Source organism: Methylibium rhizosphaerae, assembly GCF_006386545.1.
Classification (GTDB): domain Bacteria; phylum Pseudomonadota; class Gammaproteobacteria; order Burkholderiales; family Burkholderiaceae_C; genus Pseudorivibacter; species Pseudorivibacter rhizosphaerae.
Window position 1 is genome coordinate 1 of sequence record NZ_SWAR01000044.1, and the last position, 42,186, is coordinate 42,186.

Annotated in this window: 38 protein-coding genes, 1 tRNA gene and 1 pseudogene; 8 read left to right on the forward strand and 32 right to left on the reverse strand. The window is 67.1% G+C overall.

Going from position 1 to position 42,186, the window contains the following annotated elements; translation table 11 throughout:
- Nucleotides 1-124: 124 nt before the first annotated feature.
- From E8D38_RS29125 to E8D38_RS23375, 13 genes and pseudogenes are all read right to left on the reverse strand, one after another.
- Nucleotides 125-874 (reverse strand): annotated as a pseudogene (locus E8D38_RS29125) (transposase); the annotation flags it as partial.
- Nucleotides 875-1,006: 132 nt separating this feature from the next.
- Nucleotides 1,007-1,930, reverse strand: coding sequence for a hypothetical protein (locus E8D38_RS23320; RefSeq protein ID WP_140636168.1), 924 nt, complete (start codon nucleotides 1,928-1,930; stop codon nucleotides 1,007-1,009).
- 456 nt (nucleotides 1,931-2,386) lie between these two features.
- Entirely contained in the window at nucleotides 2,387-3,034 is a 648-nt protein-coding gene (locus E8D38_RS23325) for a hypothetical protein (protein WP_140636170.1), read from the reverse strand.
- 5 nt (nucleotides 3,035-3,039) lie between these two features.
- Nucleotides 3,040-3,711: a hypothetical protein gene (locus E8D38_RS23330; protein ID WP_140636172.1), complete on the reverse strand. Its 672-nt coding sequence runs from the start codon at nucleotides 3,709-3,711 to the stop codon at nucleotides 3,040-3,042.
- Nucleotides 3,668-4,585 (reverse strand): DNA-processing protein DprA, encoded by a 918-nt coding sequence (locus E8D38_RS23335; protein WP_140636221.1) that lies wholly within the window; start codon nucleotides 4,583-4,585, stop codon nucleotides 3,668-3,670. Before E8D38_RS23335 ends, E8D38_RS23330 begins: the two co-directional genes overlap by 44 nt.
- A 173-nt stretch (nucleotides 4,586-4,758) precedes the next feature.
- Nucleotides 4,759-7,719, reverse strand: coding sequence for a DUF927 domain-containing protein (locus E8D38_RS23340; RefSeq protein ID WP_140636174.1), 2,961 nt, complete (start codon nucleotides 7,717-7,719; stop codon nucleotides 4,759-4,761).
- A complete protein-coding gene (locus E8D38_RS23345) occupies nucleotides 7,716-8,027 on the reverse strand; it encodes a hypothetical protein (RefSeq protein ID WP_140636176.1) in 312 nt (103 codons plus the stop codon). The genes E8D38_RS23340 and E8D38_RS23345 overlap by 4 nt, the downstream gene beginning before the upstream one ends.
- Complete coding sequence (locus E8D38_RS23350) at nucleotides 8,024-8,428, reverse strand: hypothetical protein (protein ID WP_140636178.1); 405 nt, start codon at nucleotides 8,426-8,428, stop codon at nucleotides 8,024-8,026. Before E8D38_RS23350 ends, E8D38_RS23345 begins: the two co-directional genes overlap by 4 nt.
- The gene (locus tag E8D38_RS23355; RefSeq protein WP_140636180.1) at nucleotides 8,425-8,736 is read right to left on the reverse strand and encodes a hypothetical protein; all 312 of its coding nucleotides are present in this window, start codon (nucleotides 8,734-8,736) and stop codon (nucleotides 8,425-8,427) included. The genes E8D38_RS23350 and E8D38_RS23355 overlap by 4 nt, the downstream gene beginning before the upstream one ends.
- A 310-nt stretch (nucleotides 8,737-9,046) precedes the next feature.
- Entirely contained in the window at nucleotides 9,047-10,084 is a 1,038-nt protein-coding gene (locus E8D38_RS23360; RefSeq protein ID WP_140636182.1) for a hypothetical protein, read from the reverse strand.
- A gap of 386 nt (nucleotides 10,085-10,470) precedes the next feature.
- Complete coding sequence (locus E8D38_RS23365; RefSeq protein ID WP_219851846.1) at nucleotides 10,471-10,710, reverse strand: helix-turn-helix transcriptional regulator; 240 nt, start codon at nucleotides 10,708-10,710, stop codon at nucleotides 10,471-10,473.
- Nucleotides 10,711-10,833: 123 nt separating this feature from the next.
- A complete protein-coding gene (locus tag E8D38_RS23370; protein WP_140636184.1) occupies nucleotides 10,834-11,505 on the reverse strand; it encodes a hypothetical protein in 672 nt (223 codons plus the stop codon).
- 17 nt (nucleotides 11,506-11,522) lie between these two features.
- Complete coding sequence (locus E8D38_RS23375) at nucleotides 11,523-12,203, reverse strand: hypothetical protein (protein WP_140636186.1); 681 nt, start codon at nucleotides 12,201-12,203, stop codon at nucleotides 11,523-11,525.
- A gap of 596 nt (nucleotides 12,204-12,799) precedes the next feature.
- Between E8D38_RS23375 and E8D38_RS23380 the strand changes: the two genes are divergently transcribed.
- Nucleotides 12,800-13,375, forward strand: a complete 576-nt coding sequence (locus tag E8D38_RS23380; protein ID WP_140636188.1) for a hypothetical protein — start codon at nucleotides 12,800-12,802, stop codon at nucleotides 13,373-13,375.
- 113 nt (nucleotides 13,376-13,488) lie between these two features.
- Nucleotides 13,489-13,926 (forward strand): hypothetical protein, encoded by a 438-nt coding sequence (locus E8D38_RS23385; RefSeq protein ID WP_140636190.1) that lies wholly within the window; start codon nucleotides 13,489-13,491, stop codon nucleotides 13,924-13,926.
- Between the two features lie 18 nt (nucleotides 13,927-13,944).
- Here E8D38_RS23385 and E8D38_RS23390 read toward each other — a convergent pair whose 3' ends face one another.
- The 6 genes from E8D38_RS23390 to rsmB form a co-directional block, all read right to left on the reverse strand.
- A complete protein-coding gene (locus E8D38_RS23390; RefSeq protein WP_140636191.1) occupies nucleotides 13,945-15,237 on the reverse strand; it encodes a tyrosine-type recombinase/integrase in 1,293 nt (430 codons plus the stop codon).
- Nucleotides 15,238-15,411: 174 nt separating this feature from the next.
- A tRNA-Phe gene (locus tag E8D38_RS23395) sits at nucleotides 15,412-15,487 on the reverse strand.
- 17 nt (nucleotides 15,488-15,504) lie between these two features.
- Nucleotides 15,505-16,200 carry a response regulator gene (locus E8D38_RS23400; protein WP_140636192.1) on the reverse strand — a complete coding sequence of 232 codons (696 nt, stop codon included), beginning with the start codon at nucleotides 16,198-16,200 and terminating at the stop codon, nucleotides 15,505-15,507.
- A 5-nt stretch (nucleotides 16,201-16,205) separates the two neighbouring features.
- Nucleotides 16,206-18,521 (reverse strand): sensor histidine kinase, encoded by a 2,316-nt coding sequence (locus E8D38_RS23405; RefSeq protein ID WP_140636193.1) that lies wholly within the window; start codon nucleotides 18,519-18,521, stop codon nucleotides 16,206-16,208.
- A gap of 78 nt (nucleotides 18,522-18,599) precedes the next feature.
- Entirely contained in the window at nucleotides 18,600-19,202 is a 603-nt protein-coding gene (locus E8D38_RS23410) for a DUF4390 domain-containing protein (RefSeq protein ID WP_246099623.1), read from the reverse strand.
- Nucleotides 19,202-20,542 (reverse strand): 16S rRNA (cytosine(967)-C(5))-methyltransferase RsmB, encoded by a 1,341-nt coding sequence (gene rsmB, locus E8D38_RS23415; protein ID WP_140636194.1) that lies wholly within the window; start codon nucleotides 20,540-20,542, stop codon nucleotides 19,202-19,204. Before rsmB ends, E8D38_RS23410 begins: the two co-directional genes overlap by 1 nt.
- 173 nt (nucleotides 20,543-20,715) lie before the next feature.
- Here rsmB and E8D38_RS23420 point away from each other — a divergent pair, with 173 nt between their 5' ends.
- The gene (locus tag E8D38_RS23420; RefSeq protein WP_140636195.1) at nucleotides 20,716-20,934 is read left to right on the forward strand and encodes a type II toxin-antitoxin system TacA family antitoxin; all 219 of its coding nucleotides are present in this window, start codon (nucleotides 20,716-20,718) and stop codon (nucleotides 20,932-20,934) included.
- Nucleotides 20,935-21,011: 77 nt separating this feature from the next.
- On the opposite strand, the gene E8D38_RS23425 is transcribed toward E8D38_RS23420, so the two are convergent.
- The 5 genes from E8D38_RS23425 to E8D38_RS23445 all read right to left on the reverse strand — a co-directional run bounded on the left by E8D38_RS23425 (nucleotide 21,012) and on the right by E8D38_RS23445 (nucleotide 26,761).
- Nucleotides 21,012-22,289: an FCSD flavin-binding domain-containing protein gene (locus E8D38_RS23425; RefSeq protein WP_140636196.1), complete on the reverse strand. Its 1,278-nt coding sequence runs from the start codon at nucleotides 22,287-22,289 to the stop codon at nucleotides 21,012-21,014.
- A gap of 11 nt (nucleotides 22,290-22,300) precedes the next feature.
- Nucleotides 22,301-22,621 carry a c-type cytochrome gene (locus E8D38_RS23430; protein WP_140636197.1) on the reverse strand — a complete coding sequence of 107 codons (321 nt, stop codon included), beginning with the start codon at nucleotides 22,619-22,621 and terminating at the stop codon, nucleotides 22,301-22,303.
- Between the two features lie 25 nt (nucleotides 22,622-22,646).
- The gene (locus tag E8D38_RS28435; protein ID WP_181179387.1) at nucleotides 22,647-24,689 is read right to left on the reverse strand and encodes a M48 family metalloprotease; all 2,043 of its coding nucleotides are present in this window, start codon (nucleotides 24,687-24,689) and stop codon (nucleotides 22,647-22,649) included.
- Between the two features lie 10 nt (nucleotides 24,690-24,699).
- Nucleotides 24,700-25,293, reverse strand: a complete 594-nt coding sequence (locus tag E8D38_RS23440; RefSeq protein WP_140636198.1) for a LemA family protein — start codon at nucleotides 25,291-25,293, stop codon at nucleotides 24,700-24,702.
- 322 nt (nucleotides 25,294-25,615) lie between these two features.
- Entirely contained in the window at nucleotides 25,616-26,761 is a 1,146-nt protein-coding gene (locus tag E8D38_RS23445; protein WP_140636200.1) for a hypothetical protein, read from the reverse strand.
- A 133-nt stretch (nucleotides 26,762-26,894) separates the two neighbouring features.
- Here E8D38_RS23445 and E8D38_RS23450 point away from each other — a divergent pair, with 133 nt between their 5' ends.
- Entirely contained in the window at nucleotides 26,895-27,941 is a 1,047-nt protein-coding gene (locus E8D38_RS23450; protein WP_246099624.1) for an acyltransferase family protein, read from the forward strand.
- Here the strand turns inward: E8D38_RS23450 and queC are convergent.
- The 5 genes from queC to E8D38_RS23475 all read right to left on the reverse strand — a co-directional run bounded on the left by queC (nucleotide 27,923) and on the right by E8D38_RS23475 (nucleotide 34,384).
- Entirely contained in the window at nucleotides 27,923-28,567 is a 645-nt protein-coding gene (gene queC / locus E8D38_RS23455; protein ID WP_140636228.1) for a 7-cyano-7-deazaguanine synthase QueC, read from the reverse strand. The two genes, E8D38_RS23450 and queC, sit on opposite strands and share 19 nt — an antisense overlap.
- 62 nt (nucleotides 28,568-28,629) lie before the next feature.
- Nucleotides 28,630-29,910, reverse strand: coding sequence for a glutamate-5-semialdehyde dehydrogenase (locus E8D38_RS23460; RefSeq protein ID WP_140636202.1), 1,281 nt, complete (start codon nucleotides 29,908-29,910; stop codon nucleotides 28,630-28,632).
- A 27-nt stretch (nucleotides 29,911-29,937) separates the two neighbouring features.
- Nucleotides 29,938-30,681 (reverse strand): hypothetical protein, encoded by a 744-nt coding sequence (locus E8D38_RS23465; protein ID WP_140636204.1) that lies wholly within the window; start codon nucleotides 30,679-30,681, stop codon nucleotides 29,938-29,940.
- 72 nt (nucleotides 30,682-30,753) lie between these two features.
- Nucleotides 30,754-31,749: an AEC family transporter gene (locus E8D38_RS23470; protein WP_246099625.1), complete on the reverse strand. Its 996-nt coding sequence runs from the start codon at nucleotides 31,747-31,749 to the stop codon at nucleotides 30,754-30,756.
- Between the two features lie 67 nt (nucleotides 31,750-31,816).
- Nucleotides 31,817-34,384, reverse strand: a complete 2,568-nt coding sequence (locus E8D38_RS23475) for a DNA topoisomerase III (protein WP_140636206.1) — start codon at nucleotides 34,382-34,384, stop codon at nucleotides 31,817-31,819.
- Between the two features lie 108 nt (nucleotides 34,385-34,492).
- Here E8D38_RS23475 and E8D38_RS23480 point away from each other — a divergent pair, with 108 nt between their 5' ends.
- Genes E8D38_RS23480 through E8D38_RS23490 form a run of 3 tightly spaced genes read left to right on the forward strand, consistent with a single transcriptional unit; the run spans nucleotide 34,493 to nucleotide 36,494 of the window.
- Entirely contained in the window at nucleotides 34,493-35,020 is a 528-nt protein-coding gene (locus E8D38_RS23480; RefSeq protein ID WP_140636208.1) for an SET domain-containing protein, read from the forward strand.
- Entirely contained in the window at nucleotides 34,966-35,805 is an 840-nt protein-coding gene (locus tag E8D38_RS23485; RefSeq protein ID WP_140636210.1) for a biotin--[acetyl-CoA-carboxylase] ligase, read from the forward strand. The genes E8D38_RS23480 and E8D38_RS23485 overlap by 55 nt, the downstream gene beginning before the upstream one ends.
- Nucleotides 35,799-36,494, forward strand: a complete 696-nt coding sequence (locus E8D38_RS23490) for a hypothetical protein (protein WP_140636213.1) — start codon at nucleotides 35,799-35,801, stop codon at nucleotides 36,492-36,494. Before E8D38_RS23485 ends, E8D38_RS23490 begins: the two co-directional genes overlap by 7 nt.
- On the opposite strand, the gene E8D38_RS23495 is transcribed toward E8D38_RS23490, so the two are convergent.
- The 3 genes from E8D38_RS23495 to tkt form a co-directional block, all read right to left on the reverse strand.
- A complete protein-coding gene (locus tag E8D38_RS23495; RefSeq protein ID WP_140636215.1) occupies nucleotides 36,469-38,349 on the reverse strand; it encodes a S8 family serine peptidase in 1,881 nt (626 codons plus the stop codon). The two genes, E8D38_RS23490 and E8D38_RS23495, sit on opposite strands and share 26 nt — an antisense overlap.
- A 95-nt stretch (nucleotides 38,350-38,444) precedes the next feature.
- Nucleotides 38,445-39,443: a type I glyceraldehyde-3-phosphate dehydrogenase gene (gap, locus tag E8D38_RS23500; RefSeq protein ID WP_140636217.1), complete on the reverse strand. Its 999-nt coding sequence runs from the start codon at nucleotides 39,441-39,443 to the stop codon at nucleotides 38,445-38,447.
- 101 nt (nucleotides 39,444-39,544) lie between these two features.
- On the reverse strand, nucleotides 39,545-41,563 hold the full coding sequence (gene tkt, locus E8D38_RS23505; protein WP_246099626.1) for a transketolase: 2,019 nt from the start codon (nucleotides 41,561-41,563) through the stop codon (nucleotides 39,545-39,547).
- A gap of 88 nt (nucleotides 41,564-41,651) precedes the next feature.
- Between tkt and speD the strand changes: the two genes are divergently transcribed.
- Nucleotides 41,652-42,047 carry an adenosylmethionine decarboxylase gene (gene speD, locus E8D38_RS23510; RefSeq protein ID WP_140636219.1) on the forward strand — a complete coding sequence of 132 codons (396 nt, stop codon included), beginning with the start codon at nucleotides 41,652-41,654 and terminating at the stop codon, nucleotides 42,045-42,047.
- Nucleotides 42,048-42,186 lie beyond the last annotated feature (139 nt).

The window sequence follows — 42,186 nt, forward strand, 5'->3', positions numbered from 1 at the left end:
AAGCGCTTGGACAAGGCGATCGGCCTCGCCTGGTCAGACGATGTGTTCATCGACGAAGTCAACGACGGACGCAGCTCGCTGATCTGATCCTGCGTCCGATCCACGGGATGCCCGGACGCTTACCCCAATTGCGCGTGGCGTACTGGAACTCTCCAACCAGGCGCTGCTTGGCGCCGGGCGCGTCGTGTTGCTCGGCCGGGGCCTGCGCGGGCACGGCCGAGAACCACTCCAAACGTGGAGTGGTTCTGCAGGCCAATGAGGTAGTCGACGCCCCAGGCGTCGGAAGCGGCGAAGCACCTTCGGGCGGCAGAAGCGCGAGTCGGCGCGCGCGACCAGCCGCACCTGCGGCCACTTCTGGGGCAGCCGCCACGCGATGAGCTTGATCAGCGCACTGACCGCTGGCCGGATCGCGCCAGCTTGGCGGCAGCACGCACGGCAGCATGTCCTGGCCGCAGAACACGCACAGCGAAGTTGCAGTAGCTGTCGTAGTGGGCGCGGGAGTGCGCGCCTTCCTGAGCCGCATGCAGTGGCACATGGGTGGCATCGACGTCCAGTACCAAGTCCTGCGGCGCCTGGCCGTGGCTGACAATAAACTGATCGAGCTGCACCTCATGTAAGACCGCCGTATGTTCGCTGCTGGCCGACGCCTCCAGCCGGCGTAGCTTGGGCGCCGAGGCCAGTTCCTCGGCGCGGCCCACTGCCGTTTGCAGCGCCACGTCCGGCGCAGCGTGTTGTGGTCCGAGACATCTTCCCAGCCGCAGCACAGGCCATACACGCGCTATGCCAGCTGGCAGGGAATGCTGTGGCGCACGCTCGCTGCGCGGCGACCGGGCGGCAAACACCGTGGCCGCCATCGCGTCAGCCCGATGCGATCGGCGGGGTGGGCGCATCCGCCCACTCTGGCATTGGCAGCCCTCTCTTCAACAGGCGTCGTTATTGGCGTCAGAGACCCCTAACAACGCCCTCGGAACATGGTTGCCGACCGCTCAGTCGCGAAGTATCCAGGCTAGGTCTTATGTCGATCGATGGCCTGTGCCAACAGCTTGCTCACTTGTTCACGTTGCCTTCTTTGGCGCACTTCGGTGACCCTGTCTTGCATGATTAGCTCAATGGCAGACCGTAGCATCGGAACCTCACGTTGACACTGGTCCTCAGTCAGTTCGTGCACTCCGAGACTTAAAACCGAGTAGAGGTGTGGATGTTCTGACATGAACTTCGGTAGGTGCTCTCGGAGGAGCGCTATTCGCTCATCGGTGCGAGCCCGGTCAAACTCGGGCCACTGCTCGAGGTTGTGCCGGCTCATGTACTCAGCTCGGGCTTCAAGCAGCACGCTTTCAAAGACTCTGCGGAAATACACGCACGATGCGACAAAGAATCCGTGCGCCGCACAATTAGTCCCCCGAACGAACTCTTTGCGCTGCTGCCTGCTCATGCCCTCGTCAAAGTTGGAGAGGTTCCCCAGTTGGAAGTCGGTTAGCGATGGCCACTGACCGATCTTTACAAGGCACGTCGGGTCAAGTTGAGCTAGCGCGCCCTTGCTGAACTCTAAGCGGTCACGCGGCGACGGGCCAGTTGTGGTGAAGTGAAAGTCAGCGACGTGCACGTTGACCCGACCACATGAGATGCGCAGTCCAAAGTCACCCGCCCAGAAGTGCCGAATCGGACCGGCGCTGTTCCCATGTGAAGAGAGGGCCGCTGACGCCTGTTCCTGCTTCGCTCGAGCCTCAAGCTCGTTGCTCACAATGGGAGACCACGTTGTGCTCTTGCCGCATTTGGGGCAGTACGCATCGAACTTCCCCTTGTGCAGCCGCAATCGCTTGACCTGATCATTTGGATCCGCACCCGCAAGCTCATGGGGCTGATAGAGAGGCAATTCCACCAGAGCGACCAGCAGTTGATGAGTGCTGATGGACTGAGCTTCGGAAGACATAGCGGCTGGCGCATTCATATGTGAACGACTACGACTGCTCTTCTTTGTTGAAGCTGCGAGTTGCTATGGAGCGCGAGGCAGCTCCACCGTTCGTCTCTTCACCTTCACACTCGCTCCATAGTCCATCCCATCCATCGGCCTGACAGCCCGACAGCATCCGCCGAGATCGAGACAGCTAAGAATAGGCTCGCCCGATAGGGCTGCAAAGAGCCCGAGCTCGGTCTGGCGTCCGCTAGTAAGCAAACTGCTCGTGATTACCACCAAGCACGCACCCGTTCTCAAGGACTGCCTGCCCGCCACTGAACCCTCCTCGCGACATCGCAGAGAGGGTCCGGAAGCACGACGGCCAAATAGGCCATCGTGCCTGCGAACTGCTTGAAGATGCTATGCACTTTGCCAGAGTCCATCCCGCTCGCCCTCCAACAGCAGTCGAAACACAAGAGCGCCGACCTAAATCTAATCGTCGCCCAGATCCTCTGGTTCAATGTCAAATGGTGTGGGATGCCTATCCCACACGGTCGTGGCCCCGACAATGGCAGTCTCGACCAAGATGTCGAGTTCGCGTAGACGCTTGGCACTTGCCTTCAAGTGCGCACCAGTGGTCTTGACGTCATCGACAAGCACGACACGAGAACGCTTCACATGCGAGGCAGCTACCTTCAAGGCTTGCACCAGCGTCTCTACGCTCCTGGTTCCGCCTTTATGAGATGGCGTCATTTCTTCCGCGAATCTCAACCACCGTTCCACCTTTGCGCTCCGGCCCATCCTGCTTTGTATCGCAGCAGCCATTTCGTACGGCGGGCCGACATGCCGATAACTCGTGCAATCGGAAGAAGGAACGGGGACCAATACAACGCGCCCGAGGTTGAGTGAACGCAGCCGCTTGGCGGCCCAGGCAGAAAAGTACGCCAACGCTGGCTGCCGATCGCTATCCGTGATGCGTCGCAGCACTCTTTCGGCGTCCCGCAATTGCGCGTAGCCTTTGACTGGGTCACCCTTCAGCGACTTAACAAGCTTGTTCAGATCGTAGTCTGCACGGCGCCACTCAATCCGGTCATTGGGATATGACGCATAGGCGCCCATTGAATGAACGATGAGCGCCATGATTGCTATAGCAAGGTCTCGAAGTCGTCGAGCGGATCAGGAAGCACGCGACGCGCCAAGAAGAAGCCTACAACTCTGGTGGCGGGGTAGGCAGCGAGGATCGCAGACTTCGCCGCGCGAAAGTGGCACCCTGCTGATAGCACGTCATCGAATAGCATCACCAACGCCTTTGGCGGCCCCCCGGGCAGTTCGTAGAGGCCCTGAAGTTGCGTTGGCTTGATCCGAGATCCGGCCTCCCCGCCAAGGTGCGAAGCCTCGTAGCTTCCCCTCTGTCGAATGAGCTCACGCGCATCTGCCCCTTTGCCTTCACAGATGCCACTGACGACCTGCCACATGCGGTCATCGTATTCAGCGTGATCAGACGCCTTTGATGGTGGGATCGGGCTAAATGTGGCCCCCTCGTACACTCCTGCAACTTGGTCAAATATGCTTCGGTAGGTAGCAATTGCCCACCGAATCGCCTTCACCTTGTGCTGGTACTGCGCTTCGAGCCGCTTCGTCGGCGACTTCTTGAAGTTGAAGATGAACTGGTTGCCAGGGCTGAAGCCGAATCCTTTGCGGGCAGTGAACTCGTGCAGAAAGTAGCACTCGTCGTCCGGCGCCAAGTAATAGTGCGCGGATCGGTTGCTGTCATCAATCGCTTGAAGCTTCACGATCGAGATGAGCGCGAATGTCATCGAAGTCGCGAACCCGGATTGCTCCCTTTTCTGCGAAGCGATGGGGCCAAGTCAAGTCTCGCCGATGGAAGTTGCTTTCGAGAATGAAGAGCTTCCGCTTCTGAGCAAGCGCCGCTCTCGCCTGAATCAGTGTTCCAGACGTCTCTCCAGCTTCGACGATGACCGTTGCTTGTGTCAGCGCTGACATGGTCACATTGCGTTCGGGAAAGAAGATCCGATTCCATTGCCACGTGCGTTGAGAGTACAGGAGCACCGGCACTTGGCTAATGAGCAGGAAGTCGCGCGCGATGCGTTGCTGCAGCTCGGCGTTTTCTCGCGGATAGGCTTGCCCCAACGGCGTACCGATCACGCCGATGGTCTCGCCGCCCTGCGCGATTGCAGCCTCATGAGCGGCAGTGTCTACCCCCTTCGCCAAGCCAGAAACAATGGTGTAGCCATCCCTGACCAACAAACTAACAAGCTTGCGCGTACGGCGAATACCCTCTTCCGTTGGGTTGCGCGTGCCAACGATCGCAATCCGCTTGGGCGAATACGCAAGATCCCATTCGCCCTGGTAGTACAGGAACTCCAGCGGGTGCTCTGCATCCCGAAGCTTCTCCTGGTAATCGCCCAAACCATTGAGACGCACACCAAAGGTCGTGACTCCAGATCGGGCAAAGCGAACGAGTACCTGCCTCGCGCACTCCATGGCATCGTCCTCATGCACTAGATCGGACGGCATCGCCCCTGGGTTCTGGCGAAAAAGCTCAGCGACAGCCTTAAACGATGGCTTGACCCTCTCGTTCTCTTGGCTCCAAAGCCACTCATAGGCACCCATCTCGCGCATCGGCGAAACGGCGCCGAAGTCGATCCTGGAGGGGGTTGTACTGATCATGGCATCCAACACCACTTCATGGTACCCGACGAGCCGGCCCAGCAAACTGAAAACTGTACATGCATACAGTATACGACCAGAGCTTTTGTTGCACCTCAACCCCTGGGACACGTCCTTTTGGCTTCGAAACGATCTTCCGCGCGCCGCTTTCGGGGCCGGGCGTGGCTCGGAGGCTAGAGATCGTCGCCAAGAACACTGGGTTTTACGTGGTAGCAGGGAGCCTTGCCTAAGCCTGGAAGCCGGTGCTTGATCGTCAATCGATCCGCCTCGTGCACCAGGTGCCCTCGCTTTTGAAGCAGGCGGGCCACAGCGGTTGAGTCGAAGCCTTTGCAGACATCCCGTCTGAATGCCTCAGGCAGTATCAAGTACTCCACCAGCGCGTTGCGCGCCTCGCTCGATTCGCTCGTGCTGCGCCGGTCCAGGTAGTCCGTCGCCGCATCCACCTTCACCGCCTTGCCTTCCGCATCAACCATGCGCCGGAACCCCGCGCGCAGCGGCGTGTTGGCCTTGTGGTCGTCCATCGCCCGATGCGTCCAGGTGAACAGCGCATCGCCGTTCTTCTCCAAGAAGGCCCGCACCTGCCGCAGCATCGCCGCGTCCTCGCCGTTGTCCATGTGCCCACGTGCACCCAGCCAGGCGTTGAAGCAGCGACGAGCCGCCGCGAGCGCTTCCCCTTCCGGCCAGCCGGTGATGCCCGCCTGTGTGGCCAACTCACCCGCCGCAGCGACCAGCGCAAACCGGCTGCCGGCCCGGCGCACCTGCTCTGACGCCGCCTCCGGCACGATCTCGGCGCGGTAGCGGTCGACCAGCTGCTGCAAGCGGTCCGGCAGCGTTTCGTGCTGCGCGCAAGCCCACTCGAGCCACGCCTGCCCCGCCGTGCCGTAGTGCCGTGCCGCAGCCCGCACCATCGCATCGGCCAGAGCCGCCGGACTGTCGGCGTCGTGCAGAGATTCCAGGCCGCCCATGCCGGCGCCGGCATCCAGCGGGATGTCGATCATGCGCACCTCCTGCCCGGCGCGCGTGCGCTTGCCGACCTCGGCCATGTGGTCGGCCAACGAGATCTCGCCGGACGACAGGAACAGCAGGCGCCAGGTGCGGCGCTTGCGCACCAGCCCGTTGCGGGTAGCCCGGCCCTTCTCCTGGTCGTTGGCCAGCATGTAGGCGCATTCGCCGGCCACCCGCGGATCGAGCTGGCCAAATTCGTCGAGGATGAGCAATCCGTCGCAGTGCTGCACTGCAGTGGCCTCCAGCGCGTTGTCGGTGGTGCGCCAGCGCTGCATGTAGCTCGGCCGGCCCCACACGCTGGCCGCCAGGCGCAAGGCGGTGGTCTTGCCCTTGCTCGAGTCGCCTCGCAGATGGAAGCCGCCGCTTTCCATGCCGGCCAGGCGCAGCATCGGCCCGGCGAAGGCGCAGCACAGCGCGAACGCAAGGCGGGAGTTGCCCACGCATGGCGCGGCCACCTGGGCCTGCCAGTCGCGCAGCTCGCCGTGCTGGCGGAAGGTGTCCTCCATGCCGGTTTCGCTCTGGAACACGTAGCGGCGCTCGTCGCTGGCGCCGATGCTGCCGCTGGGCAGCACGAACACCGGGCCGTGCCAGCCCACCCGGTCGGTGCAGGTCACCCGCTGGCGCGGGTTGCGCGTGTCGATGTACTGGGCGATCAGGTTGCGGGCGCGGCTGCCCGGCGCCATGCGCAAGCCCATGTCGCGCAGGCGGCCGGCCCATTCGGAGCCTTCGCCGCTCAGCAGGGCCGAAGGCATCGCCCAGGTTTTGGCCTGGCCGTCGGGGTCCTGGAACTCGAGCAGGTAGCCCCAGCCGCTGCCATCGTCGGCACGGGTGCGGGCGCTCACGGCCAACCTGGCGCACAGCCATTGCGGTCGCTTGTCGTTGCCCTCGGCGTCGCGGGCGGTGAACCAGACGCCGGCTTCGTCGAGGCTGAAGGGGTCGCGCTCGCCGGGGGAGCTTTCGGGGCTGGACGAGGCGTCGTTGGCCGGGGGTGGGGTGCGGCCTGCCCCGCCGTCATTGACCGCTCCACGGGCCTGCTGGCGGCCTTTGCGGGCCGGCGCTTCGCCTTCCCCTTGCTCGAGCGCGGCACAGGCCGCTTCGATGAGCCGGCGCACCGCGTCGCTGCCGGCGTGGGCGGCCAGGTCGTTGAAGTCGCTGCCGCCGTCTGGCAGGCCTTCCGGCACAACACAGCGCGCCGCGGCCTGCGGCGTGTGGACCGCCCGCACTGCCTGGGCCGCCTTCTCGCGGCCCGGGTTCTTGCCGGTGCGAGTCTGTGTCTCAGCATCGTCATCGGCGCACACCAGCAGGCCTGCGGCGGGGAACAAGCTGCGCAGCTCACGCGCGACGTGCACCAGGTTGCCGGCGTCGAAGGCTACGACCACCGGCCGACCAGTCGCCTCGTGTACGCTGGCCGCGGTGGCATAGCCTTCGGCCAGGCACAGCACCGGCGCGCCGTCGGGGTCGCCGATGCAGTGCCACAGGGCAGTCTTGCGGCCGCCAGGGAGGAAACGCTTGTCCGGGCTGCCGTCGGTGGGCTTGTCGGCTGCGATGCGTTGCAGGTTCATCAGCTCGCCAGCGGCATTGCGCATCGGCACCAGCAGCGTGCCGTCGGACAGGCAGCGCACGCCATGTGCCTGCACGCCTTTGCGCTGCAGGTACGGGCTGGGTGCGGTCTGGCTGGCCTGCGCCCACAGGCGGGCCGCCTCTCGGGCTGCGTCGTCGGCGCGACGGCGGTACTCGGCCTCTTCGGCTTCACGCTGACGGCGCTTGGCTTCGGCCAGGCGTTCGGTGTCGGCGTCGGTCGGGCGCACGGCCGCAGGGCCGTCGGACGGGAAGCGGAAGCCGTGGTCCTTGGCCAGGCCGAACAGCGTGCCGACGGTGACGCCACCGCCGGCCTTGACACTGCGCCAGGTGTCGCGGGCGGCCGTGAGGCTGTAGCCCTGCCCTTGCGCGCTCCAGTCATTCCAGAGGTCGAAGCCCTCGGGGCCAAGCTCGGCCTTCACGGCCATGGCCAGCCGGGCCCAGGTGTCTCTATCCACATCCGGCGGAATGCAGGCGAGCGCGCCCCGCACCAGCTCGGGCGTGACGCGTCGCTCCTGCACCGCCGTGTCAGTACGGCGGCGTTCGGTCATTGCGGGGGACGGTTGGTGGGTGCGGCTGCGGGTGGGCGTGCCGCTTGGACGGTGAGCGCATGCAGCACGCCGGTGCCGTACATGTGGCGGTTCACCAGCGCGGGCACGAACTGCAGGATGTCGGCATCCGACAGGCGGCCGTCGGCCTTGGCCTGCACCACCTGCAGCAGGACCTCGGCGTCGGCCTCGGTCAGTTGCCTGGCCCGCACGGCGCGTGCGAACAGCTCACCGAGCTTGAGGCTCCAGCGCAGCTCTCGCAGTCGTTCGGCGTCATGTGATGAGACTGCATCGGGCTTGATCTCGATCATGCAGGACTCCGCACCACATGCTCTCGCAACTTGCGCTCGAGGCTTTCCAGGTCGCCGACAGCCCAGCTGTCGATCTGATCGAACAGGTAGCACATCGTCTCTTCTAGAAGGACGCGCCCATGCGTGATGCTGTGGCGTATCTCAGAGAACCGGGCACCATCCAGGCGATGATGAGTCGCAGCCGCGTGTGCCGCAGCAAGTGAACTCGGCGTGGGCAGAAGCGCCAGCAGTGCTTTGCACAGAGCCCGCCCCTGCGTGGAAACGCAGTCAATCGAGAACTTTGCGCCTTCGATTTCGTAGAGCAGGCGCCGAAGCTGCTGCTCTGTCAGCCCGCCCTCGATGCGACCAGAGTTGACGGCCGAGACCTCGTTGGCGACTTCTTTGCACTCGGTCATGGTCATGCCCCCCTCCGTTGCGACAGTTCGGCCGCATCGGCAGCCCGCGCCAATGCCGACGACAGACTGCGCGCTTGTGCAGGTGACAGGCGACCGTCAAGAAGGTTGCGCACCGTTCCGATGCTCACGAGGACAGACGCGGGGTCCGTCGCTCTTCGGGTGCTGAAGACGCAGAGCAACTGGTTGCCCAGCAGGAACGCGCCGTGATTGCGTCGGGTGCGTGTGGTGAGACGGTTGCGTTCGGCTTCCTCGTATGAACGAGCGGACGATGCAAACGATGCGGGCGCGGGCACGCGCAGGGAGATACCAGCCATTGGAGGCTCCTGTGTTGCGGTCATGGTCGCCGCCACCCCCACGCCAATAGGGGTGGCAGCCCTAAACGGGGTTGGCGTACCGGAACACAGGTACCGGCGAGCCCGAAGGCTCCCCCGCCAGGGCTGCCCAAACTGGAAGCCTGGCTCTCGCGCAAAGAAAAGGCCGCTCTTGAGGCGGCCGCGCGCCTGTGTATTTCGGGACGCCAATCCCGACTTGCTATGTGAGCAAGCAAGGGCACTGTAGCACGCGGCAGGACGAGCGGGTGCACGGAATTGCGTTGGCGGCAGAGGGAAATGCATGGTCGCCCCCTCATGCCGCGCGTACTCTCGAATGGCCCTGACCGTGGTACTCGGAAATCACCTGGCGCCAGTTCGGCCCAAAGCGCTTCGTGAGCTCCGACTCCTCGGCCGCCCTCTCGGCTTCACGTTCCGCCTGGCGTTGAGCCAAGACCGCCTCGTACTCAGCCTGCAACCGTTGATCTTCTGCAGGATCATCGCTCCACAGATTCACGCCGTATGGGTCTTGCGCCAAGACAGACAGGTCGGGGACAGGGCTTGCGCCACTCACACCGCTCCGTTCATTGGAGATTGCAGAGACCGCGAATGAAGGGATGTTGCGGTCGCAGTCTCTGGCCAAGCGCCAGAGCTTGATCCACTCGGTCTGCAGGGACAGGCGCATGCCGTCGAACTCGGCAGCTTGCAGTTCGAAGGCTGCCACTCGGCATGCGTGCAACGCGCTCGAGACCGCCTCGTCAGCAACTGCCGCGGCGTGGCGGGCGCTTTCGAGCTGCCTTTCGAGTGCCGCGATGATGAGCGGCAACGGCCCTGGATCCCGACTCGAGGACTGCAGCGCATGGAGCTCTTGGGTCTTTTCAGTCAGTGCATCGACGTCGCCTCCTGCGGCCAGTTCATCGATCAGCGAGCGCAGCTCGGCCAAACGCCGCTCGACATTTCGTTTCCAAGAAGCCTGCTCCTCGACGCGAGGCGCGATCTTGGCTTCGAGGTCCGCGACCTTCTTGTTGGCTGCCAACCTGTGCGCTTGGGCCGCCTGGAGCTTCGCTTCGGCCTCCTTGACGATCGCGGCATTCGCCTTGATGTCCGAGTTCGCCTTTCGCGTGGCCGCCGCGTTCCACTCTTCGCTGTTGAGGACTCGCGCATGATCCTCAAGCGCACTGATCTGGCGGCGCAGGAGACTGCCACGAGGGCCGTCCTGCGTCGGCAGCTCATTGCGTTGCTGGCTCAACTCGCGTGCGAACGCGCTGGTGGAGGTATGGGTTTCCAGCCGTTCAAGCACGGCCTTGGGCAAGCTGACGGATTTCGAGGTCGATTTGCTAAAGATGTTCAGCATGGGTGAGTTCTTTGTGTGTGTTCAGGTGATCGCCTTGTGCGGGCCTAGTTGGAGAGGGGCGAGAGTGATGCCCAGGACGTCGCCCGCCAGGATTTGGGCACCGGTGCATCCGTCATCCACCCAGAAACGCAGCAGCTGGTCCCCATACCAGAGCGAGCGAACGTGATAACGACGTCCGCTCAGGCGCATGCAATGGGGCGCTGCGATGGAACCGGCCCGAACCAGCGCTCCTCGGACCTTCCGATGGAGGCAAGAGGCTTCTTCAGTTAACGGGGCCTGCGCTGTGCATTGAGCGGTCACGTCGCGCTGCCGCTGGCGGTTGTGCGTGCCAAGGACCCTGGGGCGATCCAGGCACATGCGACTGATGGCAGCGCTGCTCGAGCGCTTCATTGCATGACTCCCGGCGGGGAGAGGCGGCTCGCGATCCAGGTGTCGATGAGCGACTCGGGCCAGGCAACCGCCCTGTGCCCGATGGTGACGCAGCGAGGAAAGGTGCCGCTGCGCATGCCCGCATAGATGGAGGACTTTTTCAGTCCGGTGCGCTGCTCAACCTCAGGCAAACGCAGGAGGCGTTCGCGAGGTGCGGTGATTCGAGACCCCGGCGCACTTGGCGCCGAGGGTGCCACTTCGTTCAGTTGAACCAATTTGGACTCCGATAGATTGGAGTCGCAATGGTCTCTGGCGCGGCTTCTTGCAACTAGGCCAAAAACCGGTTTCTGGCCAGATTCAGTTGGACAGTCAGGGAAGGCTCAAGGCCAGCACTTGCCAGTGCAACGCCCCGTCCCCTCCCCACTGATGTGCATGTAGGTGGCCGTCTCCTCGCCATATGCCCAGACCCAACCCTTCCCCTCCATGAAGATCTGGTCGGTCGTGGTTTCGATGCGGCCGCCGGCTTCCATGAGCAAGGACAGTCTGCCGCTGCCATCAGCCTCACCCAGGAACGAAGCGACGCAGCCACCCTTGAAGCAAGCCTCGTCCTTGACCTTGTCCAAGATGTTGCGCACCTTCCGCTCATCGGACAGGCCTTTGTAGCCCTTTTGCTGCCACAGCTCGCACACGCTGTCTCTCGCCTTCCCGGCGGCTCTTGCTCCGGGCCATCTCTGGTGCAGCTCCGTCGCGTGCCATTGGCAAGCAAGGAACACCGCCATATCGCGTGCTGTCTTCCTGGGTCGCCCGCCGCGGTTCACCGAAGGCTTGAACCGCAGGCCTCGAATCTCCCCCATACCAAAATGCAGCATCGCGCCATCGACCATGGCCGAAAGCGACACCACGTGTTCCGAGCTACCAGTGCCGTAGTCGAGGACATCGATCGCGCCTGGCACGGATCGCCCTGTGCTTGCCGTGAAGATGGCGTGAAGCCGGCGCACCAGCGGCGTCGGCATCGCCGGCAGTTGCGCAAGGAGTGCAGCATGGTTGTTCATGTGTGCTCCTCCTTGCATCACAGACCCAGCCACTCGGCCGGAATGGGCTCGCCTGATGCGACGCAGTACAACGCCCGATCGATGGCTTGGTTGCCACCCAGAGAGTCCGGTGCTGCAGGTGCGCCAGGAGTGTCCTCTTGCGGTTGGATGCCCCAAGCCTTCAAGGTGGGCAGGCACAGTGCGTCCCAGAGCGCCACGTCCATCACCACCTTCTCGCGCGCCGGCGGCGGGACGTCGCGCAGAGCGCGGCGCAGCTTCGGCGCCACCGCGTCGAAGATGCCGGCCTGCAGCGCTTGCTTGGCCACCGGCAGCAGGCGCTTGACGTTGCGCAGTTCTTCGACCCCCACGTTGGCCCTGCTCGCTGCTGCTCGCACGCGTGCGGGGTTGAGGTCCTTCCGATGGGCGGCGCTGAGATGTTGCTGGCGCCAGGCGTGTGCGGCCTCGAGGCTGCTGGTGGGCATGCCTCGCTTCTTGTCGCGGCTGACGACGGCCCGGTCAACGCCCAGATGTCTTGCCAGCTCCGCATCGTTCTTGATCAATGGAGTCCTCCGATCAACAAATGTTGCGCGCGCATATACAGCGCGCAGATTGAAGTACAGAAGTGCTCGCGCCGCCTCCTGAGGTGGGGCGCGGGCGTTTGTTTTCGCGACAGCATTCCGCTGCTGTGCGAGTTCGTGCGTTTGCACCAGCAGAAGCACCGGTTCATGGGCGGACCCGATGCCCTGTGCGGAGAGCCAGTCCGCATGTGACCCGATGGATAGGCCACGGCTATAGACGCAACGGTCGGTTGGATCGTCTGTTGATCAAACCGATGGCGCTGCCACTAGCGCGTTGACGGGGGCCGAATTACCCGCAAGCGGTCCTTGTCAGAAGGACCCATAGGGGGGCTATGAATTTATTCGGCAGGCGCAACGACGGCTAGGTTGAGTTGCAGCAGAGATTGTCCGATGTGCACAGCACTTCTGGAACAACAGGAGAAAGAGGAGACAAAAGAAAGTCTTCTCTTCTTCTCTCACTTGTCCCCGCCGTCCCCGCTGTGTCCCCGGACTGTCCCCGCCACTCCATGCAACGCGAATGGCACAACACGCCATGTCTGGTGGGCGTTTCAGAGGGGTCGCATATGTTGTCCCCGCTGTCCCCGGCGCTGTCGATGCCGCGTTCGCGTTTGCTGGGAACGAACTCTATCTAACCCCTCCTGACACATTGATGCCATGTGCCGCGCGAAGGAAGGCCCGCCCGGCGCGCATCCGCGCCTCGACGTGCTAGAACATGAAGCCCACAAAGCGGAGCAAGGATGGAAATCGCAGCTTTCACCGTATCAATCATCACCTTTCTCGGCGTACTGATCGGCGGCTTGCTACTTCGAAGCTACGTGCCCTCGTACCTCAGCGAGAAGGGCAAGAACCTCGCCTCAAAGGAAGACCTCGCGCATCTCACTGGGGTAGTGGAAGGCGTCAAAGCTATGCACGCCGCGGACATCGAGCGCATCAAGGCCGCACTTCAGTCTGAAGGGCAAGTGACCGAGCGGCGGCGCAAGGTCTACGAAGACATGGCCACGGCATTGAGTGTGTTCATCTCTGGCCACGACAGCACTCAGGAAGCACAAAGTCGCTTTCACGCAGCTCACTCTGCAGCCTGGCTGTGGGCACCTGACGAGGTTCTTGAACCGCTAAACCGCTTCCTTGCTCTTCTAGCTCCGGACCCGGACGGGAGGACCTCTGTCGAAATGGCACACCTGAAAGATTCGTACGTAGCAATCGTGCTAGCAATGCGCAAAGACGCGGGCTTCTCAGAGACGACCATGTCGTCGGCAAGCTTTCAGTTCGTCAAGTTCAAAGCGCCAACAAGCCACCAAGCCAGCGCGTCATGAGCCGCCACTCGGACCCTTCGTTCTCAGACGAGCTGGCTCCTTTGCCAAGGTGGGACAGATTGCTATGGCTATCGCGGGCGTTCTTAGAGGCAAGCAGTTGCCTTTGCGCGAGCATGCAAGAGGGTGACTTCACCTCACAGTACTCCTCGAGCAGGGTTGTCCTGCATCTCGCTAGGCAAGGGGTCGAACTGTTCTTGAAGGCAGCCCTCGAAGCCGCAGGCCAACATGCCGATCGCCTTGGACACAACCTCGATGGACTCTTTGTTGAGTACCGAAGGTACTACCCCGCCTTGTCCTTCTATTTCGAGATCCCGAGGCGCTTCCAAGTGGACTTAAACCTGGACTTGTTCCCCGAGACCATCTCGACGTTCCACGCCACTCTGGATCAAAGACATCGATACGCTGCCGACAAGAAGGGCGAAAGTTTCGCCACCCCAGAGATCTTTGATCCGATCGCTGTGCACGCCGAACTCGAAGAACTACGGAGGGTGCTTGGAATTCTGGAGTGGTGCGAACTCCGGCCACATGTCAAAGCACAAAGGGCCACGTGAAGTTGATGGGACGTGCACTCAGGCGGCTCGTCCCCGCAACGGCCGAACCTCTGCTCCCTTGCGCAACTTGTCCAGGTAGTTCGCCCAAGCCTGCATCATCTTCCGCCGCTGATCCACGAACTGCGTGCGGTTGTATGCCCGCCCAAGGCTGTCGCGCACAACGTGCGCGAGCTGCGCCTCGATCACGTCAGGATCAAAACCCAGGCGCTCATGCAGCATCGTTCGAGCGGTCGCCCGGAACCCATGACCCGTCACCTCGTCAGCCGGGAAGCCCATGGCCCGCAGCGCTGCGTTGACCGTGTTCTCGCTCATCGGGCGCTCGTGGTGTCGCTCACCGCGAAACACGAACTCGCCTGCGCCTGTGAGCGGCTGCAGATCTTGGAGCACTTCGATCGCCTGCTTCGGTAGCGGCACCAGGTGTGGAGGCCCCAACAGCTTGCCGCGCTTCTCGCGCTTCATTCGCACGGCGGGAACCGTCCAAAGGGCAGCGTCCAGGTCGAACTCGCACCAGCGGGCCATTCGCAGCTCACCGGGTCGAAGCATCAGCATGGGCGCCAGCTTCAAGGCTGCACGCACGACGGGGGTCCCCACGTAGTTGTCACTGGCGCGCAGCAACTGGCCCAGGCGAGTCGGATCCGTGATCGCTGGGAAGTTCTTCGGCTCGGGCTTCTTAAGCGCGTCTTTCAGGTCCCGCGCCGGGTTGCTTTCCGCGCGGCCGGTCGCCACGGCATAGCGGAAGACCTGCGAGCAGTTCTCAAGCGCCCGATGCGCCGTCTCGATGACGCCGCGGGCCTCGATGCGCCGCATGACCTGCAGCAATTGCGGCGGCGTCACGCTGCCGACGTTCTCGCCGCCAATCCACGGGAACACATCGACCTCGAGGCGCCGGATGATCTTCTCGCCGTAGGTCGGAGCCCATGCGCTTTGCTTGACCGAGTACCACTCGCGCGCGACGGCTTCGAATGAACCAGCCATCGGGATCCCCTGGGCCTTGAGCTCTTCCGCCTCGCGAGCGGCCGCTACAGCCGCCTTGCTAGCCTTGCGCTGTTCGCTGGGGTCGATGCCTTCGGCCAGCATGGTGCGGGCCGCCTCAGCCTTGCGGCGTGCTGCGCCCAGCCCAGTGTCCGGGTAGGTGCCGAGGCTGAGCGTCTTGCGCTTGCCGGCAAACGTGTAGTCAAACCGCCAGCCATGCGCGCCGCCCTTCACGAAGAGCAGCAGGTAGAGCCCCGCACCATCGGTCAGGCGCTTGCGTGGGTCACCCGGCTTGATGCTGCGGATCGTGGTGTCGGAGGTGATGAGATCGCGGGCCAATGCAGTAACTCCCTCTTTTCGGCTCGTTGGCCGGGCAGGTTACTGCAGAAGTTACTGCGGCACAGGGCTGGAACCCCATGGAAGTTACTGCACTTCGCCGCACATGAAAAAAGCCCTAGAGCGTTGATTCTCTAGGGCTTTCTGCACGTCCTCGGGTTCCCTTGGACTTCATCTTGGTGGCTCGGGGCGGAATCGAACCACCGACACGCGGATTTTCAATCCGCTGCTCTACCAACTGAGCTACCGAGCCAAGAGCCCGAAAGTATATCAGTTTCCGCCGGCTCTTTTGCCGCGGGTGAGGTCCACGCCCAATTGCTTGAGCTTTCGGTACAGGTGGGTCCGCTCCAGACCGGTCTTTTCGGCCACGCGGGTCATGCTGCCGTTCTCGCGGGCGAGGTGGAACTCGAAGTACGCCTTCTCGAAGGCGTCGCGCGCTTCTCGCAGCGGACGGTCGAGCTCGAAGCTCTGTTCGGCCTGCGGGCCGAGGGACAGCGGCATCATCGCGACGACCGCGCTGCTGTTGCCCGTCATGGCCGCTTCGACGGTGAGTTCGCGTTCGCTCGGGCTGCGAAGCGCGGGGGCCACGACAGTGCGGGCGGTGGGTTTGGCCAGGCCTTGCTCCACGGCACGCAGCAGCTTCTGCAGGGTGATGGGCTTTTCCAGGAAGGCCATGGCGCCGTACTTGGTAGCTTCGACGGCGGTGTCGATGGTGCCGTGGCCGGACATCATGATGACCGGCATGGTGAGCTGCGCGGCAGCGCCCCACTCCTTGAGCAGCGTGATGCCGTCGACGTCGGGCATCCAGATGTCGAGCAGCACGAGGTCGGGGCGTTCGCGTTCGCGGAAGGCGCGCGCCTGCGCCGCGTTCTCGGCCAGTTCGACGCTGTGCCCCTCGTCGGTCAGGATTTCGGACAGCAGGGCGCGTATGCCCAGTTCGTCGTCGACTACAAGGATGGTGGCCATGGATCTCAGTGAGCGCCGATGTCGGCTGCGGCATTGCCTGCGTCCACCCGTTCTTGGGGCGCGAGCTTCGAAAATGATATCGAAACTTGCGCCCCCCCGGCCGCCCCCTCCGGGCGGTCGAGTGCAGGAAGGTTGGACAGTCGCACTCGCGCGGCATGTTCGTCCGCGATCTTCTTCACCACCGCAAGCCCGAGCCCGGTGCCCTTGCTCTTGGTGGTGACGTAGGGTTCGAAGGCCCGCTTGAGCACCTTTTCAGAGAAGCCGGGGCCGTTGTCCACCACCTTCAGCCGCACGGTGCGCAGCGCGCCGTGCTCGTTGCGGACTGATTCGCTGACCACGCGCACGCGGCCATCGGGGCGGTCAGCCACGGCGTCGAGTGCGTTCTGCACCAGGTTGTGGATCACCTGCCGCAGCTGCGTCGCGTCACCCATGATGTGGGACAGCCCGCTCTCGCACTCGGCCACCAGGTGCCCGCTTTCGATGGCCGCGCCATACAGCGCGAGCACTTCATGCACCACTGCGTTGAGGTCGATCGGCCTCAGCTCGGCCGCCGGCAGGCGTGCGTAGTCGCGAAACTCGTTGACCAGCTGCTTCATCGCCTGCACCTGGGTGACGATGGTGCCCACCGACTTGGCCAGCACCTGCTGGTCGGTCGCCTCGAGCTTGGCTTCCAGCTTGTGCTGCAGCCGCTCGGCCGACAGCTGGATCGGCGTGAGCGGGTTCTTGATCTCGTGCGCCAGGCGCCGCGCCACTTCGCCCCAGGCTTCCGAACGCTGCGCCGACACGAGCTCGGTGATGTCGTCGAACACCAGCAGGCGCTCGCCGTGCGGCAGCACCGCGCCGCGCGCCAGCAGCGTGATGGTGTCCTCGTGGCCGGGCAGCGACTTGAGGTCGAAGGACTCCTGCCAGTGGTCGCGTTCGCCCGCCTCGGGGCCGCTGGCATGCAGCTCGAAACGCTGCTCCACCGCCGCCGCGAACTCCTCGAGTCCGCGCACCGAAGCCATCGTCTGCCCCCGGTAGGCCGACAGCGGCAGCTTGAGGATGCGCGTGGCGCCGGGGTTCACCGTGTCGATGTGTCCGTCGGGGTTGAACACGATCACGCCGGCCGTCAGGTTGTCGAGAATGGTCTGCAGGTTGGTGCGGGCCGCCTCCAGCTCGAACACGCTGCGCTCCACCTGCGCCCGCGCCTCCGCGAGCTGCTGCGTCATGTCGGCGAAGCTGCGGGTGAGGCCGCCGAGTTCGTCGCGCGAGCTGAACACCTGCGTGGGCCGCAGGTCGCCGCGCGCCACCTGGCGCACGCCTTCGGCCAGCAGCAGGAGCGGGCGCGCCAGCTGATGGCCCAGCGTGGCAGCCAGCAGCACCGCGCCGAACACGGCAAGGATCAGCGTGAGCGTGAGCGTGCCGATGTACATCTTGCGAAGGCCCTCGCGCGCCAGCGCACGCTGCTGGTACTCGCGGTAGGCGGCCTGCACCGCCAGGGCATTGGCGGCCAGCTGCGATGGCAGCAGCTGCGTCACCAGCAGGTAGCGGTCCTGGCTGCTGCTCAGGCTGAGACTGGAGGTGGGCACCCAGGCCAGCGCACGGATGCGCGGCGGGCTGCGCATGGCCGAGGTCACCACGCCGGCGGTCACGTCGTCGTCGAGGCCCTCGAGCGCGGCCACCACGCGGCCGCTGCGTGCCTGGCGCAGCTGCGCGGTGGTCGGCCGGTCGGCCGCCATGGCCCCCACCAGCGCCGGCCCGCGCACGGTTTCACCGGCCATCGCCAGCACCTGCCCGTTGTGGCCGAGCAATGCCACGTCCTGCGCCGACAGCTGCTCGCGCAGGCGCTCCAGCCCAAGCGGCTGGGCGCGTTCCGGCGCGTCGGCCACCCGCTCGGCAGCCACGCGCGTCTTGGTGGCGAGGTCGTTGACCAGGGTGTCGAGCGTTCCGCGGCCGAGGTTCAGGCCGGCATCCAATGCGCCTTCGACCTTCACGTCGAACCAGCTCTCGATGCTGCGCGAGACAAACTGGTAGCTCACCGTGTAGATCAGCAGGCCCGGCACGACACCCACGAAGGCGAAGATGCCCGCCAGCTTCATGAGCAGCCGGCTGCCGAACTTGCCCCGCAGCACGCGGGTGAACAGCCGCAGCGCGGCCAGCGCGATCACCAGCGCCAGCAGCGAGGCGATGACCACGTTGACCCAGAACAGCCACGCGTAGTGCTGCTCGTAGATCTGCCGGTTGTTGGTGGCCGCCGAAAGCAGGAAGGTCAGCACCAGGCCTGCGCCGGTGGTGGCCACCAGCGCAACGATCCAGGCCCAGCGTCTGGCTCTACTGCTCATGAAAAGTGAAGGGTGACGGGCGTTGCCGCGGTGTGGTTCAAACGACCGGAAGCCGGTGTGCGCCGACAACAAACGGCGTCAGCGTACCGCGACTTCGGGCACCTGGAGCTTGCGTTCGACCGAAAGATCCCAGTCGGCCTGGCCGCCGACACCGATCTGCAGCGGACGCGGAAGCTGGGCGGTGTCGAGCCGGTAGCGGAATTCGAGGTAGTAGTTGTCGTCGCCCGCGGCCAGAGGGTCGGCGAGCCGCCAGCGCACGACGCGCTGCACAGCCGCCAGTGCTTCGGGCAGGCTTTCGTAGGTCTGGCTCAGGCTGCCGAAGCTCACCTTGTAGCGCCGCGTGAGCGGCTGGTAGGCCAGGCGCCAGCTGCGGCTGGCATTGGCCACGCGCTTGTCGCGCCAGTACCAGCGGTAGCGGTAGAGGTCGGCCTCGGCAATGAAATGCAGCGGCACGCCCTTCTGCAGCGCGTCTTCGACGGCCTTGGTGAGCTCGAACCGCACCGTGAAGCTCAGCAGCACGCCTTCTTCGGTGCGCGAGGTTTCGATCAGCGGCAGGTCGACGTTGCCGGCGCGCGCCGGCGGCCCCCAGAGCATCAGGCAGACCAGGAGGCACCAGCCGGCCATCGCCAGCCTGGCCGCTGGTGGCCAGGAACTGCGCAGAACCTCGAGGCGACTGGTCACTATTCTTTTCGGATGTTCGGCTGGGGGGCTGCGTCGGTCTTCGTGGCCTTTTCGAGGAGTGCGTAGTAGAACCCGTCGAGCGGCGCAGGCGGGGCGTATGCCTGCGGGCCATTGTCAGGCACCGGCAGCAGGTGACCGGGCGAAGGCCGGGCGCCGGCGTCGGGTGCGCGTTGCAAAAAAGCGTCGATCTGGTGCTTGCCCTCGACAGGAAACACCGAACAGGTGCAGTACAGCAGCCGCCCGCCCGGCGCCAGCAGCGGCCACAGGGCATCGAGCAGTTGCGACTGGGTTTGCGCCAGGGCTGCCAGGTCGGCCTCACGCCGCAGCCAGCGCACGTCCGGGTGGCGGCGCACGATGCCGGAGGCGCTGCAAGGCGCGTCGAGCAGGATGGCATCGAAGGGCCTGCCGTCCCACCAGGAGGCCGGCTCGCGGGCGTCGGCCGCCTTCAGCTGCGCATGCAGGTGCAGGCGCTGCAAGGTCTCGTGCACCCGCTGCAGGCGCTGCTCGTCGGCATCGAGCGCCAGCACGTCCAGATCGGCCAGCTCCAGCAGGTGTGCGGTCTTGCCGCCGGGTGCGGCGCAGGCATCGAGCACCCGTGCGCCGGGCTTCAGGCCTGCGCCCAGGAGCAGCGGCGCGGCCAGCTGGGCGGCGCCGTCCTGCACCGAGACGGCACCTTCGGCAAAGCCGGGCAGCGCCTGCACCGGCACCGGCCGTGCGAGCACCACGGAGTGCGAACCGGCCTTGTCGGCCGCGATGCCGGCGTCGGCCAGGCGCTGCAGATAGCCCGTCGCGTCGCCCTGCCGGGCGTTGACCCGCAGCGTCATCGGCGGATGCTGGTTGGCGGCGGCAAGCAGGGCTTCGGCCTGGGCCGGCCAGTCCTTGCGCAGGCGCCTGACCCACCACTGCGGGTGGTTCCAGCGTGCCACCGGGTCGCTGCCGGTGGCGGCCACCAGCGCGTCGCGTTCGCGCAGGAAGCGGCGCAGCACCGCGTTGACGAAGCCGGACTGGGCACGCGCGCGCCGCTTGGCCGCATCGACCGCCTGGTCGACCAGCGTGTGCGGCGCATAGGGCGCCTGCGCCTCGTCCCAGATCAGCGCGAGCGCGGTGAGCAGCAGCGCATCGAGCCAGGGCGCCGGCGGCTTGTTTGCGAGCTGCTGGCGCAGCGCCAAGGCACGGCCGAGCTGGCGCAGGGTCTGGAAGGCCAGCGCCTGCGTGCCGGGGCGCGCAGGCGCCGGGCAGGCGGCGAGCGCATCGTTGAGCGACCGGCCCGCGCGAACGGCCGCCACCGCATCGGCGGTGTGCGACAGCAGCTGGGCAAGAGGAAGGGCAGGTGTGTTCACGAAGGCGCAGAGTCTATGCGCTCGCGTGCCCCACGCCCGCTGCGGAGGTCGGCAGGACGAGCGCGTTCACGCAATGTGACTTTCGTTGCGCATCGGCGAGGGCCTTTCCCTCGAACAGGTGGATTCTTTTTCATCGTGCTCGCTCTAGACTGCTTGCCAAGGAGACTGCTGTCATGAGCCTGAACGCCACCGTCGAATTCAACGTCCCGGCCACCGAGATCGACCTCATCGATCTGGCCGCCCGCGTCTCCGGCGTGAGCCGTTCCGAGTTCATGCTGCGTTCGGCGGCCGAGCGGGCGCAGGAGATCCTGCTCGACGGCCCGACGCAACGCGAAGCGCCCGAAACCGACAGCCATCTCGAACTGGTGGACGCGGCACGCATGGTCTGCTGACGCTGCGCCCTCCCCCCCTTCAGCGACAAGGCCCGCATCCGCGGGCCTTGTCGCTTTGTGGCGTCACTTCTTTCAATTCAAGCCAGTGAATCCGCCCAGATGGTGCGTGCCCAGTTCCAGCCGTACACGCCTTCGAGTTCGCTCGGCGCGGCCGATACGCCGCCCGAGCCTGCCACCGGCTTGAAGGTCTTTTCCGCCGCCACGTACTCGTGCACGCTGGCCACGTGGATCACGTTCTTCGCGTCCACGAAGCTGTAGCAGGTGTTGGTGAGCATCGGGGCCGGGTTGATCTCCCAGCCGTTGAGCTCGGCCACGATGGCCGCGGCAGCGACCTTGGCATGGTTGTTGGCCATGTGGCCGCTCTTGGGCATGCCGGCGGCCAGCTGGATGGAGTCGCCCACCACATGGATGTCCTTGGCGACGGTGGACTCGAAGTTGAGCCAGTTCACGTGGCACCAGCGGGCATTCGCATTGGCCAGCCCGGTCTGCACGGCAATGGCGCCGGCACGCATCGACGGCAGCACGTTCAGCACGTCGGCCCGCACGTCGGCCTGCACCTCGAACTTCACCGTGCGGCTGGCGCCGTCGACCGCCACCGCCTTGTGCTGCGGGCGGTATTCGATGATGCCGCCGTACTGCTCGGCCCAGACCTTCTTGAACAGCCCCGGCTTCGATGTGACGTCCGGGTTGGCATCGAACACCAGCACCTTGGAGCGCGGCTTGGCGGCCTTGAAGTAGGCCGCCACCTGGCAGGCGCGTTCATACGGCCCCGGCGGGCAGCGGTACGGCGCCTCGGGAATGGTGAGCGCATAGACGCCGCCATCCGGCATGGCCTCGAGCTGGCGGCGCAGCGCCACCGTCTCGGGCCCCGCCTTCCAGGCCTGCAGCACCGCACCGGAGGCCTGGGCGGCGGCGCTGCCCGGGATGCTGTCCCACATGAGCTCGATGCCCGGCGACAGCACCAGCTTGTCGTAGCCGATGGACGAACCCGAGGCGAGCACCGCCACCTTCCCGGCGGGGTCGATGCGTGCCACCGTGTCCTTCACGATGCGCACGCCGTGCGTCCTGCCCAGCGCGGTGTAGGGCGTGGTGATGTCGGCCAGCGTCTTGCTGCCGCCCAGCACCAGGTTCGACACCGGGCAGGACACGAAGGCATCGCCCGGCTCGACCAGCACCACGTCGATGCTGTAGCCCGACAGCAGCCGCACGTACTTGGCCGCGGTGGCGCCGCCGTAGCCGCCGCCCACCACCAGCACGCGTGCCTTCGACGGCACGCCCCCGGTGCTGGCACATCCGCCCACCAGGCCCATGGCCGCCAGTGCGGCCGAGGTCTTGAGCAGTTCGCGTCTTTGCATGGCGGGCCTCCTCACTTCTTCTGGCCCGCGAAGTACGCGGCCAGCTGTTCGATCTGCGCGTCGCTGTAGCCCTTGGCGAGCTGGTGCATCACGGTGGCCTGGCGGGTGCCCGCCTTGAAGCCCTTCATCTGCTCGACGATGTAGCCCGCCGGCAGGCCCGCGAGGCCGGGCACCCCCGAACCCTCGACGGCACGGCCGTCGGTGCCGTGGCAGTTGGCGCAGGTGGCCGCCAGGCTGCGGGTGCGCAAGGCCGAGGCGTCCTGCGCCTGCGCGCCGGCCGACACGCACAGCAGGGCCGGCAGCGCCAGCCGGATCAGAACCGTGGTCCTCATGGCGATCTCCTTTCTTCTTCGTTCTTCAGTCGAGCTTGATCTCGAGGTAGTGGCGGGCCAGCACCGGCGGCAGCGGCGCATCGAGCAGCAGCGCCGCCAGCCGCAGGGCGTCGGCCGCCTCTTCGCGCAAGGCCGGCGTCTCGCGCATCGCGCAAGCCTCGTCGACCCAGGCGCGCAAAAGCACCGGCCTCAGCATCCAGGACAGCTCCTGCACACCCCACAACCCATGCATCAGCGTGTCGGCGTCGGGCGGGCGGCAGGGCGGCAGTTCGCGACCGGCGTCCCGGTAGCGCCCGGCCCATGTCGCCATCACCGCCTGGTACCACGCATGGCCGGCAGCCCCCACTGCCGCGGCCGCATCGGCTGCCGGCACGAGACGCGCCAGGAAAGCCGTCATGGTGGCAATGTGATCGACCATCGACAAAGGCAGATTCGTCATGTCGTTATCTGCTGCTGCGGCAGCAACGGCGGCCGCGCGCGGCGGACGCGTCTCGCCCAGGCGGTGCCGCATGGCCAGCCAGCGCAGCCGGTCGATCGGCCGCACCAGGCCGTCGGCACTCATCACCCGGCGCGCCGCCTCGACCAGGGCCTGGCGCTCGGGCACCGGCGCCGAACGCGAGCGATCGAGCAGCAGCTCGAAGGCCGGCGCGCGGGCGGCAAAGCGAAGCAGCTGCACGTCGGAGCGCACCCGGCCGGCCGAGGCGACACCTTCGGTCTCTTCGCCCCAGGCCTGCTTCTCCCGGGCGCTGCCCGGCGTCAACAGCAAGGCCAGCAGGGCGGCGCGGCGCTCGCCCGGGCCCTGCAGGAACTTCAGGCGGCCCAGTGCGTCGAGTTCGTCCTGGCTGGCCGTGGGACTCTGCAGCGCCAGCGGCACGAAGGCCTTGCCCTCGGCTTCGGCAGGGCGAGCACCCGGCGGTGGTTCGGTGTCGGGCAGGTCGGGGCCGAACTGCGGTGGCGGGTCGTTGTTGTCGGGGCGGGTAGGCATGGGGTTCGCGGCCTGCAGGGCAAGCACAGGCCATCGCGCATCGTCGCGCGTCGCCGCAGCGCTGTCCATCGGGGGCGCCGCCTCGGCAGCCAGGTCGAGCGGCGCGGCAGGCAGCGGGGCCATCTCGCGGCCGTAGACACGCTTCACCCGCTCGGCCAGCGGCGGGTGGGTGGCCAGCCAGCCGCCCAGCGAAAGACGCTGCGGCACGTGCAGCAGCATCGCGGCCACCATGCCGGCGCGCGGATGGTGCAGCCGGCCTCGCGGCCGTTCGCTCTGGAACCAGATCTTGCGCAGCGTGCCGCCCAGCCCGTCGCGGCTTCGAGTGAACTGCACCGCACTGGCATCGGCGGCATGTTCTCGCTGGCGCGACACGGCCGCCTGCAGCACCCGCCCGGCCAGCCAGCCCACCCAGCCCACGGCCAGGAACACCAAACCGACCAGCACGCCCGGCAGGCTGCGGTGTCCCAGGTCGTCGGGCTCGGTCAGCGACTGCCCGTAACCGTGCACCAGCGACAGCCCCCACACCAGCGCAATGAGCCGCATCTGCAGGCGCAGGTCGCCCGCATGGACGTGGCCGAACTCGTGCGCCACCAGACCTTGCAGTTCGTCGCGGGTGAGGCATTCGAGCGCGCCCCGGGTGACGGCGAGCACCGTCGATTCGCGGCTCCAGCCGGCCACGAAGGCATTGATGGCGTCTTCGCGCTCCAGCACGTAGAGCGCCGGTCGCGGCAGGCCGGATGCGATGGCCATTTCGTCCACCACGTTGGCGAGCCGCTTTTCCGCCAGGTCGCGCGGCGCGGCGATCTCGCGCCCGCCCACCCAGGCCGCGACGTGCCGGCCGCCGCCATCGCGCAGGCGCCAGGCCTCGACCGCGCAGCCGCCGAGCACGAACAGCAGCACCACCGCGGTATTGGTCTCGAAGAACAGCGGCGGGTAGTCGGCCAGGCCCCAGGTGACGAGCTTGTAGAGGCCGGCCAGCGCCAGGTTGACCGCAGCCACCACCGCCAGCAGCAGCACGGCAAACAGCAGCAGCAGCCGCTCGGTGGCGGCGCGGGCTTCGTCCTGCTGCTGGCGGAACCTCACGCGGGCCGGGTCAGAACTGCACCTTCACCGCGGCGCGCTCCGCGTCGTTCGTGGTGGCCTGCAGCATGGCGGCCTCGCGGAAACCGAACAAGCCGGCCAGCACGCTGGTGGGGAACTGCTGGGCGGCGTTGTTGTAGTCGAGCGTCGCGTCGTTGAAGAGCTGGCGAGAAAAGGCGACCTTGTTTTCGGTGCTGGTGAGTTCTTCACTCAACTCGCGCAGGGTCTGGTCGGCCTTCAGCTCGGGGTAGGCCTCCACCAGCGCCATCAGGCGCCCCATCGCGCCGGTGAGCACCTGCTCAGCCACGCCCAGGCTCTTCATCGCGCCGGCATCGCTCGGACGGCCACGCGCCACGTCGGCCGCTGCACGGGCCTGGTTGCGCGCGGCGGTCACCGCTTCGAGGGTTTCGCGCTCGTGCTCGAGGTATTTCCTGGCGGTTTCGACCAGGTTGGGGATCAGGTCGTAGCGGCGCTTGAGCTGCACGTCGATCTGCGCAAAGGCGTTGGCGATCGCATTGCGCAGCCGCACCAGCCGGTTGTAGGCGCCCACGGACCAGAAGCCCAGCACGGCCAGGACGACGAGGGTGACGATCTGCGTTGAGGTCATGCCTGCACCCCGCTCGCCGGGTATGCCGACACCCCGCTCGCCGAGTACGGCGATCGACCCTCCGTGAGGGTCCGGCCTTGCTTGGGGCGGCCCGGCGCGGCGGCCGGGTATGTCGACACCCCGCTCGCCGAGTACGGCGATCGACCCTCCGAGTGGGTCCGGCCTTGCTTGGGGCGGCCCGGCGCGGCGGCCGGGTATGCCTGCACCCCGCTCGCCGGGTACGGCGATCGACCCTCCGAGAGGGTCCGTGAAAGACGCGTTGGCACTGGAGGTCTCCTGCTGGCAAGTGCGGCGACGCGACTCTACTGCACGCCGCTCGGGGCTACTCGGCCGGCACCACCAGGTCGGCCGTCCCCCGGCACAGGCGGCGCGGATGCTCGCGCGAGGCGTCGATGCAGCCGCCTTCGGCGTACACGCCCTTCGGGTCGCGCAGGCGCACCATGCGCGCCAGGATGCGCTCGAGCTCGGCCGGGTCGTCCATCGACCGGCGCACGTGCTGCTCGACCACCGCCTCGTCGATGCGCGGCTCGCCTTGCGCGTCGGTGTAGACCGCATGCCGCCAGTGGTAGATCTCCACGCACTTGCTGGCCAGGGTGAACGGGCGGTTGTGGCGCCAGAAGTTGGTGAACAGCCCGCCGCCCAGGTAGAACACCCACGAGCCTTCGTAGCCCGACGCATCGGACGACGCGGCATCCGGGTTGCGGAACCACAGCCGGTCGCCCGGGACGTAGAAGCGCGGCGGCAGCGGCGCCTCGAGGGAGCCCACCTCTTGCAGGAACACGTCGTGGAACTGGCCCGACATGATGGCCTTGCGTTCCCAGCGCTGCTGCAGCTGGTGCAGCAGCTCGGGGTACCCGGATTCGAGCTCCTCGGCAATGGCCAGCAGGATCACGTATTCGGTGGCGCGATAGCAGGAGAACGAATACAGCTTGCCCGACACGCCGGGTTGCGTGGCCCGGCGCAGCGCCTCGATGAGCGGCTTGCCGGGCAGCACGGTGAAGCTGCGGCTGGGGTCGTAGGTCCACCAGCCCTCGGGGCGTTCGGCCTCGGCCGTGCCGAAGGCGAGCTCGGTGCGCCGCGCGGCTTCGACGATGTTGCGGCGCACCCGCACCGCGCTGGCCAGCTCGGCCAGGGTCGGGAATTCATAGGCCACCGGCGCGGCCAGCAAGGCGATGGCGATCTCGCGCTCGAGGTCTTCGCGGCGGCGCAGCGGATCCAGGCCGCAGCGCTCGCACAGCTGCAGCGTGTCATGACCGGGCACCCAGGCTTCGGCCAGGTCGGCGCGCAACTGCAGGCGCAGCCGGCCCTCGGCACACCGCATCTCCACGCTGCCGGCCAGCTGCAAGCCGCCGAGCCAGTCCGTCGCCTCGCGACGGGCGGCCTGGCCGTCCGGTGCATCGAGGACAATACCGCCTCCGCGCACCAGGGCGCGGTCCGCTTCGACGACCTCGCTTGTCGCCTCCTCCATCCCCACGCTCCTGTAGTCCCGCGCAGATGTCATCGCATCCCTTGGCGCCAAATCACTCTAGCACCGACCTGTCGCTTCGCAGCGACAACTTTTGCGCACATTGCCTCGCGCGGTGCCTGCGCGTGGTGCCGGCATGACCGTGGCCGCCGCACCGGCAGGCCGCCCGATGGCGGCGTCCGCGTCGCTGAGCCTGGTCGACACGCTGAAGGCCTTCGCCTCGCAGCTCATCGTCTGGCACCACCTGACCTTCTACGGCCCGATGTCCGACGTGGCCCGGCCGCATGCGCCGGGGTTGCTCGACTGGCTGGCCGACGACGCGCGCATCGCCGTGCAGGTGTTCCTGGTGGTGGCGGGCTTCCTGGCAGCGCGCTCGCTGCTGGAGCGCACCCGCATCGACCTGCCCCGGCTGGTGTGGCAACGCTACCTGCGGCTGGTGCGGCCGTATGCTGTGGCGCTGGTGGCGGCCGTGCTGGCCGCCTGGATCGCGCGCGAGCTGGTGCCAGACCACCCCCATGCACCGGCTGCACCCACCGTCGTCCAGCTGCTCGCCCACCTGCTCATGCTGCAGGACGTGGCCGGCATCGACGCGCTGTCGGCCGGGGTCTGGTACGTGGCCATCGACCTGCAGCTGTATGCGCTGCTGGCCGGGCTGCTATGGCTGTCGCAGCGTGCTGCCGGCCTTGCGCTGCCTGTCGTGGCGGCCCTGATGCTGCTGTCCCTGCTGTGGCTCAACCGCCAGCCGGAGCTCGACGTGTGGGCGCCGTACTTCTTCGGCGCCTATGGCCTGGGGGTGCTGGCCTACTGGATGTCGCAGCAGCCCCGGCGCCTGGCCTGGGCGGCCGTGCTGGCCGGCGTGGTGCTGCTGGCGCTGGCCTTCGAATGGCGCAGCCGCATCCTGGTGGCCGGCATCACCGCGGTGGCGCTGGTGCTGGCGGCCGACCTGCGCCATCCCGGCGGCGCGGTGGCCGCGGCGCTCGCGCGCATTTCGTACCCGGTGTTCCTGATCCACTACCCGGTGTGCCTGGTCGTGGGCGCAGCCGTGCTGCGCTTCTGGCCCGACAGCGTGGCGGTGAACGTGCTGGGCATGGTGGTCGCCTGGCTGCTCAGCCTCATGGCGGGCGCCCTCCTGCAGCGCTGGATCGAGCCGGCCAGGAACCCTGCTCAGCGCGCGGCCAGGTAGCTCTCGTAGCCGGCGCGGCGCAGCTCGCAGGCCGGGCATTGCCCGCAGCCGTAGCCCCAGGCGAAGCGCTTCGAGCGTTCGCCCAGGTAGCAGGTGTGGGTGTGCTCGGCGATCAGCTCGTTGAGCGGTTCGCCGCCGAGCTGCTCGGTCAGCGCCCAGGTCTGCGCCTTGGTGAGCCACATCAGCGGCGTCTCCACCGTGAGCGGCGTGTCCATCCCCAGGCTCAGCGCCACCTGCAGCGCCTTGAGCGTGTTGTCGCGGCAGTCCGGGTAGCCGGAATAGTCGGTCTCGCACATGCCGCCCACCAGTACCGAGGCGCCGCGGCGATAGGCCAGCGTCGCCGCGAAGGTGAGGAACAGCAGGTTGCGGCCCGGCACGAAGGTGTTGGGCAGGCCGTTGGCCTGCATCTCGATGGCCCGCGACTCGGTGAGCGCGGTGTCGCTGATCTGGCCGAGCAGGGCGAGGTCGAGCACGTGGTCGTCGCCCAGCCTGGCGCCCCAGTGCGGAAAGGCGTCGCGCAGCGCGGCGATGACGCGCGGGCGGCATTCGAGCTCCACGCGGTGGCGCTGACCATAGTCGAAGCCGATGGTTTCGACCCGTGCGTGGCGCTCGAGCGCCCAGGCCATGCAGGCGGTGGAGTCCTGTCCGCCGCTGAACAGGACGATGGCAGTGCGAGGATCCAGCGTGTTCACGATCTGATTTCGCCCTGGCCGAAGACCACCCACTTCAAGGAGGTCAAGCCCTCCAGCCCCACCGGGCCGCGCGCATGGAACTTGTCGGTCGAGATGCCGATCTCGGCGCCCAGGCCGTATTCGAAGCCGTCGGCGAAGCGGGTGCTGGCGTTGACCATCACGCTGGCCGAATCGACCTCGCGCAGGAAGCGCATCGCGTTCGGATGGTTGGTGGTGAGGATGGCGTCGGTGTGGTGCGACCCGTAGCGGTTGATGTGGGTGATGGCTTCGTCGAGGCTCTTCACCACCTTGATGCTGATGACCGGCGCCAGGTATTCCTCGCTCCAGTCGGCTTCGGTGGCTTCGACCAGCTTCGCGCCCGGCATGGCCTTCAGCACCGACAGCGCGGTGGCGTCGCCGCGCATTTCCACGCCCTTGGCGGCGAACACCATGCCGATGTTGAGCAGGAAGGCGCCGGCCTGCCGCTCATGCACCAGCAGCGACTCGGCGGCATTGCAGGGGCTGTACTTCTGGGTCTTGGCGTTGTCGGTCACCTTGACCGCCAGCTCCAGATCGACCTCGGCGTCGATGTAGACGTGGCAGTTGCCGTCGAGGTGCTTGATCACCGGCACGGTGGCTTCGCGGCTGATGCGTTCGATGAGGCTCTTGCCGCCGCGCGGGATGATCACGTCCACGTACTCGGGCATGGCGATGAGCCGGCCCACGGCGGCCCGGTCGGTGGTCTGCACGAGCTGCACCGCATCGGCCGGCAGGCCCGCCTCGACCAGCGCCTTCTGCACCAGCTGCCACAGCGCGAGGTTCGAATGAATGGCTTCCGAGCCGCCGCGCAGGATGGCCGCGTTGCCGCTCTTGATGGCCAGCGACGCGGCGTCGATGGTCACGTTGGGCCGGCTTTCGTAGACCATGCCGAACACGCCCAGCGGCACCCTCATCTGACCCACGGTGATGCCGCTCGGGCGGCGCTTGAAGTTGGTGAGCTCGCCGATCGGGTCGGGCAGCTGCGCCACCTGCTCGCAGCCTTCGGCCATCTGCTCGACCACCTTGTCGGTCAGCCGCAGGCGGTCGACCATCGGCGCTGCCAGGCCGCTGGCCTCGGCAGCGCTCACGTCCTGGGCATTGGCGGCCTGCAGTGCCGGTCGCTGGGCCCGGATCTCGCGGGCGAGGGCCAGGAGGGCCGCATTCTTGGCGGCGGTGGAAGCGGCGGCCATGGCGGTGGACGCGGCCCGGGCGGCAGCGCCCAGGTGGTCCATCGTGGCCTGGATGTCGGCGGCAGTCATGCCGCCGATTGTCGCAAAGCGGTGGCCTTACTTCTGGGTTTCGATGCGGTTCCAGGCCTTGCCGTCGAAGCTCAGCACGCGCAGCAGTTTGGTCGTGTTCGTGCTCCCCATGGTGGCCAGCCCGGTCGAGATTTCGCCGTTGCGGGTGGCGTCGACAGTGCAGTTGCTCTGCGTCAGAGACACCGACCAGACATTGCGGTCGCCCGTACGTGTGATCGTGCCGTTGAAATTGCAGCCGTTGACGGCGGTACCCACCAGCGTGCCCGACGTAGCGGAAGTGGCGTCAACAACCACCGTCACGCCGGTGGCGATCGTGTACGTACCTTCGTAGTCCAGCAGCGACTGGGGCGTATGGCCGATGGCCTGGTACTTCACGGTCATGTTGTCGAACGTGTTCGTCGTGGCCGTCGTGAAGCCGAGCGTGATCTCATCGGAAGTCGGCAGGAAGTTGCCCGCGAAGCTGCCCGTGCGCCCATTGGCGGTGGTGACAACCTCTGTCGCGAGGCCCTCGTCGTAGCGGCTGCTCGCGAAGCTGAAAGAGTTGCCGGTGGCTGCGTAGTTTGCGCCGCGGAAGTAGCGGATCGTCGAACCTTCGATCTGGTAGCCGTAGGTCACGCCATTGAGCGCATAGACAAAACCGCCGCTGGTGTTCTGCCACACACCGGAGATGTCTACGTTGGCGGCTGCGCCGTCATCACCGCCGCCGCAGGCGGCAACCAGTACGGCCACCGAGGCGGCGGCCAGAGCGTGGATCGCGTGGTATCGCTTCATGAGTGCGAGTCTCCTTGTGGCACGGGGCAAACGAAGCCGCGAGTCTGGCACGGCTTTGTTAAGCGCGCGCGGTCAATGGGTCGCCGAGAAGCGACTCACCGCCCACAGCCAGGCCGGTGCCGTGAACACGAAGGCCAGCGTGGAGACGACGATGGTGGCCGTCGTCTCGGCCTCCTGGGTGGCATAGCGCTGGGAGAACATCAGTGCGTTGGTACCCGAGGGCAGCCCGGCGCACATCACGATCACCGTGAGCGGCAGGCCGGAGAGGCCGAACACGAAATGGCCCGCCAGCAGCACCAGCGCCGGCTGCACCAGCATCTTGGCCACGGTGAGCCCGATGGCGCCGCGTGCCGCGCCCTTGATGCCGTAATGCGCCAGCGACATGCCGATGGCGATGAGGCACACCGGCACCACCGCCTGCCCCAGCATCAAAAGGATCTGGTCCACCGCCTGCGGGATCTCGACGCCGGTGACGTTCCAGGCCAGCCCCACCAGCACCGGCAGCACCACCGGATGGATGATGGTGTTGCGGGCGGTGAGCAGCAGCGTGGCGCCCAGGTCGTGCCGCTCGTTCTGCGCCGCCTTGGCGGCCGCGCGGGCCACGTCCAGCTCCACCAGCACGGTCAGCACGGTGAGCAGCGTGAGCGCGTGCAGGCTCACGATGGCCAGGTGGATCGACAGCCCCGTCTCGCCGAACAGCGCCGCCGCGATGGGAATGCCCAGCTGCACCGTGTTGCCGAAGGTGGCGGTGATGGCCCGCACGCTGGGTTCTGCCGCAGCGGCGTTGGCCTCCTGCCCGGCGCGCCAGCGCCGCCAGGCGTACACCGCCAGCAGCCAGCCCACCACCGGCACGAAGTAGGCCGCGATGGTGGCCCAGGGCATGGTGGCGAAGTCGATGCGCGCGGTGGTGCGGAACAGCAGCGCCGGCGCAAACAGGTAGAAGGCCGTGTTCGACAGCGCCCGCGCCGCCTCGCCGCCACCGAAGAACCTGGCACGGCCGGCCAGCCAGCCGACCACCACCACCACGAAGATGGCAAAGAGCTTGAGGAAGACCAGCGCGGACATCATGCGGGCCAGTATGCCGAGGCCAGGCGGCGCCCCGGCTACGTGATCACCGCAGCCCGGCCGGCATCGTTCACTCCGCGCCCGCGGTCTTCTTGGCCGCCGCCTTCTTCGCGGGCGCCTTCTTGGCCGGGGCGCGCGGCTCGAACTCGAAGCCCACCTTGCCGGCCTTGGCGTCCCACGCCAGGAAGGCCTTGAACTTGCGCCGCGTCTTGTTGGAGACGAAGTTCTCCAGCAGGTCGGTCTTGCCTTCCTTCAGGAGCTTGGTGACCTGCTCGCGCCCGATGGGCTGCTGCAGGATGATCTTGCCGCTCTTGAAATCGCAGGTGACGTGCGCACCCACCGCGTTTTCGCACACGTAGTTGGTGCCGTGCTCGTAGACATGACCCTTGCACTTGGGGCAGGCGCCCAGGCTCTGCTGGCCGGAAAAGTCGACCGGCTCGCCCGACTCGCCTTCCTTCTTGGCGTCTTCGCCGAAGTCGAACTCCAGCTTCCAGTTCCTGATTTCGTCGTCGTAGGCGAGCTTGAGCTCGGCGGTGAAGGGCCAGCCCGCCTTGGAGCGGAAGCCCTCGAGCGGGCCGATCTTCTTGTCGGCCAGGAACTGCTCCACCTCGGCCAGCTCGAAGCTGCGCCCGCCGGGGATCTTGCTGATGGAGAAGTCGCACTTCTCGCAGGCGAAGCGACGGTAGTTCTCCTTGACCGTGCCGCCGCAGTTCGGGCAGGGCGTCTTGAGCGTCGCATAGTCGCCCGGGATGGTGTCGCGGTCGTATTCCTTGGCCTTCTGCACCACCCGCTTGGTCATCGCCGCGATCTCGGCCATGAAGGCTTCGCGCGAGAGCTTGCCCTTTTCCATCTGCGACAACTGGTATTCCCAGTTGCCGGTGAGCTCCGGGCGAGTGAGGTCTTCCACATCCAGCCCGCGCAGCAGCGTCATCAGCTGGAAGGCCTTTGCGGTGGGAATCAGCTCGCGGCCCTCGCGCACCATGTACTTCTCGAGGATCAGCCCTTCGATGATGGCCGCGCGGGTGGCCGGCGTGCCCAGGCCCTTCTCCTGCATGGCCTCGCGCAGCTCGTCGTCGTCGATCAGCTTGCCGGCGCCCTCCATGGCCGACAGCAGCGTCGCTTCGGTGTAGCGCGCCGGCGGCTTGGTGCGCAGCGCGTTGACGTCCACGCTCTCGGTGCGCACCACCTCGCCTTCCTGCACCGGCACCAGGTTGGCGTCGTCTTCCTGCGCCTCCTTGCCGTAGACGGCCAGCCAGCCCGGCTTCACCAGCACCTTGCCGTTGGTCTGGAAGCTGTAGGTCTTGCCTTCGTTCCTGACGGTCGAGATGCGGGTGGTGACCAGGTACTCGGCCGGCGGGAAGAACACCGCCAGGAAGCGCTTGACCACCATGTCGTACAGCTTGGCCTCCGGCTCGGTGAGGCTCTTGGGCGCCTGCAGCGTGGGGATGATGGCGAAGTGGTCGCTGATCTTCGAGTTGTCGAAGATGCGCTTGTTGGGCTTGACGTAGCCTTCCTTGATCGCCTTGGCCGCATGCGGCGCCAGCTCACGCAAGGGCCCGGGCAGGTCCTCCTCGCTGATCATCTTCATGGTCTGCTTGACCACGTTGACGTAGTCCTCGGGCAGCGCGCGCGAATCGGTACGGGGGTAGGTCAGCACCTTGTGCTTCTCGTACAGCGCCTGCGCGAGGCCGAGCGTGGTCTTGGCCGAGAAGCCGAAACGCGAGTTGGCCTCGCGCTGCAGCGTCGTGAGGTCATACAGGCCCGGGCTGCTCTGCGTGCTGGGCTTGGACTCCTCGGTCACCGAGGCCGGCTGGCCTCGCGTGGCTTGGGCGATCGCCTCGGCGAGCTTGCCGTCCCAGAGGCGGTCGGCGCGCTTGTCCGGATCGTTCTCGTCCTTCTTGAAGGCCGGGTCGAACCACTTGCCCTCGTACTGGCCGGCCTGTGCGTCGAAGGTGGCGCGCAGCTCCCAGTAGTCGCGCGGCACGTGCTTGCGGATCTTCTCCTCGCGCTCGACCACGATCGACAGCGTGGGCGTCTGCACCCGGCCCACGGTGGTGAGGAAGAAGCCGCCGTCGCGCGAGTTGAAGGCGGTCATGGCGCGCGTGCCGTTGATGCCGACCAGCCAGTCGGCCTCCGAGCGGCTGCGGGCCGCGTCGGCCAGGCCATGCATCTGCGAGTCGGAGCGCAGCGCCTCGAAGCCGTCGCGGATCGCCTGCGGCGTCATGCTCTGCAGCCACAGCCGCTTCACCGGCTGCTTAGCCTTCGCGTACTGCTGGATGAGCCGGAAGATCAGCTCCCCTTCGCGCCCCGCGTCACAGGCGTTGATGAGTTCGGTCACGTCCTTGCGCTTGGCGAGCTTGACGATGGCGTTCAGCCGGCCCTTGCTCTTGTCGATGGGCGCGAGGTCGAAGTGCGGCGGGATCACCGGCAGGTGCGCGAAGCTCCACTTGCCGCGCTTGACGTCGAACTCCTCGGGCGCCTTGATCTCGACCAGGTGGCCGACCGCCGAGGTGACGATGTAGTGCTCGCTCTCGAAGTACTCGTCGTGCTTGTCGAACTTGCCTGCCGACGGCTGCAGCGCGCGAACGATGTCCTGCGCCACCGACGGCTTTTCCGCGATAACCAATGCCTTGCTCATTTTCTCGTTCGTATTCGGTTGCTACCCGGCGTCCATACAATCCGGGCTCTCGCGCGCACGCACACGCACGCGCGCGCACCCATGAATTCACTCTAACCAAACATCGAGATGACGCAAGCGCGCCCCGGCAAGTCCTCCCAACCGCCCAAGAAAACGCCGGCCGCCAAGGCCGCCGCGCCCAAGCCGGTGGGCGGCCGCCGCATCCAGGTGCGCCGCTCCGGTGTGCACGGCAAGGGCATGTATGCGGTCGAGCCCCTCAAGAAGGGCGAGGTGCTGATCGAATACAAGGGCGAGATCATCAGCTGGGACGAGGCGCTGCGCCGCCACCCGCACGACCCCACCGACCCGCACCACACCTTCTACTTCCACATCGACGACGAGCGCGTCATCGATGCCAAGTACGGCGGCAACTCGGCGCGCTGGATCAACCACTCCTGCGACCCGAACTGCGAGGCCGACGAAACCGACGGCCGGGTGTTCATCAAGGCGCTGCGCAACATCAAGGCCGGCGAGGAGCTGTTCTACGACTACGGCCTGGTGATCGACGAGCGCTACACGCCCAAGCTCAAGAAGCAGTACGAATGCCGCTGCGGCGCCACGAACTGCCGCGGCACCATGCTCGCACCGAAGAGATGACCCAGCCCTGGCCCGCCGAAACGTTGTGGGAGCAGCTGGAGCCGCTGCTGCCCGGCCTCAACGTCGAGGTGGTGGCCGAGGCCGACTCCACCAACACCCGCCTGCTCGAACGCGCGCGGGCCGGCGACGGCGGCGCCTGCCTGCTGGTGGCAGAGCGACAGACGGCCGGGCGCGGGCGCATGGGTCGCCACTGGGAGTCGTCGCCCGGCGCGTCGCTCACCTTTTCGCTGGCGCTGCCGCTGGCACCGGCCGACTGGTCCGGCCTGTCGCTGGTGGTGGGCGTCGCCCTGGCCGAGGCACTGCATCCGCAGCTGCGGCTGAAGTGGCCCAACGACCTGTGGCTGCTGTCGGGAAGCGATGGTGCACGCGGCCGCAAGCTGGGCGGCATCCTCATCGAGACCGCCATGGCGGCCGATCGCCGCGTCGCCGTCATCGGCGTGGGGCTCAACATCCGTGACGCGCAGGACGACCCGGCCGCGGAGGTGGGTCGCGCCGCCCTGGCCGAACTCGATGCACAGGCCGGCGCCCCCGCCACCCTGCTACGAGTGGCACGCCCGTTGCTGCAGGCGGTGCTCGCCTTCGAGCGCGAGGGCTTCGCACCGTGGCAGGCCCGCTATGCGGCCCGCGATGCGCTCGCCGGCCGCAGCGTGCGGCTGCTGCCGGCGCAGGGGCCGGCGGTCGAGGGCACGGTCGAAGGCGTGAACAGCCAGGGCGGCCTGCTCGTGCATACTGCCGCCGGCCTTTCGACCATCACGAGCGGTGAAGTGAGCGTGCGTCCATGTTGAGAGCCCTGGTCGTCCTGTTGCTGCTGGCCAATCTCGCCTTCTTTGCCTGGACGCAAGGCTGGCTGACCGGCCTCACCGGCATCAGCCCGGAGGGCGACCGCGACCCGGCGCGGCTCAAGCGCCAGGTGCGCCCCGAGGTGATCCGCATCCTGCCGCCCGGCTCGGTGCCCGCATCGGCGCCAGCCGAAACCACCGGCGCCGCAGCAGCCGCCACCCTGGTGGTCGCCTGCATCGAAGGCGGCCCCTACAGCGCTGCCGAGCTGCCGGCCGCCGAGGGCGTGCTGAAGGCCGCCCTGCCCGCAGGCGCCACCTGGGTCGTGCAGAACGGCGAACGCGCCGGCGTGTGGCTCATCTACATGGGCAAGTACGCCAACCGCGAGGCGCTCGACCGGAAGGTGGCCGAGCTGAAGCGCTTCGACGTGAACTCCGAGCCGGTGCGCAGCTCACCCGAGCTGGAGCCGGGCCTGTCGCTCGGCCGCTTCGAAAGCCTGACCCAGGCCGATGCGCGGCTGGCAGACCTCGCCAAGCGCGGCGTGCGCACCGCACGGGTCATCAACATCACGCCGCCGGTGCCGGTCCACACCTTGCGGTTCACGCAGGCCGACGCGTCGCTGCAGCGCACGCTGGCCGGCCTGAAGGACAGGCTGCCCGGAGAAAAGGGCTTCAGCCCTTGCGCCGGCGGGGCCTGAACGCGGCGACTGCGGCCACCACGGCCAGCGCTGCCAGCACCTCGCCCAGGCCGAGCGCGCCGCCCCCGCCACCCGACGGAACAGGGGTCGGCGTGGAGGCCGGTGCCTGCACATCGATCGTCTGCGTCGCGACCAGCTGACCGCCCGCATCGTCGGTCACCGTGAGCCGCACCGTGAAACTGCCCGCGCCCGACGGCGTGACGCTGACCGGCGAGCCCGCAGGCACGCTGCCGACGATCCCGCCGCCGTCAACCAGCGTCCACTGGTAGGCCGCGATGGAACGCCCGGCCGCGGCGAACGAGTCGGTGGGCGCCAGCTGCACCGGCTGGCCGGCCACCGGGGCCGCGGGGCTCACGTCGATGAAGGCACGACCGTTCGCCGCGGCCTGCACGGCGGCCCCGGCGTCGAGCAGGCCGGCGCCGCAGGTGGAAGTGGTGCAGTAGCACTCGAGCTGGTCACTGTCGGTCGGGGCCGCGCAGGCGCCCACGCTGCCGCCCGCGCCGCTGGTGGGAAACGCCCGCGCGGTGCTGCGCAGGACGCGCCGGATCTGTGCCGCGGTGAGCACGGTGTTGGCCGACGCCACGAGTGCGCTCACACCCGACGCCAGCGGCGCCGAGTAGCTCGTGCCCACCGAGATGTTGCTGCCGTTGGTGTAGCCCGAAGCGACCGGGCCTTGCGTCCCCGAGTTGGTGGTGGTCAGCAGGGGATACAGGCAGGCACCCGAGGTGTTGACGCAGTTGCCCCCCGGCGCCGCGATCGAGAGTTCGGGCCCGATGCTGGAGAAACCGACCTTGGTGCCGGTGTGGCGCAGGCCGGCCACGCCGATGACGCCCGGGCAGTTGGCCGGCTCGGCGACCGCATGGCCGGCGCTGTTGCCGGCCGAGGCCACGATCACCGTGCCGCGCGCGGTGATCTCGTCGACCGCATCGCGGTAGGCCGCGCTGCAGGCGCCGCTGCCGCCCAGGCTGAGGTTGATGACACGCGCGGGGCTGGGGTTGTCGGGCACGCCCGGCACCGCGATGCCCGCCGCCCAGCGCATGCCGGCCAGGATGTCGGAGTCGAAGCCGCCGCATTTGCCCAGCACCCGCACCGGCAGCACCTTCACGTTCCAGCCGGTGCCGGCCATGCCGGTCGCGTTGTGGGTGAGGGCACCGACGATGCCGGCCACCTCGGTGCCGTGCCAGCTCGATGACTTGGCTTTTTCGCCGCTGCCGCACTCGTCGGCGGCCGTCCAGTCGCCGGGATCGGACGCGTCGGCATCGCGGGCGTTGCCGTCGTTGGCCGTCCCGGCGTCGGCGATGAAGTCGTAGCCGTCGAGCAGCTTGCCGCCGGTAGAGACCCGCTGCAGGTCGGGGTGCTCGAAGCGCACTCCGGTGTCGAGCACCGCCACCACCATGTCGGCGCGACCCTGGGTCACGTCCCAGGCCGCGGCCGCGTCGATGGCCGACCGCTCGACGCTGTTGGGCGGCCGCAGGTACCACTGCCCCGCGACCGGGCCGTCGCTGCCGCCTTGCGCATACAGCGGGTCATTGGGCGCGGCCATCAGCCGGCGCCGACGGTCGGGCACGGCGTATTCGACGTCGGGCTGCTGCGACAGCCGCTCGGCCAGTTGCTGCGAGCTCATGCCGCCGGCCTTGAGCACCTGCAGCCGCTCGCCGACCTCGGGCCCCGGCTGCAGCGCCAGCGCGAGGCGCTTGCCCAGCGCCTGGTGGGCAAGCACGGGCGGCTCGCCCTTGAACTTGACGATCACGCGGGCCTGCGCGTCGCTGCCCGCGCCCGCCTGCGCAAGCGTGCACAGCGGCCACGCACAGGCGAGGACAACGGCCAGCCAAGAGTTTCTTGGTCGAGTGCGCATGATTCATCGCATTACACGCATCACGCGGCCGGCCTGCAAACGAAAAACCCCGCCGGAGCGGGGTTGGTCGTGCAACAGGTGCAAGGGCTTGCGAATTACTTCGCCACCACCCGCACCATCTCGAGCACCTTGTTCGAATAGCCCCACTCGTTGTCGTACCAGGACACCAGCTTGACGAAGGTGCCGTCGAGGGCGATGCCGGCTTCGGCGTCGAAGATCGACGTGCGGGCATCGCCGCGGAAGTCGGTGGCCACCACCTTGTCTTCGGTGTAGCCCAGCACGCCCTTGAGCGCGCCTTCGCTTTGCGCCTTGAACTCGGCGCAGATGTCCTTGTAGCTGGCTTCCTTGTTGAGCTCGACCGTGAGGTCGACCACCGACACGTCGGAGGTCGGCACGCGGAAGGCCATGCCGGTGAGCTTCTTGTTGAGCTCGGGGATCACCACGCCCACGGCCTTGGCAGCGCCGGTGGACGACGGGATGATGTTCTCGAGGATGCCGCGGCCGCCGCGCCAGTCCTTGTTGCTCGGGCCGTCCACCGTCTTCTGCGTGGCCGTGGCCGCGTGCACGGTGGTCATCAGGCCGCGCTTGATGCCCCACTTGTCGTTGAGCACCTTGGCCAGCGGGGCCAGGCAATTGGTGGTGCACGAGGCGTTGGAGATGATGGCCTCGCCCTTGTAGGTGCCGTGGTTCACGCCGTACACGAACATCGGCGTGTCGTCCTTCGACGGGGCCGACATGATCACCTTCCTGGCGCCGGCGTCGATGTGCTTCTGCGCGGTTTCCTTGGTGAGGAACAGGCCGGTCGACTCGACCACCACGTCGGCGCCGATCTCGCCCCACTTCAGCTCGGCCGGGTCCTTCACTGCGGTGAGGCGGATCTTCCTGCCGTTGACGATCAGCGTGTTGCCGTCGACCGCGATGCTGCCGTCGAAGCGGCCGTGCACCGAGTCGTACTGCAGCATGTAGGCCAGGTAGTCGGGCTCCAGCAGGTCGTTGATGCCCACGACCTCGATGTCGTTGAAGTTCTTCAGCGCCGCGCGGAACACCATGCGCCCGATGCGGCCGAAGCCGTTGATGCCGATCTTGATGGTCATTTGCTATCTCCTGTCTGGAAGCGGGATGATGAAGTGATTTGGTTACCTGAGGCGATCAAGTGTCCTGACGCGGATCAACGGCTGGCGGCTTGCGGCCCGGGTCAGCGGCCCAGCACCACCTTCACCGTGTCGACGACGTTCTCCGCGGTGAAGCCGAAGTGCTTGAACAGCACGTTGGCCGGGGCCGATTCGCCGTAGCTGTCGATGCCCACCACCGCGGACACGCCGTACTTCCACCAGAAGTCGGTGACGCCGGCTTCCACCGCGATGCGCGGCAGGCCGGCCGGCAGCACGGCTTCCTTGTAGGCGCGGGCCTGGCGGTCGAACACGCTGGTCGAGGGCATGGAGACCACGCGCACCGCGATGCCCTGCACCGCCAGCGTCTGCTGCGCATGCAGTGCGAGCTGCACCTCGGAGCCGGTGGCGATGAGGACGGCCTGCGCCTTCTTCGCGAGGCCCACCTCGCTGGGCTCGGCCAGCACGTAGGCGCCCTTGGCGATGTCGTCCAGGCCCGACTTGGGCGCATATGGCAGGTTCTGGCGCGACAGCAGCAGCGCGCTCGGGCGGTTGCGGCTCTCGATGGCGCAGGCCCAGGCCACCGCGGTCTCGGCGGTGTCGGCCGGACGCCAGACGTCCAGGCCGGGGATCAGGCGCAGCGCCGCGGCATGTTCGATCGACTGGTGCGTCGGGCCGTCCTCGCCCAGGCCGATGGAGTCGTGGGTGAACACGTGGATCACGCGCTGCTTCATCAGCGCGGCCATGCGGATGGCGTTGCGGCTGTAGTCGCTGAAGGTGAGGAAGGTGCCGCCGTAGGGGATGTAGCCGCCGTGCAGCGCCACGCCGTTCATGATGGCGGCCATGCCGAATTCGCGCACGCCGTAGTTGATGTGGCGCCCGCCGTTGGAGGCGCCGGTGGCCGTGTCGAAACGCAGCGCCGGCGTGCTCTTGGTGTTGGTGAGGTTGGAGCCGGTCAGGTCGGCGCTGCCACCCAGCAGTTCGGGCAGCGCGGCGGTGAAGGCCTCCAGCGCGATCTGGCTGGCCTTGCGGCTGGCCACGGTCTCGGCCTTGGTGTGGGCGGCGACCGCTGCATCGACCGCGACCTGGGCGAAGTTCTTCGGCAGCTCGCCCTTCACGCGGCGCAGGAACTCGGCAGCCAGTTCGGGGTGGGCGGCGCGGTAGGCCTCGAAGCGGGTTTCCCAGTCCTTCTGCAGCCGGGTGCCCTCTTCCTTGGCGTCCCACTCGGTGTAGGCCTCGGCCGGGATCACGAACGGGTCGTGCACCCAGCCCAGGGCATCGCGGGTGGCGCGGATCTCGTCGACCCCGAGCGCCTCGCCGTGCGCCTTGGCCGTGCCGGCGCGGTTGGGCGAGCCCTTGCCGATGGTGGTCTTGCAGACGATGAGGGTGGGCTTGTCGGTGCTTTTCCGGGCACGCGCAATGGCCGCATCGACGGCCTCGACGTCATGGCCGTCCACCGCGTCGATGACGTTCCAGCCGTAGGCGGCAAAGCGCTTCGGCGTGTCGTCGATGAACCACGGGTCCACCTGGCCGTCGATCGAGATGCCGTTGTCGTCGTAGAGCGCGATCAGCTTGTTGAGCTTCCAGGCGCCGGCCAGCGCGCAGGCTTCGTGGCTGATGCCTTCCATCAGGCAGCCGTCGCCCAGGAACACGTAGGTGTGGTGGTCCACCACCTTGTGCTCCTCGCGGTTGAACTCGTGCGCGAGCAGCTTCTCGGCCAGCGCGAAGCCGACCGCGTTGGTGATGCCCTGGCCCAGCGGCCCGGTGGTGGTTTCGACGCCCGGGGTGATGCCCACCTCGGGGTGGCCCGGCGTCTTGCTGTGCAGCGTGCGGAAGTTCTTCAGCTCCGACAGCGGCAGGTCGTAGCCGCTCAGGTGCAGCAGCGAATAGATGAGCATCGAGCCGTGGCCGTTGGACAGCACGAAGCGGTCGCGGTCGGGCCAGGCCGGGTCTTGCGGGTTGTGGCGCAGGTGCCGGCCCCACAGGGCGACGGAGATCTCGGCCATGCCCATCGGGGCGCCGGGGTGGCCGGAGTTCGCTTGCTGGACGGCGTCCATGGCCAGCGCGCGGATGGCGTTGGCCATGAGGGTGGTGTTCTGAGCCATGGGGAAGGCGGTGGAGGCAGGTGGAAAACCGGCGATTTTACGGGCCGCCTCCAGCCCATAATCCCCGCCAGCCATCCAGCGAGCCCGCATGCAAGGACTCCACCTGACCGCCGACCTGCGCGGCTGCCCCGCCGCGCAGCCCGCCATGACCACCCCCGAGGCACTGCGCGAACTGTGTGTCGCCGCCGTGCACGACGCCGGCCTCTTGCCGGTGGGCGAGTGCTTTCACGGCTTCCCGCCCGAAAACGGCGAGCCCCGCGGCGTCACCGGCGTGGTGCTGCTGGCCGAGTCGCACCTGGCGGTGCACACCTGGCCCGAGATCGACGCGGTGACGCTGGACGTCTACGTCTGCAACCTGGGCGCCGACAACTCCGCCAAGGCGCACCGGCTGCTCGACACCCTGCTGGCCGCTTTCGGGCCGGCCAGCGTGGCCAGACATGCGCTGCAGCGAGGCGCGGCCCCGACGCTGGAGCGCGCCGCATGAGACACCCTCCACTCCAGCGGGCCGAGCGCCGGGCCGCTCCCAAGCCGGCCCGCATCCCCCCGGGGGATCGGCCGGCGTACCCGCCGGTCGAGGGGCAGTCATCCTTGCGGGCCGAGCGCCGGGCCGCTCCCAAGCCGGC

Excerpts from the sequence above, each read along its gene's own strand:
- E8D38_RS23320 (WP_140636168.1), bottom strand. The coding sequence starts at position 1,930 with ATGTCTTCCGAAGCTCAGTCCATCAGCACTCATCAACTGCTGGTCGCT.
- E8D38_RS23325 (WP_140636170.1), bottom strand. The coding sequence starts at position 3,034 with ATGGCGCTCATCGTTCATTCAATGGGCGCCTATGCGTCATATCCCAAT.
- E8D38_RS23330 (WP_140636172.1), bottom strand. The coding sequence starts at position 3,711 with ATGACATTCGCGCTCATCTCGATCGTGAAGCTTCAAGCGATTGATGAC.
- E8D38_RS23335 (WP_140636221.1), bottom strand. The coding sequence starts at position 4,585 with ATGATCAGTACAACCCCCTCCAGGATCGACTTCGGCGCCGTTTCGCCG.
- E8D38_RS23340 (WP_140636174.1), bottom strand. The coding sequence starts at position 7,719 with ATGACCGAACGCCGCCGTACTGACACGGCGGTGCAGGAGCGACGCGTC.
- E8D38_RS23345 (WP_140636176.1), bottom strand. The coding sequence starts at position 8,027 with ATGATCGAGATCAAGCCCGATGCAGTCTCATCACATGACGCCGAACGA.
- E8D38_RS23350 (WP_140636178.1), bottom strand. The coding sequence starts at position 8,428 with ATGACCATGACCGAGTGCAAAGAAGTCGCCAACGAGGTCTCGGCCGTC.
- E8D38_RS23355 (WP_140636180.1), bottom strand. The coding sequence starts at position 8,736 with ATGGCTGGTATCTCCCTGCGCGTGCCCGCGCCCGCATCGTTTGCATCG.
- E8D38_RS23360 (WP_140636182.1), bottom strand. The coding sequence starts at position 10,084 with ATGCTGAACATCTTTAGCAAATCGACCTCGAAATCCGTCAGCTTGCCC.
- E8D38_RS23370 (WP_140636184.1), bottom strand. The coding sequence starts at position 11,505 with ATGAACAACCATGCTGCACTCCTTGCGCAACTGCCGGCGATGCCGACG.
- E8D38_RS23380 (WP_140636188.1), top strand. The coding sequence starts at position 12,800 with ATGGAAATCGCAGCTTTCACCGTATCAATCATCACCTTTCTCGGCGTA.
- E8D38_RS23385 (WP_140636190.1), top strand. The coding sequence starts at position 13,489 with ATGCAAGAGGGTGACTTCACCTCACAGTACTCCTCGAGCAGGGTTGTC.
- E8D38_RS23400 (WP_140636192.1), bottom strand. The coding sequence starts at position 16,200 with ATGGCCACCATCCTTGTAGTCGACGACGAACTGGGCATACGCGCCCTG.
- E8D38_RS23405 (WP_140636193.1), bottom strand. The coding sequence starts at position 18,521 with ATGAGCAGTAGAGCCAGACGCTGGGCCTGGATCGTTGCGCTGGTGGCC.
- E8D38_RS23420 (WP_140636195.1), top strand. The coding sequence starts at position 20,716 with ATGAGCCTGAACGCCACCGTCGAATTCAACGTCCCGGCCACCGAGATC.
- E8D38_RS23425 (WP_140636196.1), bottom strand. The coding sequence starts at position 22,289 with ATGCAAAGACGCGAACTGCTCAAGACCTCGGCCGCACTGGCGGCCATG.
- E8D38_RS23430 (WP_140636197.1), bottom strand. The coding sequence starts at position 22,621 with ATGAGGACCACGGTTCTGATCCGGCTGGCGCTGCCGGCCCTGCTGTGC.
- E8D38_RS23440 (WP_140636198.1), bottom strand. The coding sequence starts at position 25,293 with ATGACCTCAACGCAGATCGTCACCCTCGTCGTCCTGGCCGTGCTGGGC.
- E8D38_RS23445 (WP_140636200.1), bottom strand. The coding sequence starts at position 26,761 with ATGGAGGAGGCGACAAGCGAGGTCGTCGAAGCGGACCGCGCCCTGGTG.
- E8D38_RS23450 (WP_246099624.1), top strand. The coding sequence starts at position 26,895 with ATGACCGTGGCCGCCGCACCGGCAGGCCGCCCGATGGCGGCGTCCGCG.
- queC (WP_140636228.1), bottom strand. The coding sequence starts at position 28,567 with ATGGCCTGGGCGCTCGAGCGCCACGCACGGGTCGAAACCATCGGCTTC.
- E8D38_RS23460 (WP_140636202.1), bottom strand. The coding sequence starts at position 29,910 with ATGACTGCCGCCGACATCCAGGCCACGATGGACCACCTGGGCGCTGCC.
- E8D38_RS23465 (WP_140636204.1), bottom strand. The coding sequence starts at position 30,681 with ATGAAGCGATACCACGCGATCCACGCTCTGGCCGCCGCCTCGGTGGCC.
- E8D38_RS23470 (WP_246099625.1), bottom strand. The coding sequence starts at position 31,749 with ATGATGTCCGCGCTGGTCTTCCTCAAGCTCTTTGCCATCTTCGTGGTG.
- E8D38_RS23475 (WP_140636206.1), bottom strand. The coding sequence starts at position 34,384 with ATGAGCAAGGCATTGGTTATCGCGGAAAAGCCGTCGGTGGCGCAGGAC.
- E8D38_RS23480 (WP_140636208.1), top strand. The coding sequence starts at position 34,493 with ATGACGCAAGCGCGCCCCGGCAAGTCCTCCCAACCGCCCAAGAAAACG.
- E8D38_RS23485 (WP_140636210.1), top strand. The coding sequence starts at position 34,966 with ATGCCGCTGCGGCGCCACGAACTGCCGCGGCACCATGCTCGCACCGAA.
- E8D38_RS23490 (WP_140636213.1), top strand. The coding sequence starts at position 35,799 with ATGTTGAGAGCCCTGGTCGTCCTGTTGCTGCTGGCCAATCTCGCCTTC.
- E8D38_RS23495 (WP_140636215.1), bottom strand. The coding sequence starts at position 38,349 with ATGCGCACTCGACCAAGAAACTCTTGGCTGGCCGTTGTCCTCGCCTGT.
- gap (WP_140636217.1), bottom strand. The coding sequence starts at position 39,443 with ATGACCATCAAGATCGGCATCAACGGCTTCGGCCGCATCGGGCGCATG.
- tkt (WP_246099626.1), bottom strand. The coding sequence starts at position 41,563 with ATGGCTCAGAACACCACCCTCATGGCCAACGCCATCCGCGCGCTGGCC.
- speD (WP_140636219.1), top strand. The coding sequence starts at position 41,652 with ATGCAAGGACTCCACCTGACCGCCGACCTGCGCGGCTGCCCCGCCGCG.